Annotated in this window: 47 protein-coding genes and 1 pseudogene (2 of these 48 only partly in view); 26 read left to right on the top strand and 22 right to left on the bottom strand. The window is 66.7% G+C overall.

The annotated features are described in order from the left end of the window. From ACWEVP_RS37350 to ACWEVP_RS37340, 3 genes are all read left to right on the top strand, one after another. Positions 1–2,913: the 3' portion of a pPIWI_RE_Z domain-containing protein gene (locus ACWEVP_RS37350; protein WP_452067286.1), read on the top strand. It extends 531 nt beyond the left edge of the window; the window shows 2,913 of its 3,444 coding nt (coding positions 532–3,444); the start codon falls outside the window, past its left edge; its stop codon occupies positions 2,911–2,913. A 24-nt stretch (positions 2,914–2,937) separates the two neighbouring features. Continuing rightward, a complete protein-coding gene (locus ACWEVP_RS37345; protein ID WP_452067285.1) occupies positions 2,938–5,712 on the top strand; it encodes a pPIWI_RE module domain-containing protein in 2,775 nt (924 codons plus the stop codon). A 149-nt stretch (positions 5,713–5,861) separates the two neighbouring features. After that, positions 5,862–6,809, top strand: coding sequence for a cold-shock protein (locus ACWEVP_RS37340; RefSeq protein ID WP_452067284.1), 948 nt, complete (start codon positions 5,862–5,864; stop codon positions 6,807–6,809). A 54-nt stretch (positions 6,810–6,863) separates the two neighbouring features. Here the strand turns inward: ACWEVP_RS37340 and ACWEVP_RS37335 are convergent, their stop codons facing one another. The 6 genes from ACWEVP_RS37335 to ACWEVP_RS37310 form a co-directional block, all read right to left on the bottom strand. Next, positions 6,864–7,034 (bottom strand): hypothetical protein, encoded by a 171-nt coding sequence (locus ACWEVP_RS37335; RefSeq protein ID WP_452067283.1) that lies wholly within the window; start codon positions 7,032–7,034, stop codon positions 6,864–6,866. Between the two features lie 867 nt (positions 7,035–7,901). Next, complete coding sequence (locus ACWEVP_RS37330; protein ID WP_452067282.1) at positions 7,902–8,192, bottom strand: hypothetical protein; 291 nt, start codon at positions 8,190–8,192, stop codon at positions 7,902–7,904. 421 nt (positions 8,193–8,613) lie between these two features. Then, on the bottom strand, positions 8,614–9,261 hold the full coding sequence (locus tag ACWEVP_RS37325) for a hypothetical protein (RefSeq protein ID WP_452067386.1): 648 nt from the start codon (positions 9,259–9,261) through the stop codon (positions 8,614–8,616). 907 nt (positions 9,262–10,168) lie between these two features. Further along, positions 10,169–10,633, bottom strand: coding sequence for a hypothetical protein (locus tag ACWEVP_RS37320; protein WP_452067281.1), 465 nt, complete (start codon positions 10,631–10,633; stop codon positions 10,169–10,171). Positions 10,634–11,146: 513 nt separating this feature from the next. Next, positions 11,147–11,428, bottom strand: a complete 282-nt coding sequence (locus ACWEVP_RS37315) for a hypothetical protein (protein WP_452067280.1) — start codon at positions 11,426–11,428, stop codon at positions 11,147–11,149. A gap of 422 nt (positions 11,429–11,850) precedes the next feature. Next, complete coding sequence (locus ACWEVP_RS37310; protein ID WP_452067279.1) at positions 11,851–13,368, bottom strand: AlbA family DNA-binding domain-containing protein; 1,518 nt, start codon at positions 13,366–13,368, stop codon at positions 11,851–11,853. Between the two features lie 88 nt (positions 13,369–13,456). Between ACWEVP_RS37310 and ACWEVP_RS37305 the strand changes: the two genes are divergently transcribed. After that, positions 13,457–13,975, top strand: a complete 519-nt coding sequence (locus tag ACWEVP_RS37305; protein WP_452067278.1) for a hypothetical protein — start codon at positions 13,457–13,459, stop codon at positions 13,973–13,975. 88 nt (positions 13,976–14,063) lie between these two features. Here the strand turns inward: ACWEVP_RS37305 and ACWEVP_RS37300 are convergent, their stop codons facing one another. Next, complete coding sequence (locus ACWEVP_RS37300; RefSeq protein ID WP_452067277.1) at positions 14,064–14,576, bottom strand: hypothetical protein; 513 nt, start codon at positions 14,574–14,576, stop codon at positions 14,064–14,066. Positions 14,577–14,593: 17 nt separating this feature from the next. Here ACWEVP_RS37300 and ACWEVP_RS37295 point away from each other — a divergent pair, with 17 nt between their 5' ends. Further along, a complete protein-coding gene (locus ACWEVP_RS37295) occupies positions 14,594–15,004 on the top strand; it encodes a tyrosine-type recombinase/integrase (RefSeq protein ID WP_452067276.1) in 411 nt (136 codons plus the stop codon). Positions 15,005–15,743: 739 nt separating this feature from the next. Here ACWEVP_RS37295 and ACWEVP_RS37290 read toward each other — a convergent pair. From ACWEVP_RS37290 to ACWEVP_RS37280, 3 genes are read right to left on the bottom strand one after another with little or no spacing between them, the layout of a single operon-like run. Continuing rightward, positions 15,744–16,466: an amino acid kinase family protein gene (locus ACWEVP_RS37290; RefSeq protein WP_452067275.1), complete on the bottom strand. Its 723-nt coding sequence runs from the start codon at positions 16,464–16,466 to the stop codon at positions 15,744–15,746. Further along, a complete protein-coding gene (locus tag ACWEVP_RS37285; protein ID WP_452067274.1) occupies positions 16,463–17,500 on the bottom strand; it encodes a hypothetical protein in 1,038 nt (345 codons plus the stop codon). The genes ACWEVP_RS37290 and ACWEVP_RS37285 overlap by 4 nt, the downstream gene beginning before the upstream one ends. Beyond that, entirely contained in the window at positions 17,475–17,798 is a 324-nt protein-coding gene (locus ACWEVP_RS37280) for a hypothetical protein (protein ID WP_452067273.1), read from the bottom strand. The genes ACWEVP_RS37285 and ACWEVP_RS37280 overlap by 26 nt, the downstream gene beginning before the upstream one ends. Positions 17,799–17,993: 195 nt before the next feature. On the opposite strand from ACWEVP_RS37280, the gene ACWEVP_RS37275 reads away from it, so the two are divergent. Beyond that, on the top strand, positions 17,994–18,287 hold the full coding sequence (locus tag ACWEVP_RS37275; RefSeq protein WP_452067272.1) for a hypothetical protein: 294 nt from the start codon (positions 17,994–17,996) through the stop codon (positions 18,285–18,287). A gap of 216 nt (positions 18,288–18,503) precedes the next feature. Next, positions 18,504–19,439 (top strand): hypothetical protein, encoded by a 936-nt coding sequence (locus ACWEVP_RS37270; protein WP_452067271.1) that lies wholly within the window; start codon positions 18,504–18,506, stop codon positions 19,437–19,439. A gap of 114 nt (positions 19,440–19,553) precedes the next feature. Here ACWEVP_RS37270 and ACWEVP_RS37265 read toward each other — a convergent pair whose 3' ends face one another. Further along, positions 19,554–22,766 (bottom strand): NACHT domain-containing protein, encoded by a 3,213-nt coding sequence (locus ACWEVP_RS37265; protein WP_452067270.1) that lies wholly within the window; start codon positions 22,764–22,766, stop codon positions 19,554–19,556. A 5-nt stretch (positions 22,767–22,771) separates the two neighbouring features. Continuing rightward, entirely contained in the window at positions 22,772–25,852 is a 3,081-nt protein-coding gene (locus ACWEVP_RS37260) for an NACHT domain-containing protein (protein ID WP_452067269.1), read from the bottom strand. A gap of 2,296 nt (positions 25,853–28,148) precedes the next feature. Here ACWEVP_RS37260 and ACWEVP_RS37255 point away from each other — a divergent pair. Continuing rightward, entirely contained in the window at positions 28,149–29,252 is a 1,104-nt protein-coding gene (locus ACWEVP_RS37255; protein ID WP_452067268.1) for a nucleotide kinase domain-containing protein, read from the top strand. Here ACWEVP_RS37255 and ACWEVP_RS37250 read toward each other — a convergent pair. Genes ACWEVP_RS37250 through ACWEVP_RS37235 form a run of 4 tightly spaced genes read right to left on the bottom strand, consistent with a single transcriptional unit; the run spans position 29,194 to position 31,769 of the window. Then, on the bottom strand, positions 29,194–30,042 hold the full coding sequence (locus ACWEVP_RS37250) for a hypothetical protein (protein ID WP_452067267.1): 849 nt from the start codon (positions 30,040–30,042) through the stop codon (positions 29,194–29,196). The two genes, ACWEVP_RS37255 and ACWEVP_RS37250, sit on opposite strands and share 59 nt — an antisense overlap. Next, positions 30,042–31,070, bottom strand: a complete 1,029-nt coding sequence (locus ACWEVP_RS37245) for an ImmA/IrrE family metallo-endopeptidase (RefSeq protein ID WP_452067266.1) — start codon at positions 31,068–31,070, stop codon at positions 30,042–30,044. The genes ACWEVP_RS37250 and ACWEVP_RS37245 overlap by 1 nt, the downstream gene beginning before the upstream one ends. Next, positions 31,067–31,465, bottom strand: a complete 399-nt coding sequence (locus ACWEVP_RS37240; RefSeq protein ID WP_452067265.1) for a helix-turn-helix domain-containing protein — start codon at positions 31,463–31,465, stop codon at positions 31,067–31,069. Before ACWEVP_RS37240 ends, ACWEVP_RS37245 begins: the two co-directional genes overlap by 4 nt. After that, entirely contained in the window at positions 31,458–31,769 is a 312-nt protein-coding gene (locus ACWEVP_RS37235) for an acyl carrier protein (protein WP_452067264.1), read from the bottom strand. Before ACWEVP_RS37235 ends, ACWEVP_RS37240 begins: the two co-directional genes overlap by 8 nt. 155 nt (positions 31,770–31,924) lie before the next feature. On the opposite strand from ACWEVP_RS37235, the gene ACWEVP_RS37230 reads away from it, so the two are divergent. The 7 genes from ACWEVP_RS37230 (at position 31,925) to ACWEVP_RS37200 (ending at position 40,077) form a co-directional block, all read left to right on the top strand. Continuing rightward, positions 31,925–32,812, top strand: a complete 888-nt coding sequence (locus ACWEVP_RS37230; RefSeq protein ID WP_452067263.1) for a MazG nucleotide pyrophosphohydrolase domain-containing protein — start codon at positions 31,925–31,927, stop codon at positions 32,810–32,812. Positions 32,813–33,736: 924 nt separating this feature from the next. Further along, a complete protein-coding gene (locus ACWEVP_RS37225; protein ID WP_452067262.1) occupies positions 33,737–34,333 on the top strand; it encodes a hypothetical protein in 597 nt (198 codons plus the stop codon). A gap of 71 nt (positions 34,334–34,404) precedes the next feature. Next, the gene (locus ACWEVP_RS37220) at positions 34,405–35,259 is read left to right on the top strand and encodes a hypothetical protein (protein ID WP_452067261.1); all 855 of its coding nucleotides are present in this window, start codon (positions 34,405–34,407) and stop codon (positions 35,257–35,259) included. 10 nt (positions 35,260–35,269) lie between these two features. Then, positions 35,270–37,537 carry a PEP/pyruvate-binding domain-containing protein gene (locus ACWEVP_RS37215; protein WP_452067260.1) on the top strand — a complete coding sequence of 756 codons (2,268 nt, stop codon included), beginning with the start codon at positions 35,270–35,272 and terminating at the stop codon, positions 37,535–37,537. After that, a complete protein-coding gene (locus ACWEVP_RS37210; protein WP_452067259.1) occupies positions 37,534–38,415 on the top strand; it encodes a UbiA family prenyltransferase in 882 nt (293 codons plus the stop codon). Before ACWEVP_RS37215 ends, ACWEVP_RS37210 begins: the two co-directional genes overlap by 4 nt. Positions 38,416–38,420: 5 nt before the next feature. Beyond that, complete coding sequence (locus ACWEVP_RS37205) at positions 38,421–39,071, top strand: glycerol-3-phosphate acyltransferase (RefSeq protein ID WP_452067258.1); 651 nt, start codon at positions 38,421–38,423, stop codon at positions 39,069–39,071. Next, positions 39,061–40,077 carry a polyprenyl synthetase family protein gene (locus ACWEVP_RS37200; protein ID WP_452067257.1) on the top strand — a complete coding sequence of 339 codons (1,017 nt, stop codon included), beginning with the start codon at positions 39,061–39,063 and terminating at the stop codon, positions 40,075–40,077. The genes ACWEVP_RS37205 and ACWEVP_RS37200 overlap by 11 nt, the downstream gene beginning before the upstream one ends. Here ACWEVP_RS37200 and ACWEVP_RS37195 read toward each other — a convergent pair. Next, the gene (locus ACWEVP_RS37195) at positions 40,072–40,743 is read right to left on the bottom strand and encodes a glycerol-3-phosphate acyltransferase (protein ID WP_452067256.1); all 672 of its coding nucleotides are present in this window, start codon (positions 40,741–40,743) and stop codon (positions 40,072–40,074) included. The two genes, ACWEVP_RS37200 and ACWEVP_RS37195, sit on opposite strands and share 6 nt — an antisense overlap. 123 nt (positions 40,744–40,866) lie before the next feature. Here ACWEVP_RS37195 and ACWEVP_RS37190 point away from each other — a divergent pair, with 123 nt between their 5' ends. Together ACWEVP_RS37190 and ACWEVP_RS37185 are read left to right on the top strand one after the other, a co-directional pair. Beyond that, complete coding sequence (locus tag ACWEVP_RS37190; RefSeq protein WP_452067255.1) at positions 40,867–41,739, top strand: lysylphosphatidylglycerol synthase transmembrane domain-containing protein; 873 nt, start codon at positions 40,867–40,869, stop codon at positions 41,737–41,739. Between the two features lie 64 nt (positions 41,740–41,803). Continuing rightward, entirely contained in the window at positions 41,804–43,132 is a 1,329-nt protein-coding gene (locus ACWEVP_RS37185) for a hypothetical protein (protein WP_452067254.1), read from the top strand. On the opposite strand, the pseudogene ACWEVP_RS37180 reads toward ACWEVP_RS37185, so the two are convergent. Further along, a pseudogene (locus tag ACWEVP_RS37180) lies at positions 43,034–43,473 on the bottom strand (transposase family protein); the annotation flags it as partial. The gene ACWEVP_RS37185 and the pseudogene ACWEVP_RS37180 overlap by 99 nt on opposite strands. A gap of 241 nt (positions 43,474–43,714) precedes the next feature. On the opposite strand from ACWEVP_RS37180, the gene ACWEVP_RS37175 reads away from it, so the two are divergent. Then, positions 43,715–44,011, top strand: a complete 297-nt coding sequence (locus tag ACWEVP_RS37175) for a hypothetical protein (protein ID WP_452067253.1) — start codon at positions 43,715–43,717, stop codon at positions 44,009–44,011. A 92-nt stretch (positions 44,012–44,103) separates the two neighbouring features. Here ACWEVP_RS37175 and ACWEVP_RS37170 read toward each other — a convergent pair whose 3' ends face one another. From ACWEVP_RS37170 to ACWEVP_RS37160, 3 genes are all read right to left on the bottom strand, one after another. Further along, positions 44,104–47,889: a hypothetical protein gene (locus ACWEVP_RS37170; protein WP_452067252.1), complete on the bottom strand. Its 3,786-nt coding sequence runs from the start codon at positions 47,887–47,889 to the stop codon at positions 44,104–44,106. Positions 47,890–48,184: 295 nt separating this feature from the next. After that, a complete protein-coding gene (locus ACWEVP_RS37165) occupies positions 48,185–48,664 on the bottom strand; it encodes a MerR family transcriptional regulator (RefSeq protein WP_452067251.1) in 480 nt (159 codons plus the stop codon). Between the two features lie 10 nt (positions 48,665–48,674). Next, positions 48,675–49,532, bottom strand: a complete 858-nt coding sequence (locus ACWEVP_RS37160; protein WP_452067250.1) for an SDR family NAD(P)-dependent oxidoreductase — start codon at positions 49,530–49,532, stop codon at positions 48,675–48,677. A gap of 58 nt (positions 49,533–49,590) precedes the next feature. On the opposite strand from ACWEVP_RS37160, the gene ACWEVP_RS37155 reads away from it, so the two are divergent. The 3 genes from ACWEVP_RS37155 (at position 49,591) to ACWEVP_RS37145 (ending at position 51,452) form a co-directional block, all read left to right on the top strand. Beyond that, on the top strand, positions 49,591–50,346 hold the full coding sequence (locus ACWEVP_RS37155; RefSeq protein ID WP_452067249.1) for a PIG-L deacetylase family protein: 756 nt from the start codon (positions 49,591–49,593) through the stop codon (positions 50,344–50,346). A 74-nt stretch (positions 50,347–50,420) separates the two neighbouring features. Next, entirely contained in the window at positions 50,421–50,957 is a 537-nt protein-coding gene (locus ACWEVP_RS37150; RefSeq protein ID WP_452067248.1) for an RNA polymerase sigma factor, read from the top strand. A gap of 33 nt (positions 50,958–50,990) precedes the next feature. Next, positions 50,991–51,452 (top strand): peroxiredoxin family protein, encoded by a 462-nt coding sequence (locus ACWEVP_RS37145; RefSeq protein ID WP_452067247.1) that lies wholly within the window; start codon positions 50,991–50,993, stop codon positions 51,450–51,452. 289 nt (positions 51,453–51,741) lie between these two features. Here ACWEVP_RS37145 and ACWEVP_RS37140 read toward each other — a convergent pair whose 3' ends face one another. Next, positions 51,742–52,944, bottom strand: a complete 1,203-nt coding sequence (locus ACWEVP_RS37140) for a cytochrome P450 (protein WP_452067246.1) — start codon at positions 52,942–52,944, stop codon at positions 51,742–51,744. Between the two features lie 62 nt (positions 52,945–53,006). Here ACWEVP_RS37140 and ACWEVP_RS37135 point away from each other — a divergent pair, with 62 nt between their 5' ends. The 5 genes from ACWEVP_RS37135 to ACWEVP_RS37115 form a co-directional block, all read left to right on the top strand. Next, the gene (locus ACWEVP_RS37135; protein WP_452067245.1) at positions 53,007–53,618 is read left to right on the top strand and encodes a TetR/AcrR family transcriptional regulator; all 612 of its coding nucleotides are present in this window, start codon (positions 53,007–53,009) and stop codon (positions 53,616–53,618) included. A gap of 201 nt (positions 53,619–53,819) precedes the next feature. Beyond that, a complete protein-coding gene (locus ACWEVP_RS37130; RefSeq protein WP_452067244.1) occupies positions 53,820–54,980 on the top strand; it encodes a thioester domain-containing protein in 1,161 nt (386 codons plus the stop codon). 134 nt (positions 54,981–55,114) lie between these two features. Beyond that, positions 55,115–55,996 carry an AraC family transcriptional regulator gene (locus ACWEVP_RS37125; protein ID WP_452067243.1) on the top strand — a complete coding sequence of 294 codons (882 nt, stop codon included), beginning with the start codon at positions 55,115–55,117 and terminating at the stop codon, positions 55,994–55,996. Positions 55,997–56,075: 79 nt separating this feature from the next. Next, a complete protein-coding gene (locus ACWEVP_RS37120; RefSeq protein WP_452067242.1) occupies positions 56,076–56,906 on the top strand; it encodes a dioxygenase family protein in 831 nt (276 codons plus the stop codon). 110 nt (positions 56,907–57,016) lie between these two features. After that, positions 57,017–57,671, top strand: partial view of a thioesterase II family protein gene (locus ACWEVP_RS37115; RefSeq protein WP_452067241.1) — the 5' portion only. The gene runs 107 nt beyond the window's last position; 655 of the gene's 762 nt are visible here — the first part of the coding sequence; it begins with the start codon at positions 57,017–57,019; the stop codon falls past the right edge of the window.

The raw sequence follows: 57,671 nt of genomic DNA, 5'->3' as shown, positions 1-57,671 counted from the left end.
ATCCCGGCACCAATCGGGCACGACCTTGACGGGCTGCCCCCGTGCGGCGGCGCGCCGGTGGAGGTCACCTGGGAGCAGCTGGAAGACGCAGCGGCCAAGATGGACGCGATCGAGCAGAACCTGCCCGGCAAAGCCAACGAGTGGGCGCGTCGCCTGCGCCGTGTGCAGCTGCTGATCCGCGACGACGCCCGCGGCAAGTTCGCCGAGCCCCAGGATGGGCGTCTGCGGGTCGATCGGCTGATGAATCTGGTCGGCATGGTGGGCGCCGGCAAATCGACGCTGCGCGACATCCTCGCCTTCTGGGCTGCCACCGAGACCGGACGCCGCATCACGATCGTCGTCGGGGACGTCGCCGAAACCCTCGCGATCGTCGACCAGTTCACCCGCCTCGGAGTCGACGCCGCCCCGGTCCTGGGCCACTCCACGCGCGAGCGCAACCTCGAACGGTTGCACCGCCGCATGGCCTCAGCCGGAGCCGACACCATGCTCGGCCACGACCACCCCAGCTTCGACTACCTCAGCAGCGCCTGCCCGCTGGACGCGCTGCGCGGGGTGGAAGCACGCCAGCCCCTGCGGATCGCCGAAGCACCCTGCACCGCGCTCTACCCCGTCCAGCGCCCCGATCCCGACGCGGACGACCTCCTCGTCACCGCCGGAAACGACACTGCCCGTTCGACCGGAACCGGGCGCCGGAAGCGGCACGGCTGCCCCCTGTGGACGGTGTGTCCCCGCCACCACGGCGCCCGTCGCCTGGTCGATGCCCAGATCTGGGTCGCCACCCCGGCGAGCCTCGTCCACAGCGGTCTGCCGCCGACTCTGCAAGCCGAGCGTCTCCGCCACCTGGAGGCAGCGTGCCGGCTGAGTGACCTGGTCATCGTGGACGAAGCCGACCGCGTCCAGATGCAGCTCGACCGCGCCTTCGCCCCGGCCACCACGCTGGCGGGCCGGTCGCCGAACTCGTGGCTGGACGAAGTCGCCGGCCACAAGGTGGCCGAGCTGGCTCGCCGCGGACGACTGCAGCTGTCGGCCCAGGACGTGGACGACTGGACTGGCGCCATCGACACCGTCTCGGCGGCCACCGATCGGCTCTACTCCCTGCTCATCGGCACTCCGCCGCTGCGCAGCTGGATCACCGCGGACTACTTCAACGCGATGACGCTGCATCAGTGGCTGATCCGCTCCTGGTTTCCCGACCTCATCGGGCACAACGACGACGATCCCACCGCGGCCGGCCCCTTGGCACCGGGCCGCGACCAGCGGCAGGCCCGGATGGATCATGTCGAGGCCGTCCTTGACCAGTTCCGCGACGACCCGCTGGAGGAACGGACACCTGGGGATCCGGCCGATCGGGTCACGCCTGCGGCGAACACCCTGGTGCACCTGACCTTGCAGCTGCTGCACGCGCACCGCGACTCCTTGATCCGCCAGCGGCTGCGGGAGGTCCTGCTCGAGCTCGTCGAGCATGACCCTGCCATCGCTGACGACCTGGAAACCCATGCCAAGCGCTTCGAGCTCACCCTCATCCTCGCGGCCCTGCACCATCGGCTGGACCGGATGACGATTCTGTGGCCCCGGGTGGAGGCCGCGCTCAACCTGGAAGCCACGTCCAACGTGCTCTCCCGGCGCCCGCCCAAGGACTACGAGCCGGTCATGCCGGAATCGCCCATGGGCAACGTCCTGGGTTTCCAGTTCCAGCTCGGTGAACGCACCGCCGACGGCGACCAGAGCGGGGAGCTGCGGTTCTTCCGCTGCAGCGGCGTCGGCCGCGAGCTGCTGCTCGGCCTGCCCGACCTGCCCATCGTCGACGACCGGCCTGGGCCGAACGTGCTACTCATGTCGGCGACCAGCTGGGCCGGCACCTCCACCCGCTACCACGTTCACGCCCCGGTCGACGCCGTCCTGCGGCCGCACGATGACGAGGTCACGGCGATCCTGGACACCACGATGCGGACGCAGTTCCTGTACTGGCCCGGCACCACGCCGCCCAGGCCGCTGAGGCTGTCCGGAAGCGGCCCGGACGATCGAGAGAAGGTCCTCGAGCAGATGCTCAATCAGCTGGCGATCCCGGACCGCAGCCTCGGCGACGCACCGAGCATGCTCGACGCGGAACTGGCCGACATCGACGACCCGGACCGGCGCCGGATCCTGCTGCTCGTCGGCAGCTATGCCGAGGCCAAGCACGCCGCGCGGCATCTGGACAGCATCCCGGAATGGAGCGGTCGGGTCACGCAGCTCGTCTCTGACGACGCTGATCTCGACAACAGCTGGATGGTGCTGCGCCGTGGCGAGCTGACTAAGTTTCCCGATCTCGGCAGCGAAATCCTCGTGGCGCCGCTGCTGGCGGTCGAGCGCGGCCACAACATCGTCCTGCCTGGCGGCAAGGCCGCCATCGGCAGCGTCTACTTCCTCGCCCGCCCGCACCCCAGACCGGACGACATCGCCCTGGCCATCCACGCGATCAACGACTGGGCCGTTCGCCAGGTCCGTAACCCTGCCCGCACCTTCCACACCGACGCCCGCGCCGCCGGCACCCCCGACCGGGCGGCGCTGGCGTTCCGCAGGCGAGCACGCCAGGAGTGGAACCGGTTCCTCACCCGCCAAGTGGCGTGGAGCAGCCTGACCCCGACCGAGAAGATCAGCTTCACTTGGGACCAGCTGGTCGTCATGTGGCAGGTGATCGGCCGGCTGGTCCGTGGCGGTGTCTCCGCCCGGGTGGTCTGCGTCGACGCGGCCTTCGCGCCCCGCCAGGCCGGATTCCACGCCGCCGACACCCCCGACACCAGCCTGCTGGCCAGCATGCGCGCCGTCCTCCACCCGTACTTCACCGACGACTCGACGACCACCCCGCTCGACCGGTCACTCGTGCAAACCCTCTACGAGCCGCTCTACCGGGCGCTCGGCGACCTCGACTGACCCGCGACCACGACAGGGAACCCCATGGTCTTCAACGAAATCCAACCCGCCGCGCTCATCCCCGACCCCGACAACGGGCCCTACGAGCTCGACCTGCACACCCTGGCCTTCCCCGCGGCGTGGCGCGAACCCGTCCTCGACCTGTACAAGTTCGGCACGTCCGATTCAACACAGGCCAAGATCAAAGAAGTGCCGATCAGGTCGCTCAACTCGCTGATCCGCACCGTCGCGCCGGACCTGGTCACCGTCGACGCCAACGCCTCCTTCGACGCCACCGAGCCCTGGCTCTACAGCCGGACCGACTACCCACCGCGCATCCTCGCCCGGCTGGTGCACGCCTGGCTGCGCAACCTGCAACCCACCCCCGAGGGCTTCCAACGGTTCCGGGAGACCGCGCGGAACCTCGACGTGGACTCCTTGTGCTGGCAGTCGGAGACGGTGGACCTGCTCGAGCACGAACTCTCGCCGGGCGGCACCTGCGTCCCAGCTTCACGGCTCTACCGGGTCCTGCCGGAGATCTTGGCCGACCGCATCGCCGCCCAGCCGGCTTACGAATTCTGCGGCGAACACGTGAAGTTCCACCGGGTCGCAGTCGACGCCCGCGCGAACGGCGCCGAACTGATGTCCTGGCCGCCGCTGAAACACACCACCAAGGTCACGGACAAGGACGCCCGCAACCGCTACGGCAGCCACCGGGACTGGCGGTATTCGGCGGTGATCAGCGTCTCGCTGCGCACCGTGCCGTTCTCACCGATCCCGCGGATCTACCTGAGCACCCGGATCCGACGATGGGTCGCCGGCCAGGTGTCGATGTCCGGGACCCAACGGGTGTCGGCCTACCTGCTCACGAAGGAACCCTTCATCGAAGACGGCCAGCAGCCCGGCCGGTTCGCCGTCGCCCAGTTCGCCTGGAACCCCCGCACCCGCCAGATCGAGTGGGTCCAAGGGGGACCGGAGGGCATGCTTGCTCGCGTCGGCGCCATCGACAACCTCCCCGCCGCCGACGTCTTCGCCAAGGAAGCCGATACCTGGATCGACGAACGAGACGGCATCCAAGGCGCCGCCAGCTACCACACGATGATGGGCTGGCATGGTGTCGGCGCTGGGCTCATGCCCGCCGAACGACGCCGGCTCACCGAATGGGCCGCCGCCGCGCTCGAGCCCGAACTCATCCCGGCGCCGGTCCTGGTCCGCAGCAAGGTCAAGCAGAACCCGGCGAAGGTCCTCACCCCGAAAGTGCCTGTTCCGAAGCAGAACGCAACCGACGAAGACATCGAACAGGCCGTCGCAACGAACCGACTCATCGACTTCGACAACTCCGTGCGCCGCCGCGAGTACGCGGCACTCGCCCTCGACGGCCGGGACCTCACCGCCGTCCTGTTGTACCAGTCCAGCCATATGCGGAACCAGCTTATTCAGGCCGCAGAAGCCAGCCTTGGGCTTGCCGACTACCGCGAAGCGGCTGGCCCGGACGTGTGGAGCTGGAACGCCCCCGACCTCCGCGTGCGCATCCACGCCCGGGAACTCGGCGCGCTGGGAGCACCACTGGGCCACAGCGAACGAGCGCCACGGAAAGGCCAAGAACACATCGACGCGATCGGTCACCGCCGCTCCGCCGTCGCCGCCCACCTACGCACCCTCGCCACCGAACTCGGCGAGGCAACCGTCATCACCTTCGTCGAGCTCGACGGGCGCGACAAGTTCAAGCCACGGACAACCGACCCGAAATTCGCCATCCGGCTCGGCTGCGCCGACGCCGGCATGGTCAGCCAATTCTTCACCCCAGGAAACCCGAACGATCCCGATGACGATGCGGAGTTCCGCGTCGCGGCGGCATGGGCCGACGGACTCCGCCAGCTCGGCATGCGTCTCATCCCCGAACACACCGTCGGCGACAAGATCCCCGACAGCCTCAACCAGCTCGCTTTCTGGATCGTCAAACGCCAGGCAACCGGGGAGACACATCGGCCACAATTCACGCCGGTCGCGGTCCTCATCCGCCCCGGGCAGAAGTGCATCCTCGGCCGTACACCTGAGATGACCGAGTGGGTCCCTTACCCGCAGCTGCTCGTCGCACTCACCGGCCAGGTACGCCCCCAAGACCTCGCCACAGCTGACCAGCAGACCAAGGCCGTCGCCGCCTTCGTCCAGAACACGATCTACGCCATGCGCGGCACCCCCACGCTCGTCGTCACTCACGCCCAGAACACCCGCAACCGGTGGCCCTGGCTGACCAACAGCGGCCTCATCGCCGACCGCATCAAGCTCGGCAACGGCCCGGCCCAACGCATCCGCCTCTTCGGCTCAAACCTCCACATCGCACGCATCGCCACCAACGACCGCGACGAGACCCCTCAATGGTGGGCGCCAAAGAACGACGAATCCGGCGGCATCAGCAAGGGACTGTGGAAGCTCGCAAACGTCGAAAAGAATAGCCCCGTCTTCTACAGCACGAGCGACAAGAGTGGAACCCACACGCTGTCGGTGGAAGCAACGAAACTCACTCACCGAATCAACCCGAAAGGGAAGGAAGAAATTCGTCCGGACAAGAACGCCTGGAACCCAGAGCTCTTGGAAATTACCATGATTGGCTTCTCGGATGCTGTGGAAGCAGAACATTGGGCCATGTTCCTGCACCAGCAGCGATCTGCCGAGGACTATCGTGACGCACTCGCTCTTCCCCTGATTCAGCACATCGCCGAACTCACCTCCCAGTACGGACTGCCGCACGACGACGAACCCGACGACACGCCGGACACCCAACCCGATCAAGCCGGGGCGACCGCAGCCGGCAGTTAGACCTGGTCTCGAAACTCGGCGTGTCGCTAGGTGAACCAACGGCCCGCCCGTGGCTCCGCACCGCTCGCCTGTGGGGCCCGGCCCGACGGACCGGAGGTCTGTCAGGGAGACTGGGGGCCATTGCCCGCCTTCTCGACCTGGAGCTTTTGATGCCGCAAGGGACCGTCCGTTGGTTCGACGCCGAACGGGGTTTCGGCTTCCTCGCGCCCGAGGACGGCTCGCCGGACGTGTTCGTGCACGCCTCCGAGATCGTCGGGGACGGCGGCGCGAGAGTGCTCCGCGAGGGTCAGTCCGTCGTGTTCGAGGTCGGCGAGAACGACCGCGGGCCCCAGGCGCTGCGCGTTCGCGTCACCGCCGATGCGGCCACCGGCAGCGCCGTGGGCCTGCTCGGCACCATCAACTGGTACGAGCCGGGCAAGGGGTACGGCTTCGCGTCGCCGGACGGCGGCGGCGCCGACGTCTTCGTGCACAGCTCCGCCATCGTGACCGGCGGCGTGGTCACCGAGGGGCAGCGGGTGGCCTTCCTGATCGTCGAAGGCGAGCGCGGCCCGCAGGCCGGGCACGTGATCCCGCTGGGAGCAGGGGCCGGCGCACCCGCTGCGGCTGGTGTCGCGGACGGTGCCGACGGCACGGTGGCCTGGTACGACGAGGACAAGGGCTTCGGCTTCATCAACCCCGACTCCGGCGCCGGGGACGTCTTCGTGCACGCCCGGGCCCTGGCCGAGGGGCTGACGTGGCTCGCGGAGGGCGACCGCGTCGCCTACGAGGTGGCCAGTGGAGACAAGGGCCCGCAGGCTCGCGACGTGCACCTGGTCCGGGGCGCCGAGCCCCAGGCAGCGCCGCGGCGGTCGGCACCTGCCGCGGCTGCGGGGCCGGCGGCGCGGGACGTGCCCGTACGAGGCGGCGAGGGCGTCGTCGCGCGCTACGACGGCGACCGCGGCTTCGGCTTCATCACCCCGGACGCGGGCGGCGACGATCTCTTCGTCCACGTGTCCGTGATCATGGGGTCGGAGCCGCTGCAGAAGGGTGACCGGGTCCGGTACGCGGTGCGTCAGAGCGACCGGGGCCCGCAGGCCGACCGCATCGAACGCCTCTGAAGAGGCGGCCCCACCGATGGCTGATCACATAGTTTTTTGACCAGGTCTAAGCAGTCAACGGTCAGCTTCAAACCCATGCGGACAACACCACCAGTCCCCGCTGACCGTGAGGAACTGTTCGACCAGGCGCCCGGGCGCCCAGCCGCCGCCCACGCCGGCTGCGCGCACCCAGATCGGCGTGTCCTTGCCCCAGCGCATCCGCCGCGGCGGGAGGACCAGGGTCATGTCGGCCTCGACGTCGGCCGGCGGCTGCTCCCGGGTCCGGATCGCACCTTCGGCACGGCGGCGGGCCTCGGCCGCGTAGGGCGCGAGCCGGCGCGGTCAGCCTCCGCTCCTGTGCCAGCTGCTCCCGCGCCTAGGCAACCTGCTTGGCGGCCGCGCGGGCCTTTGCGGCACGCCCAGTTTCTCGGTCGATCTCCTCGCGCAGTCAGGCGATCTCGTCCTGCAGGGCGCGTTCAGCTCGTCCTTGCCGTGCCCGGGCGCGTTTGCCGCGCGTCACGAGCCTGCCTCGCCCTCGGCGTCATCGTTGCTGTTGACAGCGTCGGCGAAAGCCGCCATCGCGGCCAGGAAATCGTTCTCGACAACCCGGCGAGCTGCGTGCATCCGCGGGGCGTTCTCCCCGTGCCCAGCCACCTGCACGCGGGTCCACAAGCGGCCCACCCGGGCCGCGAGTTCCTCCGCGTCGGATACAGGCCAGGTCGATCTCCCGGCGCGCAGCGTTCATCTCCGCCGACATCTCCGCGTCCCGATCGCGGCGAGTCGCGGCTATCTCCGCCCGCACACGACCAAGAGTGGCTGCGGCCTTCTCGTCCGCGTCCCGTTGTGCCCGTGGTTGACCGCCGCAGCGTGCCCGCACTACACCGAGACGGGGGCCTTGCCGATTGCGATCTATGCCGGACAACCGGAGCCCGGCGATGCCCTGATCACCGTCACACACTGTGCTTGCGCAGCGGCCAATCAGCTTCCCGCCAGGTGGCCGCAAGTGGGAACCGCAAGTGGGAACCGCAAGTGGGAACCGCAAGTGGGAACCGCAAGTGGGAATCGGAATTGGCCAGAGACAGATTTCGGTGACGGCATTCCTGTCATCCATCGTCAGCTCTCCGTGCCGGTGGTTTCCGTTTTCGGCCTGCTCGCATCCCCGGTGTCGGGAAGTTCCTCCGGCGGTGCGCCGATCGACGGCAGAGCGGTCATGGGCGGCAACTGCGGCGGTTCCTGCCCGTCGGACCCGGGGCGGAAGAGATTGCGCAGGAACATCACCGACGCGCTGGCCGGTGCGATCACGGCAGCTGGCACGGTGACAGCCAGCCCGAGCGGGGCACCCTCGTATACGAGGATGAGAACCGCCGTGACGAAAACGAGCACCAGGCCGAGGAACACGTACACCAGCCACAGTTGCGAAGGCGATGGTGAGCGCCGCCCTGGGTCAGGAGACATCAGAATCCTCCAGCATTGATCTATTGTGTCGGCGATTGGAGGGCGTCACGAGCGTCGTACTTACGGTCAGACCGCGGCTGGCAATAGTGTCACTGACCGGTTCGTTCTCAATGATCGTCGTACTGCTGTCTCTAGAGCCTGATCGGTTGCCGTGTTGAGTTGGTCCGCCCGGGAGAGATACGGGCCGGACAGGGCCCGCATGACCACCCGTTCGAGGGCGACATCCTCGGCGGTGTCCGCCGCCGGGTCCGGATTGGGAGTGCTGTCGGGCTCGATCAGCGCCTCCCGCAACCGATTCAGGGCCGGGTGGTCATCGCCGAAACGCTACAACACCGTCTCGATGGCCAGGCTGCGTACCCGTTTCACACGGTCACGAACCGGTGACTGTGCGTCGATTCAATGGTCGCTTCCACCACCCGGGGACGGTCGGGGCCAGCAGCACCTTCGCCGTCAGCCGTTCGCCGCCGCCGGTGACCAGCCCCGCCCACCAGCGCAGCCAGCGCGGCCCGAGCTCCAGCACGGGCACCGGCACCGCGCCCGCCTTCAGCTCTTCGCTGCCTTCGGGATCCAGCCACCCGTCGAGGAGCTCCCAGTGGTAGCGGCGGTTCGAGCGGAGCCTGCCCCGCACGGTGACGAGCGCGCGGTGCAGTTCGAGACCGCCGCGCCGCCAGAGCCGTTGCGGTATCAGGTTCACGATGGCGACCGGCATCGCGCGTGCCCCCAGGGCGAGGACCGGCGAGGCCAGGTTTCGGCGCCAGGCGTCGCCGACGCCGTCGGTCAGCACGAGCATCAAGCGGCTGCCGGAGGGGTCGAGCAACTCGGCCGGGCTGCGGGCCGGGGTATCGGACGTGCCGCCGCGCAGCACCGGGCCGAGGACCGTCCCGTCTTCGGCGTACCCGGCCTTCCTGGTGTCCAGCAGGCGAAGCTGCACGGACCGGAAGGCGCCCAGCCGTTCCAGGAGCGTGACGAACTCGGTGACGGTCGAGCGCCAGAGCGCGAGCGACGGCGCAGCGTCGATGACGACGGTCAGGTCGAGCCACCGTCGTTTGCCCGGGGCGGTCCCTGCGCGCCATCGCCGGGTTCGCCGCGCGGGCCGGGTTCACCTGGACCGGTGGCCGGAGCGCCGGCCGTGTCGGGCGGCCGGCGCGCGCTGACCGGCGCCGGATCCGGGGGCTTCCCCCGCATCACCGATGCCAGCAGCCGCGCGTCGGCGAGCTCTCGCCACGTCAGGTCATGGCCGTCCGGAACGCCTGCCGGTCCGCCCGCCATGTCACGACACCAGGGAGTTCAGCTGGCGCCACAACGCGTCGACAAGCCGCGGGAATGAGTGTGTGCTGCGGCAGTTCCTGCAGGAAGCCGTCGACGCCGAACCACAACGCCTAGCGCCACCCAACGACGGTTCGGTCCGGACGAGCGCAAAGTCGAAGGCGAACGTCGCTGGACGCTCAGGGGCGCTCACCTCTGAGGTCGCCAAGCCGCACGTGACGGAGTGTCGAGGCCGTGCCATCTGCAGGTCAAACCTCGACACGGCATGTCGCGAATGGTCACTATGACGGAGCGACGACATCGCGACGCCTTACCGAATGGGACGTGATACGGCCGTCGCGGATGCCGTTCCGCCCGTCCTGATCCACAATCCCGTGTCCGAGTTCAGTCCGGGCGCGGCTTGGAGATCCGGTACCCGATCCGATTTCCGGGGCGCCCCTCGGACTCGATCAGTGCCGGCCTGGCGAGTTTCATGCGCAGGGTCGCGACGTGGACGTCGAACGAGCGGTTTCCGCCAGGCCACGGGCCGTCCAGAGCTCGGTCATCAGATAGTCGCGCGAACACGTCTGCTCACCCAACCACAGCGGCTTTGGGTGAGCACGCCTTCCTTGCTTCCCGCCACGGGCCTTCCCAGGGCGTGGACGGAAGCGGGTCCGCTCTCAGGCCGTGGTTCGGACCGTGATCGAGCGGCCCGGCGGAACAACGACGACCACCTGCTGATCGGCGCCGACGGTGAGCACAACGTCGTCGATGACGGCACGGCGGCCCTCAGCGTTCTCCTCAACTGGGACGTCACCGCCGGCAACGACCACGGTGTCGACGAACCGCACGGGCCAGGCATCCCCCTTCGCACCCCACGGCTTCGCAGGAGTCGGCTGACCCACCAGATGAGCCCAGGTGCTCGAAGGCTTGCCGGTGAAGGTCACCTTCTTGTCGTCGTCGCGGGTGTGGCCGGTGATGTCATACGCGACAACCACGGTGTTCTGGTGCACACCGAGCAGCACGTCGCCGTAGCGCCTGAGGTTTTCCTCGGCAATCGGCCAGGCGCCGAGAGTGGCGTGCTCAGGGGTCATGTGCTTGGCCTGGACGTGTGGCCAGGTCTTGTTCAAATGGACAGCGATCACTGGGAATCTCCTCATCTGACAGTTATGACCATCTAGCGATGACTGATACCTAGAAGAGTACAACTCTTCTAGGTATAATTGCAATACTTCGAGCTCCTTCTTGGGGAGCTCAGACTGCAAGGCGGCGCGAGCCCGCGCCGCCGGCTACGCCCTGATGATGGCGCCCAGACTCAGCCGACGTCGGGCGCGCGCCTTCTGGTCGCGGTCGGCTACCTCGGCGGTGTGCCCGCCGGGTAGCAGCCAGTGCAGCGATCAGCTCGCCACCGGATGGACCCACCCAGCCGTCCCGGAAACCGGCGACACCTCCGAAGGCTCCCGCGGGACCTTTATCTCCTCCTGCGCCGCCTCCTGCTCGAAAACTGAGTTCTGCCACGGAGTTTGAGCCAGAGCCAGTTCAGACCGTCACAATCACCCACACAAGCGCCGACATGGCCAACGCACGGTCGCCATGCAGGGTGGCCAGCGCTTTGACTGCCTCGTCTCCGTAAGGAGCAGCGTCCGGGTGATCCTCGCTCACCGGACGTCCGCCTGTATTCGCGCCCGCGGATCCGTGACCGGGATGGGGACGGTAACTGACCAGCGGTCACCGTCCGGGGAATGGCTCGTCACCCGTCCGCCGTAGCCGGACTCAGACAAGACCTGGGCGACCTCGGTGATCGTTGCGCCGCGATCGCTGGCTTTCAGCCGGTCGCTGCGCAGACGGACGAGACCGAGCAGCAGCCGCAGAATGCTCCGCGGCCGCGGAATCCGGACGACGTCGATCTCCGAATCGATCATCTCGATGGGACCCGCCAAGGTGGGACCTCCCTCCAGCTCGTTGCCTGATACTCCGCCGAGCGGGCCTGCCACGATGAAACTCGGCAAGAAGACGGATGGCGTCGTGTTCCCCAGCGAGGCGAGCGGCGTCCGGTGCGCGAGTGCGTGCCGAGCGACTGGCCTTGGCAACGGTGCGGCACTGCTGCCAGGTCAGATCGTCCCCAGCAAGACGCCACATCGCGCACTCTGGCCGTCGAGCCGTTCGCCTCGCCGGCCCACCGGATCATGCCGACGATCGGCTCGCCCTGGTGGTCGAGCACGGGTTCGGGCACGGCCGTGCCGGGGATGAGCATGCCGACCGCGGGCAGCGCCGCGACTTCGGGCAGCAGCACCCAGCCGGCGAGCTGGAGCTCGTCGGCGGCCCGGGAGCTCGCGCTACACGGTGCGCTGCGCGAGGTGCGTCACGCGGTGTCGAGGTGGTGGATGTTCACGAAATCGTTGACGGCTTTGTCGTTGAGTCCCATCCAGCCGCTGTAACGAAAACCTTCCTGCCGTGCCTGGGTTGCGAGTGCGACGATCGCCGCAGCCAAGAGTCGATCGTTGCCATCGAACAGCGGTGCGCGCACGTCACGGTCGGTCACCATTGCCCGGAAAGCGGGTGCGCTGCGCTCGGAGTAGTAGCGAGCGAAGTTGGTGTAGAAGTTGCTATCGTCGGTGCTGCCGCGCGCGCCGATCACGACGAAGGCGCCGTAGACGTCGAATTGAATCAAGCTGTTGAGGATCGCGGGGTCGTCGGCTTCGCGGTCCGGGCGCAACGCGGCGTTGTCGCGAACGATGTTGTGCGCACGTGCCAGGAGTCCGGCGGTCTCTTCGCCTTCGAAGAGCCCTCCGCGAGAAGCCTCCGTGAGTGCGTGACGGAGCCAGCTGCCGTAGTAGTCGAATCGTGCGCCGTCTGGGCGCCGTTCGGCCAGCGCCCGCACAGCGGCCCAATTCTTTTCGCGGACCGCCAGGGCGCCTAGCGCGTAGACCCGCGTGATGACGGCAAACCACAGGCGTGCCGACGCGGTGCCGCGGGTGTTGCCGTGTTCGTCGACTCCGAGTTCGTAGATGAGTTGCAGGACGTTGAGGGACTGGGTGAACCAGGTGGTGCGCTGTTGGTGCAGGGTTACCGCGGCAACTGTGGTGACTCGATCGAGAAGCTGGTCGAATTCGTCTCGGTCCTGGGCGGTGCTGAGGGTCGCCGCGTCGCGTGCGGCTTGGTCGAGCAGGCTCCGAAGAGGGATGTCGTCGTCCCGCCGGAGGAGTTCGATGATCAGCTCGTCGAAGGTCTCCGCGTCGATGCGCCACGTGATCGCGGCTGTGGTCTGGTCCCGGAGGTCTTGCACGGCCTGGCCGAGACGAGCGTGTTCGGCGAATTCCAGGGAGAGTTCCCGGCGCCAGGCGTCCTTGCGGCGGTCGACGGCTTGGCTGAGTAGGCGTTGGACGTCCGCGTCGGTCCAGTGCTCGCTGCTGGTGCCGTGGCGTACGAAGACGTCTCCGACGCGGAAGACGTAGTGCTTCTTGCCGTTGTCCTCGTATTCACCCGGGGCTCGGAAGACGCACCATCCGGCTTCGGCCGGAGGCACGTAAATCACCGCCAGCTTCATGCCGTCGACCTCGTGAACCGCGCAGCGCAGGCCGGCCGGGTCCAGGTACTTCTCCAGTTTCGGGCGTAGGACGGCTTCGTCGAAGTGGCGGGCCAGGTCGGGCGTGAGGTCGGCTACCGGATTGCCGTGGTCGTCTGCGCCGACGACGATGTAGCCTCCGGCTGCCTCAGCACGCAACGCGGCGACGTCTTTGGCCAGCTCCACGAGATCATGAGCGTGGCCCTTGCCGAGGTTGAGTGTCGTCTTGTAGTCCAGGGCAGACTGCTCGTGTTGCTCGGCGAGGAGCGCGAGCAGCTTCTCGCGTGTGACGATGGGCTCCACGACAACGGCCATGTACTCATCGTGCCCTACTCGCGCAGTCCAGAGTGGTCAATATCAAGACGATGCACCGAGGCGAAACCTGGCGAACGGAGTCCGCGTAGTGGACATCGACGATGAACCCGCGGCTTACCTGGCCAAGTCCTCCTCGGCGGGGCGGATGGGCAAGGCAGCGGAGTACCTGATCGCGTCGGTGTGCATCCTGGCCACCCGCGGTGAGCTGAACGTCTCGACCTCGCTGGTCGATGACGAGGGCGTCGACCTGGTGTTCAACCGCCGTAACAGCCCGGCCACGCTCGCGGTTCAGGTCAAGGCCCGGATGTCGGACAGCAAGCTCGTGCAGAGCGACACGGTCATGGCCTTCGTACGCAAGGAGACCTTCCGGCCGCGCCCGGACATGGACCTGCTCTTCGCCGCGATCGACATCACAGTCGGCGGGATCATCTGCGCCTGGCTCATCCCCAGCGGCGAGTTCGCTACTTTGGCCGGTGCGCCCAGCAGCCGTGGCCGATTGCGGTTCTCCGCCTCGATGCGCGATTCGGCGAACGACAAGTGGGCCCGCTACCGACTCACCGCCGCCGAGCTGCCTGTCAAGATTCTCAGCCGATTACATCAGCCCTGAACGGCCAAGACGCTACGGCGCCCCTTCGCTCAGCGTCACCACGCGAGGGGTATGCGGTCGTGGCCGTTCAGGCACCTCCTCGAACCCGTCATGCGTCCCTTTCACCGGATGCTGACGCTGGTGCCGCGTCGGACCTGGTGAACAGGGTGGCGGGGTGCGTCCAGCGGCCGGTGGCGGCACGTAGACTCGTGCGGACAGCGATCCGGTCGGCCGACCCGGTCTCGACATCACGCTGGACACGGAAGAGGTCACGGGTGTCGATCAGGACGCCGTTCTCCTCGACGAGGTTCTCCAGGTCGCCCGCGTCCGGGATGGGAATCGGCCGTGCGGCCGGGTCGGTCTGGCGGAAGGCGTTGACCACGTGCCACAGCGCGTCCGGATTCCGCTGGTTCTCTCGGACGTAGTGGGTTTGCCAGCGCAGCACACGGTTCAAGTCATTGACCTTGGCCCCGGCGGTATAGCCCTTCACCTCGACAATCGCCTCCCATGCCGGCGCGTCGGGGTTGCTCACCCGTAGATCCTCGCGACGCTGCCCTTCCGGGTGAACCTGGTCCAGGTCCCGCACGGTGAACCCGAGCGTTTCCAGCGCGGAACCGGCCACGTTCCTGTTCCCGGGCTATGGGGACCGGCCGGTGGACCCGGACCGGCTCACTCACCCAGCTGTTTCGCAGGCTCAATACCGCCTCAAGGCTGCCGCCGGTGCGGCTGCACGATCTGCGTCACGGTGCGGCAAGCCTGGCGTTGGCGGCTGGCAATGACCTCAAGTTCGTCCAGGCTCTGCTTGGGCACGCGAGCATCGTGCTGACCGCGGACACCAGCGTCTTGGACAAGCACGCTCACCGTGGTGTACGGGCCACGGCCGAGCTGATCCTGACCACCGAGAGGCGGCTGGCGCGGCGGCTTCGGAAGCCGGTTCGGCGACGGCACCGGGAGGACACCGCCCGCGCACGCAGTACGCGGCTGTCTGACGGGATCAGTCGGTATCCCGTGGGCCGCCGGGGGCGATATGGCCGTGTGATGAGGACATGACCCCGTGGCGAAAGGGCGTCGGCACTGGGCCGCCGACAGGCTGGGGGGAGGTCCTGCCGGCGGGGTCTGGACGCGGGTGTAGCGATGCCGCGTATGTATGAAGACGGGACTGGCTTGTGCGTCGTTACGCCGGCCAGACGTCAGGTCGCCGAACCGACACCCGTCTTGAGCACGACGTTGTGCCCGGGCATCCCGCAGTACGCCTGTGGCCCGCCGTCAGGAGTCGGGCGCAAACATAGAGACGTAAACTGGGAGCGTTCTCGGCGTAGTCCCAGCCCCGTCCGGTGCACCGAGCTCGCCTGTGCACGGTGCGCGGCCGCCAATGCGTCGAATACGGTGGGCTCTGCCTGCGGCTGCTCGTGGGCCTTGAGTAGGTCGGATGCTGGCCGTTGCCGCCGTCGGCGACGAAGACTTAGGACGGCTGCTGGTCAGATCGGCGAGATGCCGGCTTTTCGCCGGCGGGATGAGGTATCCAGTCTGTCGGCTCGTCGCCGGGGCGACGCGGCAGCGGGATGGCGATAGTTGAGCCTGTCCGTGGGTAAGGGGTGACGAGCAGGTGGTGGAAGCCGTGGTGCAAGCCGGCCGGGGTTCCCGCCACGCGCAAGAGGTCGTACGCCGGTACGTTGATTTCCGCTGCAAGCTTCCGTAGGCGCTGGTTGATAGCGCGGTCGCTCAGCGAGCCCTGAGATGGCATTGGGGCGTCCTTACCTATTGCGGTGGGGGCCGGGCGGGTCTCGTGCTACTCGGGAAGGATCTTCGAGCCGAACTTCTTGCCTTCGATGACGTAGCGGACGCCCGAGGTCTCGTCCGCCGGGATGACGTGAATCGGGATCTTCCCGGCCTGCGCCATGGTCAAGGCCGTTGCGTCCATCACGGCGAGCTTTTTGGCCAGGGCGTCGGATGCGTTCAGTTCGTGTATGAACACTGCGCCTTCGGTCCGGCGCGGGTCTCGGTCGTACACGCCATCGACTCCGTACTTGGCCATGATCACCGCGTCGGCGTGGCCGTCCATCGCGGCGGAGACGGCAGCGACGTCGGTCGAGACTCCGGTGACTCCCATGCCGCCGGCGATCAGGACGATCTTGCAGTGGTCGAGAGCGTCGCCGAGCTTGGTGGTGGTGTAGGGGTCGCCGAGGCCGGTCGTGTTGCCGCGCGTGAGGGTTTCGACGGGCCGGTGCATGTGCTCCAGCCGGGCGGCGAGCGCGGCGATGTTGAACCCGGTCCCGTACATCCCGATCATGTCGGCCCAGGTGGAGCTGATCTGCCAGCCTGCCGCGTCGGTGCCGCGCCAGATGTTGCCGCCGCCGGTGACCACGATGACGTCGATGCCCATGTCGTGGACCTCGGCGATCGACATGGCGACTTCGTCGAACCGGCGCGGGTGCAGCGCTGTGCCGGCGAAGCTCAGCGATTCACCGCTGATCTTCAACACAACCCGGCTGTAGAGCGAACCTGCTGTCATATGATCACTTCCCTTTCTACCCAGAGTTTCTTCGCGATCTCCCAGACCTCGGTCTGGGGGGTGTGTTCGTGGGGATCATCGGCCAGGTCGGGGTGGACGTAGAACACGCCGGTGACGGCGACCATTTGATGATCTTCGGGTTGCGCGATCTCGTAGGTCCGCAGGTTCTTGCGGCCTTTGAGAATCTTCAGCGCGTCGTCGGGGAGGCCGTGCACGATCATGGCGGACCGGGTGACTGCGTTGGCTGCCAGGCTTTTCATGCCGAACTCGAGGTCTGTCGTGCGGACGTACTGAAACGGCCTGAGCCGGTACCAGTCCGGGAAACTGCGTGCCAGGAAATCCCAGGCGGGGCCGCCTTCGGGGCACAGGAAACTCACGCCTGACACGATTGCTTCCCGGATGTCGACGGGTTCGCGGAATCCGAGATCTTCGCCGGCCAGTAGCTGGAACGGCTCGACCTTCAGTGGCAGAACCTCGATGCGATCACTCCAGGGAACGACGGTGCCGACGGTGGGGCGCTGTTCTGCGACCATCATCGCCGAGAGGAGCCCGACCTGGGCTTTCACGTGCTCGCTGCGCTCTCGCAGTCTGATCTCGGCGGTGCGGCGGGCGTCGGGTCGGATCTCGAAGCCTGCCGAGGTGGGGATCGCGTCCCGCAGTGCGACGAAGTATTCGTCCATGCAGTTTTGTGTGCAGACGACCGGGACGAACCGCGTGGCTGCCTTAGTCTGTTCGATGGCTTGCTGCATCATTTCGGTGATGCGGCGCAGGTTGTTCGCGAGAACGAGCCCGGCTTGTGTCAGGCGGTAGCCGCGGCGGCCGGAGTCGCGTTGGAGGATGTGCAGGCCATGGTTGGCTTCGTAGGCCTTGTCGAACTCGAGCAGGATGCGCGACACGGTGCGGCCATCTCGGTTGAAGCGTTTGCCGATCTCGGCGAACGAGCTGGTCGGGTCCTGCATGCTGCGGATCATCTGCATCAGCTCGTAGTCCATCCGAGCGAGCACGGGATCAAGGACGGGGTCGACGTCCGGCATCGGCGCTTCCTCCTTCACGGTGCCTGAAGTAGAAGAACGCTACCGAGCCGGATGCACCGCCGTAGGCGGCGCAGACCGTGCCGACGAGGGCCGCGTCGAACGCGTGCGTCAACCCGCCGATCAGGACAAGGAACAAGCCCACGGTCATGCCGATCGAATAGATAATCGCCAGGATCTTCCTGGTGCCCGACTCCTGGTGGAGCTCGACGACCGGGTCATCGTCGTGGGTGGCGCCGATCACGACGCTCTCTTCGGTGTCAAGCCCTTGCGGGCCCGCTGATAGACGGTTATCCGTCACGTGACCCTCCCTACTCGATCCGGCGTTCCATGTATCGTCGTCCGGCCAGGAGGCGCACTCAAGAGGTCAACGCTGCTATCACCACAGGGAAGCGACAACTTTTGCGGCCTCATGGTGCATCACATAGCAACATCTGCCGTGTTGTGGCGTCCGATGCCGTTGTTGATGACGTATGAGTGCCGTAGCGTTGAGTCAATGACCGGAGCCATGGACAGTGCCACCGACCTGACGGAGCATGACCTGGCGAGCCCTGCGCGCAGGTCGCGGTTCAATGCCACCCTGGTCGGTGAGACGTTGAACCAGGTGGAGGAGATCGCGGAGGCCGAAGGCGCCGACCTCGGTGAAGTCGTTCGCCGCGCGATCAAGCTCGCGCACTTCATCTACCGCGAGCAAGCACGAGGAGCGCTCCTCAAGCTGCACGCACCTGGTGGCCGAGTCGACCGGATCACGGTCCACTACCGGCCCCGCGCCCGCGACGCCAGCAGCTGATCTTGCTGGGTCGTTTTTTCTGAGGCGTGCGCGGTGTGGAGCGCCGCCAGAAGTTCGGCGAGGTTGGCAGTTGTCTTGTTGACGAGGCCGCGAACGGTGTCGGGTATCCGGTCGAGTGGTCGCGGCTGTAACAGAACTGAGGTCGGACAGCGACGTGCTGGCTGACGGAACGCCCCGTCGACATGGTCATCACCTAAACGCCGCCACGAGGTGTCCATGGAAGAGCAGCCCGCCGAACCCGCCGACCGGGGAAGCGCCGGTCGCGGCGCCGTGTGGACGACAGTTCGTCAGACGTTCGGGTCCTTTAAACGCGAGTTCTATGCCGTCGGCTTCTTCGCTGCGGTGGTGGCAGTGGTTTCGGACCTTGGTGGCATATACGGACAGATATTCGCGATCGGCCCGTGGGGCCTGGCGCTGGCGCTCGCCACAATCCTCATGATCACCATCGCGTCAGCCGTTCGGAGAGCAATTCGCAGCAAAAAAATCGCCAAACGGCAGGTAGTGATCGCAATCGCCTGCCTGATAGCCGTCACCTTGGTTGTGCCAGGGGCGGTGCGCGGGACAATTGGTCTTGTGACCCAGGACGGGATCGGGCAGCAACCTATGGCTGCGCCGAAGACGCCTCCTGTCGCCGGGTTGTCGTCAGGCTCTGTCACGACATCCAACTCTGATGACCCGACGATACCGACCTCGCCACCTTCGGCGACACTGACGAGCGCTCCACCGGCGACGACCGGGCCGGCGCCACGGCCGCGCTTGCAGGCAATGCCCAGTGCGCCGGGTGGATGCAGCAAAACGGTAACACTGACCGGCGCAGTGAACGGAGATGCCCGAGCGGCAGGCAAGGATCTTTGGGTAGTCGCGGAACTGCTCGCCGCCCCGGAAAATGGAAACAAGGACCACTTCTATGCCAAGGCGCCAGTTGATGTCACGTTCAGCGGGTTGACGATCGGCGCTAACACGAAAGACTCCGGGACCCGAACCGGCCGCTACCTCCTTATTGCAGCGGCCGGTTCGGCCAGCGCTGACTTGCGCAGGAACTACGAGGCCGATCAGCTCCACATTGGCGTGTATAAGGACGAGTGGCGCGAGCACCTGCCGGATGGGGCCACGATTGTCACCGAGACGCCTGACATCGTGCAGAGTTGTTGACAACTCGTGGGGTGAGAAGCCCCACCGGTCGCCAAGGGGGCCAGCTTCTGTCCTAGGAGGTCGCTTCGCTCGTCGCTTTGCTGGAGGTGGCGCGGTCTCGCTGTTCGCAGTGGCTCATCCTTCCCGGTCGATCAGCGCCTGCAGTCGGAGCTGTAGATCAGGACGGATCGGTGCGACTTGCTTTAGCAGTCGCGCCGATCCGCCACGAAGCACCTCCAGAGATCGTGCTACCGGCAGGCGCAGTTCGTACATGCGCACCAACGTGTCGACGGCGAGCACAGAATCAGCGGACTCGAGGCCTTCGTCGAACATGATGTCGACCAACCGCGCCAGCACGCGATCAGCCTCCCGGTTGCGGCCGAGATAGGTGAGCACGCACCGCAGCATGACATCCGCGAGGGTGCGGAGTCCGTCCTGGTGAACCGCTGCCACGAACGATGTGAGCACAGCCGCGGCCGTCTCCGGGTCCGCTCCGACGCCAGTGCAAAGCCGATCCAGCAACAGGCTCCAGAACCGAAGATTCTCCTCGCTTGTCCACGATGGTGCAGCGATCGCCGCAGCTGCGGAGTATGCACTGGGCGATGGGTTAACCCACACTTCGATCAGAGCGTGCGCAACAGACTGGAGCTCGTTCTGATCGCTGCCGACAACGGTGGTCGCGGTGTCGGGTAGAGCTGTGCTGAGTGGCTCCAGCGCGTGAAGCATTAGGGCGTCAGGAACTCCGCACTGGAATTGGATCTCCTTGGTCAACCATTCCGTCGACTCGATGTTTGCATGAAAAATTTGATGGCCGCGCTGCCCACGTTCCAGTACGAGCATCCATGCCAAGTCGACATTCTGGTGCTGCGGCCCGAATCCCATCGTGAGTCGGACATCGCGCCGCCCGTCTTCCTGGATGCGTTCGAGTGCCACGATATCGACCAGGCTCCGCCATCCATCTGCGGGAATCTGGGAGCGCCAGAATAGTGTCAGATCACGCCATGCCGTCACGGGATCAGGTCGGTCCGGATAGAGCTCACTTGCGGTGACAGCGCCGGTACAGAGGCTGAGTAGCACCAGGTTTGCGGCATAGTTCGCGTAACGGGCCGGTCCCCCCGATGAGCGCGGACCGTAAACATTCCGGTCGCTGTGCGGCGATTCGCGATCGACGTTCTGGAACAGGGTCATCAGTACTCGCCGCACATTGTCGTGATCGGACTGCGACTCTCCGGCGAAGCCCTCCAGAAATGTGAGGATAGGAATTCGGCAACTCAATGGCCGATGGGTCAGAAGCGTCCGCAGAATATCATCCTCGAAACGTGCCCCCGTTATTGGATGGCGTGAGTAGTTCGCGATGGCTGCTGTATCTAGCAACTGCTTCCAGGTGAACCAGGCAACGAGGTACTCGGCAAACGAAGCGTGTAGGAACTCGTAGGTGCGCGACGAGAAATCACTTGCGGAGGCCTGTGACTGATGAATGAAGTAGAAACGGCCGAGGAGCTGTTCTGCGGTCGCGAGGGGTCCTGTTGACCGTTGCGACCGTGGCGGGTCGGCCATTCTGAGTGCATCCAAGTCGGCCTGGATCTCCACGTCTGTGGCTGACTCCTGGCCGCGATTGAACATAGCGAACGCCGCAACGGATAACTTGCTGAGCTCAACGTCAACCGCATCCTCAAGGTGCCGTCCTGACGAGCCGTCGTACATCTTGCTAGCTTCGCGGGAGGCGAATGTCCTCAGCAGACGTCCGTACAGTCGATGAGGGGATACATCCGTATCACGGCGCTGAAGAGCGTTGTCGTCAGCGTCGTACAGCGCGAGCGCAAGCAGCAGAAGTGGCTGCATTGCCAGGTCGCCGTTGGCCAGAACTGCCTCCAGTACAAGCGGGGACAGACCACGCTGGGCGAACACCTCGGCGTTGGCGTGGTTCCAAGTGTCGAGCCACCAGCTCACCTGGCTTTCGTTAAACGACTCCAATCGCACTGCGGTGGTGCCGGCGGGAATATCGACCCGGTCGGCGACAATCGTCCGGCTGGTTACGATCGCCGCAAGCGGACGTCCAATCGCAGCTTGGTCGCGCTGGAAGCGCTGCACCTGTTGCAGGTAGGAGCTAATGTGAGTTCCGGTTGCCTGGAGGACCTCGTCGAGGCCATCCAGCAACAGGACCGGCTGCGCCCGACCTGCCGCGAGAGCCACTTCAGACCAGCGGGCAGGTTCGCCGATGGTCATGTGGATCGCCTGCTCAATTTGTTCGTCGACGTAGGAGTCGGCTGATACCGCACGTAACGGAACACGCACGGGAAGGAATCGATCAGTGCGCAGGCGTGCGGCCAGAACCTCAGTCAGCAGTGACTTACCCGCACCTGGATGCCCCAGCACCATCACCGGCGCCCGCGTTGCCTCCGCAGATGTCAGGTAGGCGGCCAGGAACTCCTCGACGTCCTCTCGAAGTGGCTGGCTCATCCACCACGATTCGTCGCTGACGGGAGTATCGCGACTGAGGACGGCGAACCGGAACATCGGAGAGATGTAGGCCTGCTCGACGGTGGGAGAGACAACGGGGGCGAATGAGTTGTCGAACCGGAGGATGGGACTGTCTAGCACGGATCGGTAGGCCAGGGCCAACTTCCTGACAGCGGCGTCCGGCGTGCCCCCTCGAGTCGCTAGTTCGTGCAGTCCTTCGGGCGTGTCTGGCCGATGCTCCCAAAAGCCGACCCACGCTTGGATCTCAGGAAAGTCGGCAGCAAGACGCCGCAATGATTCCTGATATCGGTCTGTGGCGCGGTCGGCCGTTTCACCCAGCTCGCGGGTGATCCTCCTCCGCTCCATGGCGGGAAGTGCGTCCCAGTCGGACAGGCCCCTGATGAACTGGTGCAGCCGGTCGGTGAGCTCGAGGTAGTAGACGTGGAGATCGGTGCGGAAGGACTCCCGTGCTTGCACTGGGCTGGGAACGACCCACCCGACCGACTGGATCTGATGAGCGAAGTCGCCGATTCCAGCCAGGTCAGCTCCCGCCAGGGCAAGTTGCTCCCTGCTGGTGATCTCGATCGGCAGCCGAACCTCGGTGAGACTCTCGAAGAACGCCGCCACCACGATCACCGTGTGGGCCGCTTCCAAGCGACTTGCGCGGTCGTCTTCTGAGACACCGCGCGCCACAGCCCTCGCGACGAGTTCCCTGCTCAGCCCCACCAGTTCGTTCTTCGCGCCGAACCACGCAAGGACCTCAAGACCCCCGGGGGTGGCGTCGGACATGAAGAAGCTGGCAACCCGCTCGAAGGCGTTGCGGAGCTTGTTGTCCCCGCGACTGAGCAGGCGTACCGCATCGGCGTAACTGAGTGACCGTCGAACCATGGCCCTCATCCTGCCTTTCCGTCACGCGACGCCGCTTCCGGAACGAGTGGGGCGAGTCGCCTTTCCAAGTCAGGCCGTTGCGCCGTGACTTCACGGACCATTGCGTCAAAATCCTGCACCGAGGTGAGCTGGCGGACGGCGGGCCGGGGAAGCCCTCTTTCGTATATCCTGATCAGGGCCAGTGCGGCCGGCACCGGTTCGACGTCTGCGAGATCCGGCATGAGCATCGACCCCAGAACTTCGGCCACCTTGTGTTCGTCCCCACCGTGGTCAAGACGAGACGACAGGCACTCGATCATCCTGGTTCGAAGCAGGGGTGGCAGGTGTGGGCGTAGTGATTCGTCCAGCCGCCGAAGGGCTTCCGCGGCGTCGGCGCCGGTGAGGTGACCGGACGCGCTCAGGTGGGGAAGCAGCAGTTCCAGGAACTGGAGCCTGGTGCCTGGCGTGCCGGACTCCGAGACTGCGATCTGCACACATCGTTTGCAGGACTCCAACGAGGGCGCCGTCGAGAGCTCCCACAGAGCCATCGCGGACGTGTACCCACCTGTAGCGTCCAATCGAAGCAGCGGTTCCGCGGTGTGCAGCATGACGTCGGCGAAAGGATCACAGAGGAAGTTCGTTCTCAAATGAAGATCTGCCCAGCTCGGTTGCGGCGACACGGCGCGGTCGGAGGACCACGCCGGATGAATCGCGGCCGGTGCCCACCCGTCCTGAGCCGGCCCGATGCGGACGTCCCGCATGCCGTTCTCCTCGATGCGCTCCACGGTGAAGGCGCTGACCAGGGCGCGCATGTTCGCCGAGGACAGTTGCGATTCCCACAGCATCGCCTGGGCGCGCCACTGCTCGATCGGTTCCGGGGAGTCAGGAAACAGTTCGCTCGCCAGGACGGCCTCCGTGGGCGCGCACACCAGGAGTTGGAGCAAATTGGCGCGGTAGATGAGCGCGCCCCCAAGCTCGGACGGGGCCGGTGCACTCCGGACGTCGCGGAACAGGTGCACGAGGAGATCCTTGAACTTCCTGGACGCGCTGGGCCCGAGCTCCGTCATCATCTCGATGAGGAAGTCGATCACGGCGCGGCGGTGGACCAGCAACCGGCGGGACAGCAAGGTTCGCAGGCCCTCGTCAGTGGCCCCGGCCTTCGGCATCGCGCTCTCTCCGTCCTCGATCTTGCGCAGCTCGTTCCAGATGAGACGAGCGACGAGGACATCGGCTACGGCGGGGTGCACGAAGGCGTACTTCTGACCGTGTCGGCGAAACGGGAACCGGGCCAGCAGGTAGGCGACGGTCGGCAGGCTCGAATCCGGCGCCGTACCGGCATCGGCCAAGGCCTGACCGAGGTCAGGTTCGCTGATCCAGACATCTCCACGGTCGAACGTCGCGAACGCGGCAGCGGCGAGGATGTTGAGATCGACCTTTGTGATCAGTTCGCGCTGGTGCAGCTGCGGGTGGTACTTCATCACCTCTCTGTCTGCCAGCACACCAAGCACGTGCTCGTGCCGAGAGCCTATCGGCCTGCGGTGGGCTGCGTGGACGGCGAGCACGAGTAGCAGGAGCGGCTGCCTGGTGAGGTCCCGGTGGGTCAGCAAAGCCTCCGGTGTCAACGGCGACTTAGGGTTGACGGTGTTCCAGCCGGCAATCCACTCGCGGACTTGCGGTTCTTCGAAGGGCTCCAGCCGGACCGCGAGGGTGCCGTCCGGTGGCCGAGCCCGATCCAGCACGGCCGCGCGGCCAGTCACGATCACCGCTACCGGTCTGTCCCGGATCGACTCCCGACGCTGAAACTCTGCAACGCGTTCTAGGAGGTTGGCCTGGTCTGTGCCGGTGGCCTGGAGGTACTCATCGAACGAGTCGAGCGCGACGACTCGCTGGATAGCGCGGCCCAGGGGTACCAGCGACGACCAGTCAGGTGCCTCGCCGGTGGCGGTTCGCAGTGCCTCGGCCAGGTGATCCTCAATCTCAGTTAGTTCCGGCTTCCGTTTCATGTCCACCCGCAGCAACAAGAAGCTCTCTGGCGGTAGCACCGCGCTGACCAGGCGAAGGAACGAGGTCGTGCCCGATCCGGCCTCGCCCACGAGACACATAGGAGCCTTGACCGCGCGATCCGACCGTAGGTAGTCGCCTAGGAACTCCCATGGACTGTCGGCACGAAGGTCCTGGGCGTCCCATCTGGCGTCGTCGCCGACTTGCCTCGGGCCCGTCATTTCCATAATGCGGAAGCGGGGAACCACATAGAGTTCGTCCAACGACGGCACCCGGACATCGTCGGGCAGTGGCCCCACGTCCGTCGACCGTGTCCGCAGGCCGTCGATGTAAGTCTTGGTGAGTCGGTCGCGGAGTTCGTCGGGCTCTTGCCCGGCGTACCGGTCACGCAGCATGGCCGTGATTGCTGTGAGACTATCTCGTAACTCAAAGACGGCAGCGCGGGTGGCGCGATGGTGCAGTATCTGGGTCCAAGACTCGAAGTCGGGCTCTTTGGCGAGTTCCAGCATCGAGTCCCGATAGCGGCTGACGGCCTGGTCCGCGACGACATTCAGCGCTTCGGTAATTCGTTCGCGTTCGGCGCTATGTAGCTTCTTGCTAACCGCGAGGCCGTCGAGGAAGTTGTTCACCTTGCCGACCAAGCTCCTGTAATAGTCGTGCAGGCCGCGCTCGAAGTCCTCGGGCGCTTGCCCCTCGGCGGGCAAGAGTCGTCCGGCGGACATGATCAGGGTGACGAACTTGTCCGGCATCGCCGCCCCAGATGTGGCGAGCGCGATCTGCTCGGTTTTGGCCAGGCTTGTCGGTAGTCTTACCTCTTTGAGTTCGTCGAAGAAGGCGGCGATGACGAGGACCGTATGCGCGGCTTCGATTCGCTCGGTACGGCCGTGCTTCGAGAGTCCGGTCTTGAACTCGTAGAAGCCACGAACGGCCTCCCGGCATAGGCGACTTAGGTCGGCTTTGTAATCGAACCAGCCGAGGACATCCTGTACGAGCGGGGCGGCACCCACCATGAGCCAGCCTGCGGCGGTGTCGAGTGCGCCCAGCAAGGCGCTGTCATGGCTGCCGAGCAGCCGGACAGCGTCGCCGAAGCTGACCGAACGCGCCATGACATCATTATGGCCCACCCAGTCGGGCACCGAGCGTCCGGACGGCGTGGCGTGTCAACAGGTTTACTGCATGGAAAGTGATTCCTGCCCACGAGGAATCACAAGGTCGTGCCGCTGGTGACGATCCCCGCGGCTATGCGGTTAACTCTACGTCCTTCTCGACATAAAGGGAGTAATTTGGCCGCGGCGCGCCGCGCCACGCCGCGCCACGCCGCCGGAGCATCCCGACCGCGCAGCACCGCGGCGCCAGCGCCCCGACCACTGGAGGACCACAACAACTTCTATGTAGGCGCTGGTGGTTACGACCCGAAGTTGGACGTCGCCACGGCGCGGGTACCGGAGTGGCGCCGCATCTGCGAACTATGCATCCGCCCGATGGCATTTGTGGAGATCGCCGCCTCGGACGGAGTGGCCAATCGGGGTAGCCGGCGTTCTCGTTGCCGATCTTGTCGATGCGGGCCTGGAGTCCGTGATCCGTCGTGAACTCGAGGAAGACGGCGGTCCCAGCCTTGACCTGATGACTGCCGTCCTTGAGCGACTTCACGAGATGCGAGCCAGCGGACGAGCACAGCACGAAGAATGGAGACGTGACGGAGTCCGGGCCTGCGGTTGGCATTCGTAAGCATGATCTCGAAGTTCGCGAAAACCGCAGGTAGGAGCCCTGGAATCAGGTATCGTCTCAAGATTGCCGCGGTCGAACTCGCGGACTTCCCATCCGTTGCCGCTGCGGATAGAAACGCAGCCCCCCGCTGGTTGATCTGCGGCCTCGGCTCCGCCTGTTGAGGCAAAATCCCAGGTCAGGCAGCCTTCGCGGGCCTGTTGAGCACAGCAAGAAGAACGGAGACGCAATGGAGCCCAGATCAACCGTTGGCAAACGCAAAGATGATCTTGGACGCAAGGAACCGCAGGTAGAGGCCCTGTGATCGAAGACCGTTTCAAGATCATCGCGATTGAACCCGCGCGCTTTTAATCCGCAGGGTGCGGAGGCTGCCTCTGGTGTCTGCGCGGGAGAGACTGTGTCAAAGAGTGACGACACATTACTCAGTCAATGCCCCCGGATCGCTGACCTGGATCGGCTTGGCGGCGTGAGGTGGTGGCGGTGATCGACGTCGAACGAGTCCTGTCTCCTGGGTGGTCATATTCGTCGTCCACCGTGTCCCGCTCGCAGGGCCACTGTGGTGGACATCCGCAGGTCGTGAGGCATGAGAGTCCGTGCGGATATTGTCCGAGCCTGGTCGGGGGCACCACGCAGACCATCATCACCCTGATCGGCCCCGGCTGACCGGCACACTGGTCATCGAGGGCATGTACGACCTCTCGTCGATGCGCGGGAGGTCGTGATGGGGTCCTCGGACGGCGTGACCAGGTTCGGTCACCACGATGATGGGCATCGTCATCGGGCTGACCTTCCTCTTCGGCTTCGGGAACGTCCTGGCGTTGGCGCTGCGGATCGGTGTCCCCGTGTACGTCGCACCGCTGGTGGCGCCGGCGGTTGACCTAACGGTCCTGGGCCTGCTTGTAGGAACGCGGCATCTGGCGATGCAAGGTGCTCCGGATCAGGTCCTGCAGCCAGCGCGGCGCCTGCTGCTTGGCGCCAGCACGGTCACGCTTGCCTTGGACGTCGCTGACCCCGTCTGCGCGGGTCAGTGGGGTAAGGCTGCGTTCGATGCGGTCGGACCGTTACTGCTCATCGGATGGGCAGAAGTCGGCCCGGCTCTGCTTCAAGGACTCCAGCACGTGGACGCGGTGTCGACGAATTCTGGAAGTCTCGCGGCCCCGCTGCCTGAAGTCGCATTCGAAACGGCACCTGGTCCTTGTCAGAAACCCGTCCGAGCGTCCGCAAAGTCGATGGCTGGCAATTTGGACGACAGTAAGCTGGAGCGTGCTCGAGTCCTCAACCTTGCGCACTGGAACAAACATAAGCGACCGATTTCGGCGGAGACACTCCGCCGCGAACTCCGGGTGGGTTGCGACCACGTCACGGGACCTGTGCGCGATTGTTCGTTCGGAGGGGGTTCCGCGTGCACGAGCTGCCAACAGTATCGTGTTGTGACGCCGAACCGTGCACAGACGACCTCGGCAGTACCGCCGGCGGCTCGCTTGTGGTGATCGGAGTAGCACCACTGACGCAGCGGATGCGAGTTGGTTGTGAGCTGCATCTTGACGGTTGGCTTGTCTGGACCGCCATGCCACACGGAGGTTGGCCCGACCGATCCATCGGATTCGTCCGAACCGGTCACAGTGGATTGACGTGGCGGTGAGGCCAAGCTTGTGTCGGAAGGGCTAAGTTGAGCCCATGCAAACGCTGCGCCTGACAGCCTCGTCGCCGGTCGACTGTGCTCCCTTGCGAGTGGACGTCGCAGGCCGACGGCTCACGCCCAGCCCGGTCTTCGACACGTACTGGCGGTTCGCCGCGGCTCGGCAGGAGCTGTTCTTCGCAAGGCTGGCCAACCGTGCCGATCTTGCGCCCGACGACGAGATCCTGCGTGCGCACCGGTTCACTAACTGCTACCGCGCAGCCGACCGAGTTAGCCAGTTCGCCATCCACGACGTCGCGTACGCCGGCAGCCAAGACCCGGCAGACGTAGTGTTCCGGGTACTGCTCTTCAAGCTGTTCAACAAGATCGCCACGTGGCAACTGTTGGACGCAGAGCTGGGACCGATCACCTGGCGGAGCTGGCGGCCGCAGGTGGCCCGGGCCGTGCTGGACGCGGCTTGGGCATCCGGCAGGCGGCTGTACTCGCCGGCTTACGTCATCCCGCCACCGCGCCTCGGTGGCCCACGTAAGCATCACGACCATCTTTTGCTGCTGGAAACCATGATGCGCGACGAGCTACCGAGGAAAATGCAGGAAGCCGATGGTCTGGCGCAGGTGTTTTGGCTGCTCGGCGAGTACCCGGGCATCGGCGACTTCCTCGGCTTCCAGTTTGCCATCGACTTGAACTACACGAGCGTGATCGACTTCGACGAAAACCAGTTCGTCGTTGCGGGTCCGGGAGCGAGGGACGGGATCCGCAAGTGCTTCGGCCGGGCGGCGGCCGGTATCGAGGCCGAGGTCATCGCATACATGGTGGACACGCAAGAAGAACACTTCGATCGTCTTGGGCTCAAGTTCGCTTCCCTGGGTGGTCGGCCGCTCCATCTCATCGACTGCCAGAACCTGTTCTGCGAGGTCGACAAGTACTCGCGCGTCGCCCACCCTAAGGTCGCGGGGATCTCGGGTCGCACGCGCATCAAACAGACCTACCGGCCGGCAACGGACCCTCTCCCCGCTCCCTGGTTCCCCCCCAAGTGGGGGATTACCGGAGCGGTAGGCAGGCAGCTGCGGCAGTTCAGCAGTATCACCACAGCGACGTCTGGCGCAGCTGTGCCAGGTACTTCTCAAGAGTGGTTGGCCTGACGTCAAGGGTGCACAGTCCGGCATCGACGGACAGCTCTCCGACTTCCAGTCCAGCAGCGTTCGCGACATAGCGCTGGAGCAGCCCCAGTGCTAAGTAGTTCCCGTAGGCCCGCTCGACGAGGTACTCGTGCCGGTATTGCGCGAGCAGGTGCAGCCGCCCACCTAAGCGCTGCCAGGAGAGATGGGACAGACACGGAAACCCCATCGGGATCGTGTCCGGTGTGGGGGCGTACACCTGCGTCTCATCGGAGGAGGTTGCATCATCGGTGTCGTCGAGTGGCTGCCTGTCCTGAGCGGGCACGGCGGCCGACGTCGTGGTGGTGGTTTCGTAGATGGCGGCCGGGCGGGTTTTCTTCGCGGTCTGGTCGCGGCGGAGTTGGTCGATGAGTCGAGTCAGCTGGTTGACCGGTTTGTCACGCGCTGGGTAGTGGACAATTCTGCCGAAGTAGGTGCCGCGGTTGTTGGCACCGGCTTCGCGACGGATCCGTTTGTACATGGCGGCGTAGCGGGAAGAAAGCTCTTGAGGGCTCTTGCTGAGGCGCGCGAGAGCAGCGGGAAAGAGGGTGTTCACAACCGTCTGCACCGGAGCCTTATTCAACGCCTTGAGCATCTGGTCTACCAGCGCGCGGACCTCGAGGTCTTCCGCACCGGGGTCGGTGATGGTCAGGCGCACGTGCAACAGGCGATCGGGGTAGTTCGTGGCCGCGAGGTCGACCACTTTCAGCCAGGCCGCTCCGGTGGTGGACTCGCGAATGACCTGGTTCATCGCGTGCAGGGCAGCTTCGCTCATCAGGTTCCTCCTTGAACGTCTCGGAAAATCTGCTCCTGGAGCTGGTACCACGCGTCGATCTCGTCCTCGGACATCATGGAGAGGTCGGGGATGCCGGACCGGTCCGAGAGACCTTGGAGCACCTGGTCCACCCGTACTCGCACTTCCTGACCGTCGTGGTCGAGAGGCAAGGGGGCGCCGTCGTTGTCCTCCGACGCGGTCGCGACAAGCACCCTGTGCTCCGGCGATTCCCAGACCGTCTCGGCGAGCCCGTGTTCGACCAGCCTGTCGCCGAGCAGGTCCGCGGAGCTTGCCGCGTCCACGACGATCCGGTCCCCCTCGGCGAACACAAGTTCACCAAAGGCGGCAACTGCGGCGAGCGGCCAGACATCTGCGCGAGGGTCGCGAGGAGGAGCTCCGGCCACGTCGAGGCTCTTCTTCACACGTCCCGGTGGGACTCGGGCCAACGAGTTTGACGTCGGCCGATCGATGAGGTGCGCGGTCGCGAGGTGGCGTGCCGTTCCCGTGTACGAGGTTCCTAGTAACAGCGACGCCAAGTAGCACCCTGTGGACGAGACGCCGTCGTTCCCGCTGACGACCCGGAGCGCCGAACGAAGCGCGCTACGCGGCATGAGCAGCCAGGCCGCAAAGGCTTCCGCCGTTGTCTCGGGCAGAGTCCGGGCAGCGTGCCACTCGAGGTCTGCGGTGGTTCCCCGGTCGGCTGCTGCGCCGACGTCGGGGGCTGAGGCGATCTCGAGCTCGCAGGTGGCTGGGTGGTTCAGCACCCGGTGGCCCCATTCGTGGGCGGCCGTGTGGCGTTGCCCGTTCACGGTGGAGTTGGCGTTCAGCCAGATGGTCAGCGGTCGGTCGCCTTCGGCTGGGATCGTGGCACCGAAGAGCTTCGAGCTGTGCTGCCCGAACACCTCGACGCCCGCCGCGTCGATCATGGCGATGACGTCGACACGCTGGTCATGCCGCAGATTTGCCTCTCCGCGTGCGTTCTGCGCGGCGATTTGGGCGATCCGGTGCGCCGCTGACCACTTGCTCATGACTTGGTCTGGTTCTGCATTCGGGCCCGGACCTCCACCATCTCGACGTAGTCGGCAACCTTGGCCAGGTCGTCGTGGCTCATGCCGCCGAGCCGGCGCGCGACCACCTGCACGGTGTGGTTGCCCGGCTCGGCGTCGTCGTCTTCGTCGAGGAAGTAGCCGACCGGGCGCGTGTAGACCAGGGCGAACTTCTTCAGCTCCAGGCTGTCGACCTTGCGTAGACCGCGTTCGACGTCGGAAATAGCCGAGCGTGGTATACCCGTACGATCGGCTACGAACTTCTGGCTCAGCCCTAGATACTCCCGGCTCTGCTTCAGCCGTGCACCGAGGCGGACCTGCTCAGGGTCGAGCATGGTGCCCTCGTCCTCTGGTGCTGCGGCGCTGGAATCATTCATCGGCGGGGACTCCTTCCGGTTGGGCGGTGAGGGCGGTGGCGGCCAGCTCGGCGCAGACGCGATCAGCGAAACCTCGAACTGAGCGCATGTCACGCGCGGTTTCAAAGGTCGCCTCGAACCGAACTCCGAAGCGCGCGGATACCCGGGTCATCAGCTCGACAAGGATTACTGAGTCGCAGGGCATCTCTGGCGACAGCTCGACGAGCTCGGCCAGCAGCTCACTGGCGTCTTGTTCGAACTCTTCGGCGAGGAGGTCGACGATGTAGTCCTCGACCTCCTCGCGGGATACCACCCGGTTGTCCACGGCCACCTCTGTCCTGTTTGCCGACCGACGTGTCCTATGGTACGACAGAGGGGTCGTCGGAATCAAGGACAGCGGTGTCGTGATTCCTGGCAACCTTCCCCGTTGTCGGCGCCTCAGGAGACGCAGTGCACCTTCGCGAGTACCAGCGAAAAGCTATGACCACCCGTCAGGACCTGCCCGAGGAGGCGGGCGCGGCGGCCGGCCACCTGCTGAGCATGGTCGCGCAGATCGGTGACCTGTCCCGGCAGTACCAGCGCACGCGGCGCGACGGCGACCACCAGGGGTGGGGCAAGCTCCGGGTCCGTGAAGAGCTCGGTGACGTTCTTTGGCACCTGACCGCGTTCGCTTACGACCTCGGCCTGGACATGGAGGACGTCGCGGTGGCGAACCTGACCAAGACCGCCGATCGGTGGATTCCGTCGGCCGACTGGCACATCTTCGACGAAGACTTCCCGGCCGAGGAGCGGCTGCCCGCGTCGATCGCCTACAAGTTCCGGACCTACCGCAAACCGGACGGGGTTTTCGCGACCGAGATCTACCGCGATGGAGTGCAGGTCGGTGCCACCCTCACCGACGCATCGCGGAATACCGACAGCTACCGCTTGCACGATGTGTTCCACCTCAGCTACGCGTGCCTGCTCGGGTGGTCTCCGGTCACTCGCGCTCTGCTCGGCTGTAAGCGCCGCAGTGACCCAGCGGTCGACGAGAACGAAGACGGCGGCCGAGCCATCGCCATCGAAGAAGGGCTCGCGGCTTCGATCTTCGCCTACGCGGCCACGCGCGACTATCTCAGCGGCGCTGCACACGTCGACGGCGACGTACTCGCCTCCATCGCGACTTCTACGGCTCAGCTCGAGGTCGGCGTTCGGACGGCGGCCGACTGGGAGCGTGCGGTCCTCGAAGGGTTCCGGGTGTGGAAGCAACTCGACGACCACGGCGGAAACGGCATCGTTCTGGCGGATCTGCACGCTCGGTCGATGGGATTCGAACCCATTACGGATGCCACCGGTGGGACTGACCCGTCAGGATCAGGTCTCGGTTGAGCCCTCCCGCCATTTTCCGGCCTTGGCCCTGGCCGGGGGCGGTTTCCCGGAGTAGTAGCGCAACGTCTTCCGCAGGGTTGGAGGACAGGTAGTCGAGTGCCGCCTCCTCCTCGCTCCAATCGGGAGAGCTGCCCTCGGTGATCCCGTAGGTGTGGTCGATGGGTCGCCGCATAATTTTTCGCATTTGTGCAACGACCGGCTCCGGCGCGGCAGCTCGCAGGCGATCTGCTGAGCTATCGATCTGTTTCGTGACACTGGAGCCGACGGGCTCACCGCTATACCGCTCGCCCGGGAGGCCGACGCGTACGCGTCGCTCGACGACCCGATCGAGGTGGCCAAACTCCTGAAACTACAACTACACCTGATGGTGTCGTGGCGCAGGTCGTGCTGCTGGCCTACCGGGCCGTGCGCATCCCGTCGAATGCGGTGTCCGACGTTGTCTACCTGCTGTTTTGCCCCATTTCCCGCCGGCTAGTGGCCGGGCGGCCTTCGCAAGGTTCACCGCAGGGAGGGCACCCAGGACGACCGCCGGCAGCCGGCGACGGGTCGACCGCCGATCGTCGCGTCTTCGCCTCGAGCGAGTTCGGAGTCCGCGGATCCAACGTTCTGCCGGCAGATCCGCTCACCCCGCATCAGTGTTGTCAAGGACTCACTAACAGGGTGCCCGTCGAGGGGTTCATGAGGTGCAGGATTCGACCCTGTAACAGCCGCATGGCCGGGCGCGACTCTTACGAGCGTTGGCGTGAATCGAGGTTCGCAACGTATTCAGGCGATTCTCTGACGACCTGATACCAAGTCGATGGGAGACCGCGAGTGGCTAGCTCCGGTGCTGTGCTGCGGTACGTGAACTCCCAGGAGTACACGGACGACTTTCACGTGGCCCGTCGAATGTGGAAGAAATCTCCAATGCTGGGTGGGTCTGGCATGTTCATCTTCACTACCTATGCCACGTTGCCGCCTCTAACGACTGTCGGATCGGATGCCGGTGACAGCGACGCGCTCATGCTGCGGAAGGCTGTCGGTGAAGGACGAGCCAAGGATATTCTTGTCCGTCTCTTCAATCTGGACGACGACATCGGCCAGCCGGTCGGACTTGCGGACCCGAGCGTACGTCGGATGTTGTCCGGACTTGGTGAACGGCACCGCGCTCTACGTGGGATGAAAGACGAGTACATCGACATGTTCGCAGGCATCGTCGCGATCTCCTGTCTGCGTCTAAGAAACTCTCTAGAGATCACCGTCGAAAAGGACGAACTAAGTCACTATTGGCGGTACATGCATTATTCGCTCGCGGCCTTCGGTGCCGAACTCGGCGAATATGACGCGGTTTCGGCATCTTGCGCTCGGTTCGTCCAGCTCCATTCCGGCGCCAGTCGACAAACCGGAATCTACCTCGCGCACCTACTCGCCACCTACCCGAAGCACATGTCGGTCTGCGGACGGGCACTCTTTCCGGAGACGAGACGAGTCGTGTCCGGCCTGCTGACGGCCGAACTGCCGGACGGTTGGTCGACGCGATGACCGTCCTTCCCCGAACAGGCGGCCGTACGTCTACCGCGATCCGCCTCGCGCCCAGCTACGCGAGACACCTGGTGCTGCACCCCTACCGGGCGTCTCGGCCTCTTGCGCGCGACGTCCGAGTCTGGGAGACCGCGGCGTACGACCTCTTCCTCGACCTCCTTCTATCGGGTTATGCCCGCATCAGCGGCCGACCGGTCCGGCCGGGAACCGCGCAAGTGCTCATCCTGCTCAACCGAATCGCTTTCCTGCTGGACGACGAGTTCGAGCGCCGGATCCACAAAGCGTCCGTCGCATTCGACGACCTCATCGCAACGGACGCGATCAGCCGGGCGGTCGGTGAGATGCGGTCCTACCTCGCGGCGAACTGCGAGCCGGCGCAGTGCGACGCGATCAGGCTCCTCCTCCGAAGAACCGTCGAGGAAGACTACCGTCGTTACGCCGTTTCCCACGAGAGGAGAACGACTGCACCATCGGTGACCGACCTGCTTGAAGACGCCGCCGTCGACAGCGGCGTCGTGCTGCGACAGCTCGCCGAGGTGATCGGAATGTTCCAGGGAACCGCCGCACCACGAGCCGCACTCGATGATTTCACGAACCTCGGGCTGGCCTGTAAGTTCGCGGATGACCTCAGGGACTGGCGTCAGGACCTGGAGTACGGAGCGGAAAACATCCTTCTCGCTCTCCTCACCCGGCACCCAGACGAGAACCGACGGCTCGCCGCCGCCGACCGGAGGGGACTGCGGATGAACGAACATCGATGGCAGCGCCTGTGCCCCCGGACGTTTTCGGAGTTCGCGGACCGATACCGGAGCTACTACACGCGAATAGGAGCCACACCGTTGCGCTGGGCCGCGGACCTGATGATGGAGACGGGAAGAGTCGGCCACCTCCCAAAAACCGGCGGACAGACAGCCGCTCGAAACTGAGGAGGCCCATGTGGAAAGCACCCCGATCCCGTCCCCCGTCACCGTGGCGGTCACCGAGGAGAGCGCCGTTGATCCGCTGACGTGCGGACGCAAGGCCGCCACCCTGGCGACGCTGATCCAGGCAGGGTTTCCCGCCGTCGACGGTGTCGTGATACCTACGCGAATCCATCGGCTCTTCCAGGAGCATGACGATGAACGCCATGGCCGGGGACAGAATTCCGCGCGACTCGACCAGGCGCTTGCCGAGATTCTGGCCCGGTACCCCTCGTCCCGGCTCGCGGTTCGCTCGTCAGGTATCGCGGAAGACACGGCAACGGCATCCTTTGCAGGTCTCTACACCAGCGTACTCGACGTGGCGGGACGTGAGCCGTTGCGAGAAGCCGTGCTGACGTGCTGGAAGTCCGCGGCGAATGTGGATTTCTACCACGGTGCCGACCATTCGCCAGTTCTGCCGATGGCGGTCCTCGTCCAACCCTTGCTCGCTCCGGACACCGCAGGTGCGGCTTTCCTCGACGACGCAGGTGACGTGCTCGTGTCGGCAGTACGCGGCCGAGCGGACGAGCTGATGCAAGGGGAAACCATCGCCGAGGAGTGGGAAGTCGTCCGAGCAACCGCCACGTGCGTGAGGAACCCATCCGGGGCGCTCACCTCCAGCACGGCCCGCGCCATCGCAGACCTGACCCGGCGAACGTCCAAGCACCTCGCCTACTCCGCGGAAATCGAGTGGGCAATCGTCGAAGACGAACTGGTGCTGCTCCAGGCTCGGCCGGCTACCCGCCGGTCCAGCAGGGTCGTGGCGTGGCCGACGCCGGCCAGGGGAGAGTGGAGACGGGACATCCGGCTGGGGGAATGGCTTCCTGAACCGGTTACCCCGCTGTTCGCCAGCTGGTTCCTCCCGGAGGTCGACCGCCGCTTCCGCCACGCTCAGCGGCGCCGCAGCGGAGTCCGGGTGCCCGAGCCGTCCTACCGGATCATCAACGGGTGGTACTACCACTCGCCCTTGGGGGATCGCCGTTCGTCCGAGCTCCTCCGCGGAATGCTCACCCATCCCGCGTTCGCCTGCGCCATGCTGGCGGGCCGACGCTGGCCGGACATCGCGAACAGAGTCGTGCTCAAGGAGGAGCTCACCACGCTCGAGAAGCATTGGCCGCGCAGGTACCACGATCTCCTGGCGAGTACTGAAGCCGGGCTCGGCTCGGTCGACGAACACACGGTGTGCGACTTCGTCGACCAGATGACCGAATTGGTCGGCGACTACGTCTGGCCGATGCTGCTGGTGGGAGGTGCGGCGTGGCGTGCAGAGTACGCGTTGGCGCGGTACTACAGACGACACATCCAGCCCGCCTCCGGACTGTCCCATCACGGGCTGCTGATAACCGGCCGGGGACTCGACGACTTCGTGCCACACGCGGTTTCGACCCTCGACTGGTCCCGTCCCACCCTCGGGGAACTCGTGAAGGACGACCAACTCCCCAAATCCGATCCGAGTCGGGCGCCGCACGAGTCCGCGGCCCTCGAACAGAACTGCCTCGTGATCCTCTCCCGACGAAACGTGAACCCCAGACGGTTCATCCGCCTGCTGGACGCTGCGCGCGAAACCGCCCGGCGCCGCACCTCCTACACAGCCGACTTGACCCGGCCATGGCCGGTCCTTCGGCAGGCACTCGACCGCCTGGCCACGGTCTTGGTATCGAAAGGCGCGATCGAGCGACCCGAGCACATCCACTTCTTGACCCGCAACGAGGTTCGCGCAGCGTTGTCGGACACGGGTTCCTCTCGGCTGGCCGAACTGGCTGCGACGAGATTGCAGGAATGGAAGCGGCAAGGCGCCCTCCGTCCACCACCCGCGCTGGGCACCCCCGCGTGCCTCCTGCCGCTCCTGCTCACCCGTCCGGTCGAGCACTCGGGCGAGCCGAGCCAGGACGGGGTGTTGCGCGGAATCGGGGTCAGCCCAGGGCGCGCCACGGGCCGGGCACGCATCGTCGACGACCTCGACTGGGACAACACCGCTGCCGGAGACGTGCTCATCGTCCGCTCATTCGTACCCGCGCTGGCCCCGCTGATGAGAAACGCCGTAGCGGTGGCCGCAGATCTCGGCAGTGTCGCCGCACACATGTCGGTTATCGCCCGTGAGTACGGCGTGCCGGCGGTCGTCGGGCTGCAGTCGGTCACCGAAACCGTCGGCAACGGCGACTTGATCACCGTGGACGGCACGACCGGGCACGTCTACACCCGGTTGGCCGCGCACCCGCCCGCACTGGATGGGCCTGCATCTTGACTATCGCCAACGTGCCGCAAAGCGGCCTCTTCCCCAGAGTGATCGCGACGTGCGCTGTGATCAGGCCGCTGACGTGCTTGCTCGCCGCCTCCTCCGCGGGATGCGGCGGCTACCTCGTGTCCGGCCTGGCCGTCCTGGCATCATCGCGTGGCTGGTTGGCCATGGTGTGCATGGCAAGCCTGCTGGGAATCGCCAACACGGTGAACGACATCGTCGACCTCCCGGCGGATCGCGACGGCAAGCCGCAGCGCCCGATCCCCTCGGGACGCATCGGCGTCACCACCGCATGGGGCGTCGTCGCAGTGCTGACGGCTCTCACCACAGCCACCGCGCTCGCGCTGGGGCCCGCCGAGACGGCATTCGCCGGCGCACTCGTGCTTCTGGCCTTCGCCTACTCATACCGCCTGAAAAACACGGTGCTGTTGGGAAATTTCGTGGTGGCCTCGGTCTGCAGCAGCACACTGCTGTTCGGCTCGCTGGCATCCGCGACTATCACGTCCCCCTCCTCCGTCGCGGCCGGCGTCGTCCTGACTTTCGTGGTCGGCTACGAGATTGTGAAAACTCTGCAGGACCGGGTTACGGATCGCGCAGCCGGTTTGCGTACGCTCGCCACCGAACACGGCGCCGAGGCCAGCGTCGCCGCCTTTGCCGGAGCAGCCGCGATCACGGCTGCCATCGCGCTCGGCCTGGGGTTGTGCATCAGCTCGCGACCCTGGGTCTACCTGGCCCTCGTCGTGCCGGCCTTGATCGGACCGTTGTGCTGGTGCACATACACGCTCCGTTCGTGTCCGGACGTCTCGAGGGCGAGCGCGCGTTCCCTTCTGGTCATGCGGCTGGCGTGGTTTCCCGGCCTTCTTTCTCTGACGTTCCTCAAGTGAGGTAGGTGGTTTTGCTGAACATCGGTCATCTTGCCCTGAACGTCGGGCTCATCGTCGCGGGCTACTTCATCGGATGCATTTCGACCAGCTACTACGTCACCAAGCTTCGGACCGGTCAGGACATTCGAGAACTTGGCAGCGGCAACGCCGGCGCGCAGAACGCCGGGCGAGTTTTCGGCGCCCATTGGTTCGTCATAGTCCTCTTGCTGGACATGGCGAAGGGATATGTCGTGGTGGCCACCGGAACGGCTCTCCAGGTTGGCGACGTCACTCTGACCATTGCGGTCGTCTCGGTGGTCTCCGGACATATCTGGCCTGCGCAGCTGGGATTCCGGGGAGGGATGGGAATCGCCACTTCGCTGGGTGCGCTGACGGCGTTTCACTGGCTCGCCACCGTCGGAATTGTCGCTGTTTTCGCCGCGACCTACTTCCCGCAGGTGTGGATCGGACGGCAGGTCGCGAGCAAAGCGGCAGCACGCAGCGCAGTGGCAGCCATCAACCTGGTCGCACTTACCTTGGTGCTCCTGAAACAACCTCTGATGAGCTGGCTGTCACTGATAATCCTTGGTTTTGTCCACTATGCCGGATACCGATCGCGCATGGTCGGCGGCTGGCCCCGGCCCGCTCAAGACAAGGCGGTTGCGAATGAGAACTGACCTTCACGACGAAGAGACCACGCACCTGGCCGCGATCGGCACCCGGATGAATGCCGGGTTCCAGTCTTGGCCGTGGCCGCATCGCGACCGGATGAGGATTCTCGTCGAGCGCCAGCTCGCCAGACGGGGCAAAAGGTTGCGGCCGAGGTTCGCACTGCTGTGCGCCAGACTGTTGGGAGCAGCTCCCCACAAGGCCGAGCCAGTCGCCGCAGCCGTCGAGCTCTACCACTGTGCGTCGTTGGTGCTGGACGACGTTCAGGACAACTCGAGTTTCCGGGGTGACACGCCGTCCGTCCACGTCACCGAGAACGTGAGCAACGCTATCAACCTCGGATGCATCGTCCGCTCGTTCTCTCACTACCCGATCGCCTGTGCTGATCTCAGCCTGTCGGAAAAAGACCGGCTGCGCCGTCACCTCGATGTCATGGAGACGTTGGTTCCTCTCGGTCAGAGCATCGACATCGGCTGGAACCAGGGCTGGTACGATTTCCGATCTTTTCCGCACCGGGAGATGATGCGCTTGAAGACCGGCGCACCGTTTGCCTGTGTCGCGGCCGGTACTGCCGTGGTCAGCGGCGCGGACGATCGGATCGAAAACGAGATCGAACAGCTCGGCTACGAAGTCGGCGTACTCTACCAACTGGTCGACGACTACCATGACATGTTCATCACCGACCCTCGGACCGTGCCTGAGGACCTCGCCGGAGGAAAGTTCACCCGGCCGATCGCAATATTGATCGACCTGCTTCGAACCGAGGGCCACGACGGAACCGCCGAACGCGTCGCTCGTGCCCTCCGGAACTCGACGACAGCGCCGGACTTGACGTGGGTTCGCGATCTCATGGCGGAAACTTCCGTTTCCAACATCTTGAGCGGTGAGATCGAGCGCAGCGCGGAGGAGATCGAACGCCGCATCTTCAGGTTGGCACTCGGCGGCGACGCGCCGGCGGGTCGGATGATCGAGTTCGTCCGCCAACTCGTCCGCATGACCAATCGTCCGTCATGACGACGAACCGGCTCGATCCCTGTCGTACATCAGACGGTCCAGATAGTGGGAAAAGGGCACATCGACCCCGAGTCGAAGATAGTTGCCCGCCATCCTTTTGGCCCAAATAGGCAGCACGATCGCGGTCAACAGGGCGACGTGCTCCCGTTTCCCCAGGATGAGGGCGCCGAACGGCAGGAGAAGCTGAGAGATGAAGGAGCCCAGGGCGCTCGATCCGCAGAGGTATCCGATCACCGGGCCGCCCAGCATGATCGGAGCCGCCCAGCGATCACTAGCCAGGAGGACGCCGGTCGCCGGCGTGATTCCCCGCCCGCCGGCTCCTCGCGCGAAGGGCGACCAGTTGTGCCCGACGACCACCAGCGCGGCGCGCAAGAACAGCGTCGGGCCGTTCCCGCCAGTCAGTTTGACGGCCGTGTACCCCTTGGCCACGTCCAGCGCTGCGACAACGACGAAAGGCGTCAATCCAGCCACGCGGTACACCCCGGTGGCGGAAACGGACTCGGGATGAGCGACGCGGAGGTCGACCCGGCCGACTCGCTTCGCGATGATTTGCGCAAAGGGCAAGGCGCCGATGAGGAAGGCACACCCCGCCCGCAAAAGTTCGGCATCCAGGGCAGACGCCCCCGCGGGCACGCGAGCGTTCCGGATGCGTCTGAGCGAGGCCATCGACCCATGCTAACCGCTCAAGGACGCCGCTGGACATTGCCGGACTGGGTCGGTCGCCGAGCTGCCGCTCTCACGACAGAGCCGGACATCGGCTTCAGAGCCAGGCGCAACTGGTGGGTTCGAGTGGCCGTCATCGTCTTCGCGCTGGCTTCAGGAACGTGGTTCGTCCGGCGCGAGCTGCCGTCCCTTCCCCTGCTGGCAACAGCATTCGGGCACGCAGACGTCCCCCTCCTCGGCGTCGCCGGCGTGTTGGAGATTCTCTCGTTCTTGTGTTTCGCCCGACAGCAACAGTCCTTGCTTGCCGTATTCGACGCCCGGGTCGCGCTCAGGCCGGCGTTGGCCATCGTCTGCACCGGGACGGCGGTGGCCATGACGGTGCCGGCGGGTCCGGTCGTCTCGGCCGCGTTCGTCATCCGGCAATACCGGCGACTCGGCGTCGACCGCCGCACCTCCACGGTGACGATCGTGCTGTCCGGCCTAGTGTCCATCGCCGGCCTGTGCTCGCTTTACCTGCTGTGCGCGCTCGCCGTTCTGGTCCTGCCCCGGCCTGCTGCCGCGGTCGCGGGAGTCGTGGTTTTGCTGGGCCTGCTCCACCTGGGAGTCCGGCTGGCGAATCGACGTGCACGCAACCATTGGCTGGCGGCAACCAGTTTTGCGGGGTTGAACTGGGCCGCCGACCTCGCTTGCCTGGCTATCGTGGGTGCTGCTCTCGGATTGCACGTTTCGATCATGGAGATCGGGATGATCTATCTCGGGATCCAGGTGGTGAGGCAGCTCCCGCTCAGTCCCGGCGGAGCCGGCGTGGTGGAGACGACCCTTGCTGCGGCTCTCACGACCGCCAATGGCGACAGTGCCGTGGCTCTGGCCGCAGCCCTCGTTTACCGGCTGCTGTCGTGCTGGCTCGTTGTCCTTGCGGGGCTGATCACTTGGCTGCTGCTCCACCGATCGAACAAGCCTTGCAGCGCCAGCCCACCATCCCTTGACACCAACAAGTGAACGCCTCACACCCGTAACACAGAGCCAGCCTCGGCGACTCAAGAGCATCCAGGTGAGGAGCCGCGTGCCACCGCAGCCCGTGCTGACCCCGCGCTCATGGGCGATCGGCGCCGCCGCGGCGGTGTTCTCGCTCGGCTTCGGCGTGCTTGCGGTCGCCTCTGCGCTCGGCATGGGGGAGCCCGCACAGCCCGGCCTTTTCACTTTCCGTGCGGCTACGGTCGGTGACGGTATGCAGCTCCCGCTGCTTGCCTACTCGCTAGTCCGATCTTGCGAACCTGTTCGCCACTGGAGCCGGGGCACCAGGCGGGCAGTAGCCTTGGGCGCGACCGTGGGGGTCATCGCTGGTGCGGGTTCGCAGGCGAGCTGGCTGGCGAATCCGCACCCGAAGGTCAACTGGACGTTCCCGAGCGCCGGAACGTTCAACGGTGTCGGTTGGTATCACGCCGCGTTCCTCGTCATCGCAAGTGGCTTCTTCGCAGGGGCCACGATCGCTGCCGTCGCACGTCTTCGCAAGGCACGCTCGGGATCATCGGTGCGCTCAATCGGTGTTCTCGGAACACTCGTTCCCGCCCTCGGCTTCGTCGCACTGTTGGGCGAGGACAACGGCGCGGACCTCATCGTGGTCATGGCTGAGGTCGTGGCTCTTGCCTCGGTCGCGACCGGGGTGCTCGTCTGGGCGGTCGGAGGAGCAGGAGCCAGGTGGTGCGCCCTTGTCACTGCTTCGGCCATCCTGCCTGCGATTTCGCTGTCGTTGCTGTTCCTGCCCGGCTCCACGGTCAACCTCACGACTGTCCTGCCGGCCGTGTGTGCTGCATTGGCAGGGGCGTTTGGTGCCAGCGTCCTCAAGGCCACCAACCAGGTCGACCGGATCGCGATGCCGCTCTGTGCCGCGGTCTGCTCCGCCGGCCCAGTCCATGCGTTCGCCGGTGCCCCGACCACGACACTTCTGGGATTGGCGGCGGGGTGTGTACTCGGAGCCGTTCTAGTCGTTCTGGAACTTGTCATGCTGAGGTCGCTTCTAGGGCACAGCAGCCCTACCGTGCGCACGGTGCTCCTGCTCCACGATCCGGCTCGAAAGCTGCTCATAAGTCCACAAAGATCGATCAGCGGCGACGCGGACCGGTCGACGAAGTTCGGGATGTCGACCTGCTTGGCGATCTTCATGACCTGCTCGAATTCGGCACGGCTGACTCGGAGGCAACCGAGAATATGGGCGACCAGCGTGGGCTCGGGGACGTTTGTCCCCAGTTCCACGTTTGACAGCTTCTGCGCGCTGATCCCCAGTGAGGTTTTCTCAGTAGCGGCCGTGGTGTTCACGTTGAGTGAGTACCAGGGCCGCTTGGACGATCGCGCCGATGCGGGGTGGGCAAAGAGTGACTCGGTGCAGGGCTGACCAGCGGGTTTTGAGGATGGCCATGGCGCGTTCGCCGAGGGCCCGGGCCCGGGCTCGGGAATGCAGCAGGTTGTGGACCCGCTGACGGAGGTTGAGGGGCGGTTGATTTGCGGCTTTCTTGAACGGGGTGAGGATGCCGATGCCGGCTGAGTGGTAGGCCTTATCAGCCAGCGTCGGCAGGCCATCGGCTGCGGCGGCGGTCAGCGCACCGACGATGCCGAGGTCGCGGGCGGCGGAGAGGTCGTTGCGGAACCGGGCAGCACTGGCGAGGTCCACAGCGGGAACCCGTCCGGGGTGGCCAGGAACTGGATGTTCCCGCCGAAGGCTCGGTGCTTGCCTGCTGCACGAGCTGCCGCTCGGCGCCGTGCGGTTGGACGGCCTGCCTGACGAGCTGTCCCGTCAGCTGTTCGAGGGCCTTCGCCTCGAGATCCGCTACGGCCACGCGACCCAGAAGGCCACGTGCCGCGTCACCCTCGTCGGCGAGAGCCTGGCCGCGGTGTCGCAGGTGCTCGACCGCTCGAACGTGATCCGCTCCCCGTCGAGAACCCGGAAGGTTCCACCACATCTAAAGAGAACTACTCGATGGCCCAGGTCAACGACGCTGTTGTCGATGATGGTTTGCGTGGCATCCCTTCGGGGCACCACGCCGACCGGCTTGAGCCGGTTCGTCAGCACGATGCGTCGCGCGGCTCGCCTGCCGCGCCGAGAAGCGGCTGGCCTCTGTCGAAGCTGAACCTAGTCCTCGACAACCTCTTCGACGTGTCGCACGTAGGCGTTGTCGCGTTGTTTCGTGGTCTCGAAGATGAACTCGTTCGAGAGTCCTCGCCTTTGCATGACCGGGACCGCATCGGCCATGTCGTCGGCTTCGACCGTCAGTGATCCATCGGGGTGAAGAGTCATCAGCCTGAATCTTTGTCCCGTGTTCGCGATGACCGCGTAAAGAACGCGAGTGGGCATTTCGAATGCTCCTTTCACTCGCCCCAACGACTGTGCTTTTTCACTTCCGCGAAGCGTTTCATCATGTCATCATACCATTCGCGCCGGGACGGGAGGAATTCCGGCCGGAGAGCCTTGAGTGCACTTTCGAATTGGTCGATCTCGGCGCGACTCAGGTCGTTCTTGCGCCAGCGATTGTTCGCGAAGTCGTAATATGCCCTGGCAAAGGTTTTGTGCGTCCAGTCGGCGAGGTTCTTGCCGGCCTCCGACCACGCTTCGCCCTGGTCTATCCCGACCACCTCGCCGTCGACGATCATGAAGTTGCCGATGTTCCGGTCCTCGTTGCCGATCAGGACGTCCAGCAGCCCGAGTCGCCGTCCCGATGCGGTCCCCATCAGCCGCTCCTGTTCGGGCCTGTTGCCTTGCAGCGTCCGTCCCGGGGTCCCTTCGACGTAGTCCATCAGCACTTCGGTTTCCGAGTAGCGGAATGCTGCGGGCACCGTGGTTCCGATGGCGCGCGCGACGAGGAAGCCCAGCCGCTCGGCATCGGCGCGCTCATCTCCGCTCCGCATGGTCGGGCGCTCGGACGAGGTGGCGCTGGGCATGTCGACGGTCTGGTCGAGCGGGACCTTGCGGATCACCTTCTCGCCGGTCGCGAACGTCAGCAGTTGTACTTCGGAAGACCCGTCGTCCATGGTTTTCCGCTTGATGACCAGCTTGTCGATCCCCTTGGTCAGTTCGACCAAGTGCCTGATTCCGTCGTAGGTCTTGTGCCAGAGGTTCACCGGGCCGCTCTTCTTCTCCGGGCTGTTCGACCCGGCGAAACGGAGCGTGGTCTTCTTCGGTCCGAAGCTCTCGATGATCAGCGCCAGTCGCTTGATCTTGTGCTTGCGCCGGATCGACGGCAGTTTCCTGTCGATGCTTGCGACACTGGCGCCGGGCTGGACCAGCGCCTCGGCTTCCTGGAGGGCCTTGGAAACCGCGTTCGCTTCCGGACGGTCGCGCTTGTCCTTGCCGGGCTTTCGCGGTTTGGCGGTGTCGTGAGGCCGCCGCGGTCTGTCACGCCTGGGCTTGCGAGGTCGCCTGCGGTGGTCGGGGCGCCTCGGCCTGCGGGGCCGGGTCTTGGGACGGCGCTTGGGCTTGAGCTTGTTCCAGAGCTTCTTGATCAGGCCGACGATCTTGTCGATGACCCAGTCGATGGCTTTGTTGACCGGGCGGGCGAGTTTTTGGAAGACCTGTTTGACTTTGGCGGCGATGCCGCCGATGCCGAGCAGGGCGGCGAGGGCGCCGATCAGGACGGGGATGGCGCGGGCGAGTGCTCGTTCCACGAGGGCGGGGACGCCGCCGGTGCCGCCTTTGGCGATGGCCAGCACCGCGTCGAGGACGGCGTTGACGAAGTCGATGATCTGGCGGGCGTTAGTGACGATGAACCGGATGATGTCGATGATCATTTTGCAGGCGCGGATGAACGCCGAGGCGGGGTTGAACAGGGACACGATCCAGGTGATGCCGGCGATGACGATGGTGGGGAGCAGGAACGAGACCAGGTTGCTGATCAGGTCTTTCTTCAGGTCGCCGACGCGGGTTTTCAGCTCGTCCCACAGGCCGGTCACGCCCCGGGTTTTGACCTGGACGACCAGCGGGATGGCGGTTTCGGCGGCGACCAGGGCCTGGTGGGGGACTTTGCGGGCCAGGCGGGCGCGGAGGTTGGCCCAGGACAGGCCGAGGAGCGCGGCGATCAGGGTGAGGATGCCGAGGAGGTCGAAGGTGGTGGGTAGTGGCAGGCCGAGGGTGCCGCCGGTGCCCAGCAGCCAGGCCAGGACGCCGCCTTCGAGGTGGCGGCCGGCGTTTTTCATGAACAGTTTGAGGCCGCCGCCGACGCCGGTGACCAGGTTGCCGAGGAACCCGATGGGGTCTTTGAGGATGGCGCCGATGGCGGAGACGGCTTTGCGCAGGACGCCCAGCAGCATCCGGCCAAGTTCGATGATGGCCTTGATGGCGCCGCCGATGGCGTCGGCGGCCTTGGCGACGAGGCCTTTGTTCTTTTCTTTCTCGGCGGCGATTTCGTCGTCGACGGACTTGACCGCGTCGGTGTATTTGGTGGCGAGGGTGTCGACGAGTTCGGTGCCTTTGTCGTTGACGGTGTCCTTGAGTTCGTCGAACTTGCCTTCGAAGTCGGCGGCGGCTTGGCGGCCGATCGCTTTCAGGTCGGCGGGGAGTTTGTCGACGGCTGCTTTGAGTTCTTTGCGGCCGGTGGCGATGCGGTCTTTGGCGCGTTTCAGTTCGGTTTCCACGGTGGTGGCGATCTCGGTGATGATGAGGTCCATCGCCGCCAGGTAGGTGTCTTTCGCGTGTTCGTAGATGCGGTTGGCTTCGTCGGGGAGGCCGGCGAACAGGTCGCGGGTCCAGCGGGCCCAGCCGAGCGGGCCGCTGTAGCGTTCGTCTTTGTAGCGGGCCATGCCGTCTTCGTGTTCGCGGGTGAAGCGGTCCCGGGCTCGTTTTTCCTTGGTGGTGAACTGGTCGTCGACTTTCTTGTCGAGGTCGGTGAGGATTTTCTCGACGTCGGTTTTGGTCTGGTCGAAGACTTTCTGCAGGAGGTCGGTGACCTGGGTGCGTTTGTCTTCGTCGGTCTTCTTCGTGCCCTTCTTGCCGGCGCCTACCTGCTGGCCGGTGGCCACGCGGGTGGCATGGATGCCGGCCATGGCGGCGGAACCTTTGGCGGCGGCGGTGGTCTTGACCTCGTTGAGTTCGCCGGCTTCGGCGGCGCGGAGTTTCTTCGGCGCGGTCTCGGAGTGGGCTTCGAGGGTCTTCTTCTCCTTGACTGCCTTGTCGAACTGGGGTTCGCGGGCGTTCTGGAACGACAGCTGCTGGTCGGTGACCTGGGCCTCGGCCATCTGCTGGTTGACCTGCTCCGGACCGGCCGACAGGTCCGTAGCCGACGGCGGCAGCTGGTCCGGGGCCGCTCGGGCCGGGTCCGGGGCGCTCGGCTTGCCCGGCACCCTGTCCGCGGCCATGGGGACGACTCGCTTGGCGTCCGGCGCCGGTTCCGGCGGTGCCGCGGTCGTTTCGGCGATCTCGCGTGCGGAGGCGTCCTTGCCTTCGCCGACCTTGCCCTGGACCTCGGTCTTGACTTCTTCGGCCTTGCCGGACTCGCCGAACTTGTCCGCCTCGTCCAGGTTTTTCGGGGCCTTGTCGGCGACGGCTTTCTTGACCGCCTGGATGAACTCCTGCTTGTCGAACTCCTTCGGCTGGGCGGCGTCCATGTCCTCGGCGTGCGCCGCCTTGCCGCGGGCCTCCTGGTCGTCCGCCGGGGCTTCGGCAGCCTCCTGGGCCGCGCCCGCTTCCGCTGCTGCCGGTGGGTGGCTGACACCGACGGTCTTCTTCTTGGCGTTGACGTCTTTCTTCAGCGCCTGGAACTTCGGGTCGGTGGCGGGCGAGCGCGGGCCGGTGCCCTTCTCCTTGGTGGCGCCCTTATCCGGGCGTTCCTCGGGCGCCTTGTCCTTCGCCAGGTCCTTGTCGTCCGGGACGGCCGCGAGCTGCGCCGGGGCTTTCCCGCCGGTCGGCTTGGCGGGCAGGGGTTTCTTCGGCGCGGGTTGGGGCACGGTCGGCGTGGGAGTTGCGGGCGTGGCCGGGGCGCCCGCCGTGGCCTGGTTCGCGATGGCCTGGTTGCCCACCAGATTCTGGCCGGCCAGCATCATCCGCGCGGTCCACGGGGACACCCTGGGCTCGGCACCTGCCGGCAGGCCGCCCATCGCCGCGGTCACGGCCGCGTTGCCCAGCTGTGCGCGGGCGCGGACCAAGTCCGCCGTGCCGGGGTCCATCGCGCTGGGGGTTTCCGCGCGGCGTTGCCCGACCGACGGCGACGCGGTAGACGCAGTCGGCGTGGGCGGTCGGGGACCGCGGGTTTTCACGGGTGTGGGCATCCGGCGCTTTCGCTGGTCAGCTCGGGGTACCAGGCGGGAGCAGGATGGCATTCAGCCCGTCGCAGCGCCGCGATCCGGCCGTTGCCGGAACGTCACCGGACCGCCGCGACCTCCCGTTTGCGCGTTGGACGGTCGGATCGTGCCGCCTCACCGCGTTCGCGGGTTCGAGCTGACGGTCGCGTCCCCCGACGGCTCAGGGCTGCTCCGGCCTCACCGTGACGTCCGGGCCGGTCGCGCCCCCGTAGGTGGCGATCTTGTACTCGGTCGCCGCGAGGGACAGTGTCAGCTCGCGGATCCGGCGCCGGATCGTGTCGCGGTGCTCGATGAGCAGGTCGAGGCGCTCGGGCACCGTGTCGTCGCCGGCGTCGACGAGCGCTATGTAGTGCTGGAGGTCGCGCATCGGCATCCCCGACAGCCGCATCCGGGTCAGGAAGACCAGGCGCCGGACCGCTGCGGCGTCGTACACGCGGTATCCGTTGCTGTCGCGGCCGACGTCGACCAGCCCGGCTCGTTCGTAGTAGCGCAGAGTGTGCGGGGAGAGGTCGAGCATCTCGGCGATCGTCATCGGCCCGTCCGCCGCGGTGGCGCCGGTGAGCCGGTGGATCGCCTCGACCGGCAGCTCGTCGTCGCCGAGCATCGCCAGCGCCCGGGCCATCAGTTCGTCCGTGGCCATGCCGTCCAGCCTAGATCGGCCGTGCCGACGGCGGGACGTCGGTGAAGTCGGCGCTGCGGGCGGTCTCGGCCCACCGCTCGACGCCTTCGAGGTCGCGCCGGTAGGCCCGGGTGAGCCGCTCGACGGCCTCGCTGCCCAGCGGCAGCCGCAGCGGCACGTCGTCGCCGTGGACCAGCCCGACGATGATGTCCGCGGCCCGCGCCGGGTCGCCTTCCTGGGCACCGTCGGCGCCGGCCATGTCGGCGCGGACGGCGGAAAGCACGTCGCGGTAGGTCTCGGACGGCTCCGCGAACTCCAGCACCGCGGCGTCGTTGAACCCGGTCCGGAACCGGCTCGGCTCCACGAGCACCACGCGGATCCCGAACCGCGCGACCTCGGCGGCGAGGGACTCCGACCAGCCTTCGAGGGCGAACTTCGACGCCGAATAGGCGGCCACGCCGGGGAACGACTGCCGCCCGCCCTGGCTGCTCATCTGCACGATCGTCCCGGACCCGCGTTCGCGCATCCCGGGCAGGGCGGCGCGGACGAGCGCGGCCGGGCCGAACAGGTGCAGGTCCATCAGCTCACGCAGCTGCGCGTCGCTGACTTCCTCGACGGCCCCGACCACCGCGCGGCCCGCGTTGTTCACCAGGACGTCGAGCTGTCCGAAGTGGTCGATGGTGTCCTTCACCAAGCCCGCGGCCGCGGTGGTCTCGCGCGCGTCGAACTCCACGACCAGGCAGCGGTCCGGGTACTCGGCCGCCAGGTCGAACACGCCTTCGGGCCGGCGTACCGCGGTCACGACGTTGTCGCCCGCCGCGAGTGCCGACTCCGCCAGTGCGCGGCCGAAGCCGCGGGTCGCGCCGGTGATGATCCAGGTCTGTGTCATGGTGGCGACGCTATGGCTTCGAGCGCGCTCGAACGCAAGCCCGCTTCGATGCGGGAAGATGGCCGCCATGAGCCTGCCTGCCCTGCCCGACGAGTCCTTCCAGCGCGTTCTCTGCGTGGTCGCCCACCCCGATGACATGGAGTACGGCACCTCCGCCGCCGTCGCGAAGTGGACCTCGCGTGGTGTCCACGTCGGTTACCTGCTGCTCACCCGCGGCGAGGCCGGCATGCCGAACCCGCCCGAGGAGACCGCTCGACTGCGGGTCGCCGAGCAGCAGGCCGCCTGTGCCGCCGTGGGTGTCGAGCACCTCACCGTTCTCGAACACCCGGATGGGGTGCTCGTCTACGGCCTCGATCTGCGCCGGGACATCTGCCGGGAGATCCGCCGCTTCAAGCCCGACGTCGTCTACGGCACCGGGTACGCCGTCGAGACGCCCTATGGCTTCGACCAGGCCGATCACCGCGCCGCCGGGCTCGCGACGCTCGATGCCGTCCGGGACGCCGGGAACCGGTGGGTCTTTCCCGAACAGATCGACGACGAGGGCCTCGAACCGCACTCCGTGCGCTGGTACCTCACCACCGGTGTCACGGATCCGACCCACGGCGTCGACGTCACCGGTGAGCCGCTGCGGCGCGGCGTCGCCTCGCTCGAGGCGCACGGCGGCTACCTGGCCGCGCTTCCCGATCACCCCGCTCCCGCGGACTTCATCCCGAAGTTCGCCGCGATGAGCGGCAAGGCCATGGGCGTCGAGCACGCCGTCCTGTTCCGCGCCCGCGATCTGCAGGCTCCGCCGGAGCTGCCCGCCGAAGACTGAACCGGGGTGAATCCTTTCGCGCTGCCGGCGTCTCTTATGCAGTGACAGGAGACGCCGGGAAGGGAGGTGCGGACGTGGGCTGGACGAGTGAGCAGCTGATCAAAGCCGCGCAGGACGGCGACCTCGAGTCGCTCACCGCGGTGGTGCAGGACGCTCACCCGCACGTGCGCCGGTTCGCCGAGCACCTCTGCGCGTCGCCGCAGGATGCCGAGGACGCGGCGCAAGAGGCGTTGATCGTGCTCTACCGCAAGATCGGCACCTTGCGGGCGTCGGCGGCGCTGGCGTCCTGGATGTTCCGGATCGTGCGGAACGAGTGCCTGCGCCGCGTGCGGCGGGCGCTCGACCGCGAGCACGACGGCCTGGACACCGACCTCGTCGCGTCCGCCGAGGACGAAGTCCTCAAGCGGCTGGAAGCCGAGCGGGTCGCGGAGCTGATCCGGGCCTTGCCCGATGTCACGCGCCGCGTGCTGATCATGCGCGACGTGCTGGGTTATCCGGGCCGGGCGGTCGCCGAAGCGCTCGGGCTGAGCACGCCGGCGATGAAGTCCCACCTGCACCGGGCGCGGACCACGCTCCGGGCCGGCCTGCTTGTCGCGCACCCTCCCGCCTGATCGCGAAAACCCCGTTTCGAAGGGAAGTCCACCATGCTCGAACCCGGCTCGGCCGCGCCCGCGATGGTGCTGGAAGACACCTCCGGGCAGACCGTCCGCATCGCCGATCACCAGGGCGCCGTGCTGCTCTACTTCATGCGGTCGACCTCGTGCCCGGTCTGCAACCGGCACGTCCAGGACCTCGTCGGCAGCGGTGACGAATGGGCGGCCGCCGGCGTCCGCGTCCTGATCGTCGTCCCCGAAGACCGGGAAGAGGCGGCCTCGTGGAAGGCCAAGCGCCGGATCCCGTTCCCCGTTCTCACCGGCCGCCGCGACAACCCGCACGAGATGGTCGGCCTGAGCAGGAAGGTCTTCGGGTCGGTGCAGCAGTCCGGCAGCGTCCTGATCGACGACCGAGGCGTCATCCGCCACGCCCACGGCGCCACGCTGCCCACGAACAGCTACGACAAGAAGGGCATCACCGCGGCCATCGCGGCGCTCCGCACCCCGGCCTGAGCTCATGCACGAGTACAACGCGGCGCGGATGGAGCAGCTCCAGAGCCGCACCACGCAGAACTCGATGATGACCGCGGCGGTGGCGGCGACGGCGCGAACGCGTTGCACTGGGAAAGCTGGCTCCGGGGTGGGAACAGGTGGAGGATCGCGTTCCGGACCGGCAGCAGCTACCTCCTGGCGTCGGTGCTCCTGCTCGGTACGGCGTTCACCGGCACCGTCCTGGCCGTCGTCTACTCGTTCGCGGATGCCAGGGCAGGGGCCGGGCTCAGGGTGTTCACCTGCCTGACGGTCAGACGTGGACCGGGAACTTCGCCGGCCCCCGGAGGTTGATCCGGCCGTTCCACTCCAGCTCGCCCGCGAAGCCCAGCCCCGGGAACCGCCGCACCAGCCGGCTCACCGCGACCTGACCCTCCAGCCGCGCCAGCGCCGCACCCAGGCAATGGTGCGGGCCCGCCCCGAACGACACCTGGTGCCGCGCCTCCGGCCGGTCCAGGCGCAGCTCCGAGGCGTCCGGGCCGAAGAACCTTTCGTCGCGGTTCGCCGATCCCAAGCACGCCAGCACGAACGTCCCCGCCGGGATTTCGCGGCCCGCCACCGTGTGCGGCGCCGTCGTGACCCGGCGGGTCTGCTGGACCGGGGAGTCGTACCGCAGGAATTCCTCGACGGCGTTGGCCGCCAGCTCGGGCTGGTCGGCCAGCAAAGCCAGCTGCGCGGGGTTGCGGAGCAATGCGTTGACGCCGTTGGCGATCAGGTTGACCGTGGTTTCGTGGCCCGCCACGTACAACAGCACCACCTGGGCCACCAGCTCGTCGCCGTCCAGGACCTGGCCGTCGTGTTCGGCCGCGATCAGCGCCGTCAAGAGGTCGTCCGCCGGGTTGGCCCGCTTCCAGGCGATCACCTCGCGGGTGATGCCCGTCAGCTCCGCGTCCGCCGCCGCGATCGCGCGGGCCGTTTCCTCGTCCGCGACGATTTCCAGGGAGCGGACCAGGGTGCCGCTCAGCTCGCGGATGCGGGAGTGGTCGGTCGGGGGCATGCCCAGCATCTCGGAGATCACCGCGAACGGGAGCGGGAACGCCAGCTCCTCGACCAGGTCGCAGGTTTCCTTGTCCGCCATGCGATCCAGCGCCGCGTCGACGAGGCCGGCGATCTTCGGCTCCAGGGCCGCGACCGCGCGGCGGGTGAACACCTTCGTCACCAGGGACCGCAGGCGCGTGTGGTCGGGCGGGTCGCGGTCGAGCATCGACCGGTTGAGCGCCCCCGCCTCCTCGTCGGCGGCGAAGAACTCGAACGGCGATTCCGCCAGGTTGGCGACGTCCACCGACAACCCCGCCCGCAGCAGCGCCGAGACGTCTTCGTAGCGCGAGACGAACCAGAAGCCCAGCGGGTGGTCCTGCACCGGATCTTCGTCGCGCAGCAGCTTGTACTGCTCGTACGGGTTCTCGAAGAACCCGGGCGCGAACGGGTTGAACAGCAGCTCGTCGGTGTTCGTCATGGCGTACCCCCGTACCTACACCGTGTCGGTGACATACGCAGTGTATGTCCTATGCTTTGCGCATGTCGACCCTCAAGAGCCGGCGGGAGCAGTACTCCGAGGCCACGCGGGCCGCGCTGCTGGCCGCGGCCACCCGCCGGTTCGCCGAGGACGGCTTCGCCGGCACGGCCCTGGAGGACATCGCCGCCGACATCCAGGCCACGCGCGGCGCGATCTACCACCACTTCGCCAGCAAGAAGGCGTTGTTCGAGGCGGTCTTCGAACAGCTCGAGACGGGCGCGCTGGAAGTGTCGGCGAACGCGGCGGCGCGCGCGGCTGACCCGTGGTCGGCGGCGTTCTCGGCCCTCGACGCGTTCCTCGACCGCTGCTGCGACCCCGTCTACGGCAAGCTCGTCTGGCGGGAGGCGCCGCTCGCGCTCGGCTGGGTGCGCTGGCAGGCCGCCGAGGAGCAGTACGCGTACGGCCTCGTCGAGCAGCTGATCAAGGCGCTCGTCGACGGCGGCGACATCGACGAGCAGCCGCTGGAGACCACGACGCGGCTGGTGTTCGGCATGGTCGGCACGGCCGGGATGGCGCTGGCCGAGGCGGCCGATTCGGACAAAGCGCGGCTCAAATCGGAGTACGCGGCGGTCATCGGGAGGATGGCTTCGGGATTGCGTCCCGCCGTCACGTGAATCGTGGCCTGCGGCTTTCCCGGGCGCCGTTTTCTTCGGGATTCTGACCCATTCGAGATAACAGGGACACCCTGCGTAGCACTTGTGAGGTCCGTGTAGGCTCCGGTCTCGCTTGACCGGGTGATCACTCACCCGAATCAGTGGCCGCCTGCGGGGGTGGATGGCTGCTTACGTCGTGGTTCGGGCTCGGATAGGAGATTTATGCAGGTCAGGTCCACTCTCGTTCGTGGCGGGATCGCGGCTCTCGCCGCGGCCGCCGCTGTCATGATCGGCTCGCCCGCCGCCCTCGCCGATGACGGTGCCGCTCGTGGCCGCGTCGTCGCCGACGAGCACGGCAACGCCAAGGCCACCGTCGGCTACCGGCTCAACCTCGGCCGGGGCGGCGACTACATCGCCGAGCTGTTCGAGATGAAGCTGTCCAACGGCAGCACGCTGAAGCTCTACTGCGTGCAGATCACCGTCGGCCTGCGCACCGACGTCGACATGGTCGAGCGTCCGTGGAGCAAATACCCGGCGGAGAACTCGTCGTTCGAGAAGAACAACACCAAGATCAACTGGGTGCTGCACAACGGCTACCCGGGCACCGGCCTCGACGCGCTGGGCAAGGCGCTGAAGAAGGCCGGCGTCGAGACCCACGACGGCATCTCCGAGCGCGAGGCCATCGCCGCGACGCAGGCCGCCGTCTGGCACTTCAGCGACGGCGTGAACCTCGACGCCACCAAGCCGCTGGCCGAGGAGAAGGACGCCGGCGCCAACGCCGACGTCGCCGCGCTCTACGCCTACTTCACCGGTGACCAGAACAAGGGCATCGGCGAGCAGCCGAAGCCGACCCTGAACATCGCCGCGGACAAGACCGAAGGCGCGGCCGGCGGCAAGATCGGCCCGTTCAGCGTCGCCACCAGCGGGGACATCACCTCGCTGACCAGCCAGCTGCCCGAGGGCGTCAAGATCACCGACGCCGACGGCAAGGAGCTGAAGAACTCCGACGTCAAGGACGGCAGCAAGCTGTACGTCGACGTCCCGGCGGGCACGAAGCCGGGCAAGGGCGGCTTCACGCTCAAGGCCACCGGCGAGCTGGACACCGGCCGCCTGTTCGTCGCCGAGAACTACGCGCAGAAGCCGGCGCAGTCGCTGATCGTCGCCGACTCGGAGAAGACCGAGGTGACCGCGAACGCGGCCGCCAGCTGGACCGAGGCCGCTGCCCCGACCACCGCGCCGAGCACCCCGGCCGGCTCGAACGGCGGGGGCGGCGAACTGGCCAACACCGGTGTCGACGCCGCGGTTCCGTTCACCGTGGGCGGCCTGCTGCTCGGTGGCGGCGCGCTGATGCTGCTGGTGAACCGCCGGCGCAGCCGCGCGTAGGCGAGCAAGCTCGACGAACGGGGTCGGTCCACTGTGGACCGGCCCCGTTTTCCGTGTCCGGAAACCGACCATCGGATTGCGATCATCGGGGCAAACCGGGCGAATCGCCTGGTAATTGGTCTAGACTTTTCCGCATGCGTGGGACGACCGTTCCGCCGGGGACGCCTTGCCGGGCACCGCGGGCGGGGGAGCTGCCGATGCACCGGCTGGAGGTGCCCGCCCCGCACGCGCCGCCGTTCGCCGTGGGCACGTTCGACGAGATCGGGCCGCTCTCGCGCGCGGAGTTCCCGCACCGGCACACCTTCCACGAGCTCGTCCACGTCACCGGCGGTACCGGCGCGCACGTCGTCGACCTGGCGCGCCGCCCGCTGCGGCCGCCGCACTTCGGCGTCATCGCGCCGGGGCAGGTGCACCAGTGGGCGGGCGTGCGCGGCCTGACCGGCCACCTCGTGCTGTTCACCGACGACTTCCTCCTCGACCACCCTGCCGACCGCGAGCTGCTGCGGCGGCTGAGCGAGCAGCCGTGGACGCGGCTGGACGCGCACGCCGACGCCGTCGTCACGCGGCTGATCGCCGACCTCGTCGAGGAACGGCGCCACGGCGAAGAATCGGTGCTCCGGGCCCTGCTGCACGTCCTGGTCGCGCGCGCCGGCCGCTTCCTGGGGACGCCCGCGCCCAAGCCCGCCGGGGCGGTGGCCGCGGAGTTCACCCGGCTCGCCGGCCGGCCCGACCTCGGGCTGTGGTCGGTGTCGGCGCACGCCGAACGCATCGGCGTCACCCCGGGCCACCTCACCGAGGCCGTGAAGGCCGCGACCGGCCGGACCGCCGCGCAGCTGCTGCGCGAGGCGCGGACCCGGGAGGCGCAGCGGTTCCTGCTCCGCACGGACCTCACCGTGCGGCAGGTCGCGAGCCGCGTCGGGTTCGCCGACCCGGCCTACTTCTGCCGCTTCTTCCGCCGCGAAACCGGGCTGAGCCCCGGCGACTTCCGGCGCGGCGCCGGAAATCACCACGACTGACCGGTCCAGTCCATCGTCGCCCACCCGGTGCGCTGCCTACGTTCGAGGGGATCCCCGACGCCCCCACGAGGAGCAAGGCATGGACGAAGACAGCAAGCTCAGCCGCAAGACGGTGCTGCGCGCCGCGCTGGCGGCGGGCGTCGCCGCGCCGGTCGCGCTGATCGGCGGCCCGGCGCTCGCCCGCACCACCGTCGCCGGCGGCCAGGTCCCGGAACTGACGCCGGCGTGCCACGACGGCGACGAGCCGACGATCGAGCAGACCGAAGGCCCCTACTTCAAGCCGAACTCGCCCGAACGGACCGACCTGGCCCCGCCCGGCACCCCGGGCACGCGCCTCACCGTGTCGGGCTACGTCTTCGGGCGCGCCTGCCTGCCGATCAGCCGCGTGCTGCTGGACTTCTGGCAGGCGGACGTCAACGGCGCGTACGACAACACCGGCTACACCTTCCGCGGCCACCAGTACACCGACGCCCAGGGCGCGTTCCGGCTTTCGACGATCGTGCCCGGCCTCTACCCCGGCCGAACCCGGCACATCCACGTCAAGGTCCAGGCGCCCGGCCGGCCGATCCTGACCACCCAGCTCTACTTCCCCGGCGAGCCGCGCAACAACACCGACACCATCTTCGACGCGCGGCTGCTGATGACCGTGCGGGACAACGGCTCCGCGAAGGAAGGCGCCTTCGACTTCGTGCTGAACGTCCCGCAGACGCCGACGTCGACGTCGAACCCCCCGACGTCGAACCCGCCGACCTCCACCCCGCCCGGGGGCACCACCTGGGCGGCGGGCACCACCTACGCGGCCGGTGCCCGGGTCACCTACGGCGGCCAGGGCTACGTGTGCTTGCAGGGGCACACGGCCCAGCCGGGCTGGGAACCCCCGGCCGTCCCCGCGCTGTGGCGGGCCGGGTGACCCGCTGAGGAGGGAGGGAACGGGCGGGTCCCGGTCTGCACCCCGGGACCCGCCCGGCTTCCGCACGATTGGCGTCGCGCCGGCGCCGGCCGCCCTGCGACAGTGGCGGCATGACGGATTCGCGACCGTGGCTGCGGCGCTTCCACCCGGCGGCGCCCGGCGCGCCGAGGCTCGTGTGCTTCCCGCACGCCGGCGGGGCGGCGAGCTACTTCCACGCACTGTCGGCCGCGCTGGCCCCCGCGGTCGACGTGCTGGCCGTGCAGTACCCGGGCCGGCAGGACCGCCACGCCGAACCGCTGGTGGACGACCTGTTCGTGCTTGCCGACCGGCTGGCCGCGGTGCTCACCGCCGGGGTCGCCGCGCCGGTGGCGTTCTTCGGGCACAGCATGGGCGCGACCCTGGCGTTCGAGGTCGCGCGGCGGCCCGGGCCCCGGCTGTCGGGCCTGTTCCTGTCCGGGCGCCGGCCGCCGTCGCCGGAACCGGCGGGCCCGCTCCCGGAGCGGAGCGACGACGAACTGCTCGCCGAACTCGTGCGGCTGGGCGGCACCGACGGCCAGGTGCTCGAGCACGCCCAGCTCGTCCGCGCGATGCTGCCGGTGCTGCGCAACGACTACCGGGCCACGTCGGCCCACCACTACCGGCCGGGGCCCGACGTGGACTGCCCGATCGTCGCGCTCGTCGGCGACCGCGACCCGAAGGTCACGGACGAGGAAGCGCGGCGGTGGGCGGCGTTCACGTCCGGCGCGTTCGAGCTGACCACGTTCG

The organism is Amycolatopsis sp. NPDC003865 (genome assembly GCF_053605345.1).
Note: the sequence above shows the minus strand (reverse complement) of the source record. Positions and strands in the feature narration are given on the sequence as shown.

Excerpts from the sequence above, each read along its gene's own strand:
- ACWEVP_RS37340 (WP_452067284.1), top strand. The coding sequence starts at position 5,862 with ATGCCGCAAGGGACCGTCCGTTGGTTCGACGCCGAACGGGGTTTCGGC.
- ACWEVP_RS37250 (WP_452067267.1), bottom strand. The coding sequence starts at position 30,042 with ATGAGCGAAGCTGCCCTGCACGCGATGAACCAGGTCATTCGCGAGTCC.
- ACWEVP_RS37165 (WP_452067251.1), bottom strand. The coding sequence starts at position 48,664 with ATGGCCACGGACGAACTGATGGCCCGGGCGCTGGCGATGCTCGGCGAC.
- ACWEVP_RS37285 (WP_452067274.1), bottom strand. The coding sequence starts at position 17,500 with ATGCCGGACGTCGACCCCGTCCTTGATCCCGTGCTCGCTCGGATGGAC.
- ACWEVP_RS37130 (WP_452067244.1), top strand. The coding sequence starts at position 53,820 with ATGCAGGTCAGGTCCACTCTCGTTCGTGGCGGGATCGCGGCTCTCGCC.
- ACWEVP_RS37140 (WP_452067246.1), bottom strand. The coding sequence starts at position 52,944 with ATGACGAACACCGACGAGCTGCTGTTCAACCCGTTCGCGCCCGGGTTC.
- ACWEVP_RS37125 (WP_452067243.1), top strand. The coding sequence starts at position 55,115 with ATGCGTGGGACGACCGTTCCGCCGGGGACGCCTTGCCGGGCACCGCGG.
- ACWEVP_RS37335 (WP_452067283.1), bottom strand. The coding sequence starts at position 7,034 with ATGACCCTGGTCCTCCCGCCGCGGCGGATGCGCTGGGGCAAGGACACG.
- ACWEVP_RS37135 (WP_452067245.1), top strand. The coding sequence starts at position 53,007 with ATGTCGACCCTCAAGAGCCGGCGGGAGCAGTACTCCGAGGCCACGCGG.
- ACWEVP_RS37175 (WP_452067253.1), top strand. The coding sequence starts at position 43,715 with ATGGCCCAGGTCAACGACGCTGTTGTCGATGATGGTTTGCGTGGCATC.
- ACWEVP_RS37225 (WP_452067262.1), top strand. The coding sequence starts at position 33,737 with ATGTTCATCTTCACTACCTATGCCACGTTGCCGCCTCTAACGACTGTC.
- ACWEVP_RS37265 (WP_452067270.1), bottom strand. The coding sequence starts at position 22,766 with ATGGTTCGACGGTCACTCAGTTACGCCGATGCGGTACGCCTGCTCAGT.
- ACWEVP_RS37195 (WP_452067256.1), bottom strand. The coding sequence starts at position 40,743 with ATGGCCTCGCTCAGACGCATCCGGAACGCTCGCGTGCCCGCGGGGGCG.
- ACWEVP_RS37275 (WP_452067272.1), top strand. The coding sequence starts at position 17,994 with ATGACCGGAGCCATGGACAGTGCCACCGACCTGACGGAGCATGACCTG.
- ACWEVP_RS37120 (WP_452067242.1), top strand. The coding sequence starts at position 56,076 with ATGGACGAAGACAGCAAGCTCAGCCGCAAGACGGTGCTGCGCGCCGCG.
- ACWEVP_RS37345 (WP_452067285.1), top strand. The coding sequence starts at position 2,938 with ATGGTCTTCAACGAAATCCAACCCGCCGCGCTCATCCCCGACCCCGAC.
- ACWEVP_RS37160 (WP_452067250.1), bottom strand. The coding sequence starts at position 49,532 with ATGACACAGACCTGGATCATCACCGGCGCGACCCGCGGCTTCGGCCGC.
- ACWEVP_RS37260 (WP_452067269.1), bottom strand. The coding sequence starts at position 25,852 with ATGGCGCGTTCGGTCAGCTTCGGCGACGCTGTCCGGCTGCTCGGCAGC.
- ACWEVP_RS37230 (WP_452067263.1), top strand. The coding sequence starts at position 31,925 with ATGACCACCCGTCAGGACCTGCCCGAGGAGGCGGGCGCGGCGGCCGGC.
- ACWEVP_RS37290 (WP_452067275.1), bottom strand. The coding sequence starts at position 16,466 with ATGACAGCAGGTTCGCTCTACAGCCGGGTTGTGTTGAAGATCAGCGGT.
- ACWEVP_RS37240 (WP_452067265.1), bottom strand. The coding sequence starts at position 31,465 with ATGAATGATTCCAGCGCCGCAGCACCAGAGGACGAGGGCACCATGCTC.
- ACWEVP_RS37310 (WP_452067279.1), bottom strand. The coding sequence starts at position 13,368 with ATGGCCGTTGTCGTGGAGCCCATCGTCACACGCGAGAAGCTGCTCGCG.
- ACWEVP_RS37200 (WP_452067257.1), top strand. The coding sequence starts at position 39,061 with ATGAGAACTGACCTTCACGACGAAGAGACCACGCACCTGGCCGCGATC.
- ACWEVP_RS37295 (WP_452067276.1), top strand. The coding sequence starts at position 14,594 with ATGGGGACCGGCCGGTGGACCCGGACCGGCTCACTCACCCAGCTGTTT.
- ACWEVP_RS37170 (WP_452067252.1), bottom strand. The coding sequence starts at position 47,889 with ATGGACCCCGGCACGGCGGACTTGGTCCGCGCCCGCGCACAGCTGGGC.
- ACWEVP_RS37245 (WP_452067266.1), bottom strand. The coding sequence starts at position 31,070 with ATGAGCAAGTGGTCAGCGGCGCACCGGATCGCCCAAATCGCCGCGCAG.
- ACWEVP_RS37145 (WP_452067247.1), top strand. The coding sequence starts at position 50,991 with ATGCTCGAACCCGGCTCGGCCGCGCCCGCGATGGTGCTGGAAGACACC.
- ACWEVP_RS37255 (WP_452067268.1), top strand. The coding sequence starts at position 28,149 with ATGCAAACGCTGCGCCTGACAGCCTCGTCGCCGGTCGACTGTGCTCCC.
- ACWEVP_RS37270 (WP_452067271.1), top strand. The coding sequence starts at position 18,504 with ATGGAAGAGCAGCCCGCCGAACCCGCCGACCGGGGAAGCGCCGGTCGC.
- ACWEVP_RS37155 (WP_452067249.1), top strand. The coding sequence starts at position 49,591 with ATGGCCGCCATGAGCCTGCCTGCCCTGCCCGACGAGTCCTTCCAGCGC.